This window comes from [Zimmermannella] bifida NBRC 103089, assembly GCF_001570925.1.
Lineage (GTDB): Bacteria > Actinomycetota > Actinomycetes > Actinomycetales > Microbacteriaceae > Gulosibacter > Gulosibacter bifidus.
The window spans coordinates 1-41,675 of sequence record NZ_BCSP01000011.1 but is presented as its reverse complement, the minus strand read 5'-3'; the positions used below and the strand labels follow the sequence as shown (position 1 = coordinate 41,675).

The window sequence follows — 41,675 nt, the reverse complement described above, 5'->3', positions numbered from 1 at the left end:
GCCCCGCTCGGCGGGCGGCGCGAGCCGTACCGGCACCCGCGGTCGACGCCCCTGGCCCGACCGTCACCGCATCCGTGCCCGCCTCGATACCGATGCCGTGGTCGCGCTCGGCGTCGACCTCGCGCGGTTGCGTGCCTGGCCCACGGCGCAAGAGCCCGAAATGCTCGGCTGGCTCGGACCCGACCTGCTCGATGCGGCACCCAACCTCGACGAAGCGCGCCGCCGCATCCTTGCCGAACCCGAACGCCCGATTACCGCAGCACTGCTCGACCAGGCCAATGTTGCTGGCCTTGGTAATGAGTACGTCACCGAAATGTGTTTTCTGCGCGGCCTGCTGCCGAACACCACGGTCGCCGACGCCGGTGACATCGGCGAATGGCTCGAGCTTGGCCGCGAGCTAATGCTTGCCAATCGCGACCGCGTCGAACGCACCTTCACCGGCAACCGCTTGCCCGGGCAAACCACCTACGTCTTCGCGCGCGGCGGTAAGCCCTGTCGTCGCTGTGGCACGACCGTGTTGCAGGGCAAACATGCCTCGGGTGTGCGCCGGGCAGGTGGCGGCACGTCTGGCGCCGGTGCGGTTGGGGTGCGGATGCGGTCCGATGACGATCTCGTCGATGGTGCCGGCCCCGGTGGGTTGCGCGAGTCGGCGTGGTGCCCGCACTGCCAGCGCTAGGCCAGTGCCCGGCTGCGCTGCCAATCGCGGTGCCAATCGCAGTGCGACGATACGCTTAGCCACATGACTGCGCCAACACCGCACGCCGCCATCATCCTCACCGGCGGCCGATCGAGCCGCATGAACAAGGTCCACAAGCCTGCCCTCGAGCTTTCGGGCAAGCCGCTGGCCGACCACGTCATTACCGCGGTGCGCGCCACCAACCCGGCAGCCCGCATCCTGATCGCTGGTACGTCTGAGGGGCTGACATCGCCCGAGGTGCAGACGCTGCCCGATTCGACGCCGTATGCCGGTCCCCTCGCGGGTATCTGCTCGGCGCTGCCGGGGCTCGACGACCTTACCGACGGCACGGTGTGCATCCTGGCCGGCGATATGCCATTCCTCAGCGCCGCAACACTGCAGCGCCTGGCCGAAGCCGCAACCACACGGCCCGCAAGCTGTGTTGATGGCACCGGCCGGATGCAGATGCTCGTGACCGCGTGGCCGTTAGCTTTACTGCGCCAGCAGGTTGCCGCGATAGACGACCCAAACAACGGCCCGGTCAAGTGGCTGTTTCGCGGCGTCGAACCGGTGCTGGTTTCGGTGCCGGATGCGGAACTGCGCGATATTGATACGCCGCAGGACTACCGGGCGGCCCAGGCAGCACGCTAGACCGCAGTGTTACCCAGGCAGCACGCGCCCTCACCCAGGCAGCACGCGCGCCCCAACCGTTGCAAATAATGCCCGGCATCGCACATATGTCGATGCCGGGCAATTACGCAACAGTTAGGCGACGGGTGCGCGCTAGGCGCGGATAATCTCCAGCGCCCGGTCGCGAACGCTCGCCATGAGCTCTGGCGTGGCGGCTTCGACATTCAGACGCAGCAGCGGCTCGGTGTTCGATGGGCGGATGTTCGCCCACCACCAGTCGCGGCCACCGTGCGTGAACGTCAGTCCGTCGAGCTCGTCAACGTCGGTCTCGCTGCTAAACGCGGTGTAGAGGCGCTCGTACGCGGCCGGAATATCGGCAACGGTCGAGTTGATTTCACCGGATGCGAAGTACGGCGTGTGCTGTGCGGCAAGTTCCGAGATGGGCAGGTCGGTGGCGCCAAGCTGCGCGAGCACGTGCATCGCGGCAAGCATGCCGTTGTCGGCACCCCAGAAGTCACGGAAGTAGTAGTGCGCTGAGTGTTCGCCACCGAAAATGGCGTTGGTGCGGGCCATCTCGGCCTTGATGAGCGAGTGGCCAACGCGGGTGCGTACCGGTTCTGCGTCCAGCGAGCGCACGGTCTCGGCGAAGTGGCGCGAGGTCAGCAGGTTGTGAATGATGTGCACTTCGGCGTCACCGGCGGCACGTGCACGGGCGATTTCGCGGATCGCAACCATGGTCGAAACGGCCGATGGCGAAACCGGCTGGCCCTGTTCATCCACCACGAAGCAGCGGTCGGCGTCGCCGTCGAAGGCAAGACCGATGTCGGCGCCCTCGGCGAGCACGCGCGCCTGCAGATCAACGAGGTTCTTCGGATCGAGCGGGTTCGCCTCGTGGTTCGGGAAGGTGCCGTCGAGCTCGAAGTACATCGGGATGATTTCGAGCGGCAGTGCAGCCAGGCCCGCGGCGGTGCCGAGCACAGCAGGTACGGTGAGGCCGCCCATACCGTTGCCGGCGTCGACGACGACCTTGAGCGGGCGAATGCCGCGCAGGTCGACGAGTTCACGAAGGTAGGCGGCGTATTCGCCGAGCACGTCAAGGCGCGCCTGCAAGCCCGGTTCGGCGACGGCAGGGATGCCGTCGGCAAGGTACGTGAGGGCACGGTCGCGGATGGCAGCGAGGCCGGTGTCGAGCGAGATGCCCTTTGCGCCAGGTGCCGAGATCTTGATGCCGTTGTAGCTGGCGGGGTTGTGTGAGGCGGTGAACATGGCCGCGGCAGCGTTGCGCACGCCCGAGGCGAAGTAGCTCATGTCGGTCGAGCACAGGCCGATCAGCTGCGGGTTGGCGCCGCGAACAAGGGCGCCTTCAGCGAATGCCTCGGCAAAGCCCGGGCTCGAATCGCGCATGTCGTGGCCGATAACCAGTTCGTTACCGGCGAGGTCGAGCTGGTCAACCGTCGCCGCACCGAGCGCGCGGACGGCAGGCACGGTGATGGTGTCGCCGACAAGACCACGAATGTCGTAGTTCTTGACGATGGCCTGAAGGTCACCGCGCTCGGCTTCTGGAGTAGCTGGGATTGCTTGCTGCATGCGCTCGAACCTACCGGTTAACGCACAAATTCGGCTCGCTTTGCCCGGCTCGGGGCCGAATTCACGGGGTATTTCGGCAAGAGTTCCGACTTGAGGCGGATACTTCTGGCGCCGAGAATCGTGTGCTCGATACCCGCAGTGGAAGTCGCACGAACTTGCGAAACAAGCAACTGACGGCCCCGCCGAATCGGGCGCTCGACGCGCAGGGGCGTTACGGGCGGGGTGGCTGCGTACCGAGGCTCGCAGGACGCATCATCGTCCAGCCCTCGGGTGGTGTCGTGCGCTCGGCATGAATCGGGCACAGATCGTAGCTGTGCGGGTCGGAACGAAACGACAGTGGACCGATGGCAACCATCTTGTCGGTGTAGTCAAACGTGAGTGTGAACTGTGCTTTTCGTGAGCACGACACTCGGGCGCAGGTCCGTGAACGCATACGGCCACTGTAGTCGCACCCGCAATTGTCCCGACACTCGGCGAATTTCGAGGATGCGGCACACCACGTAGGCTGGCAGCATGCGTTCCCCGATTCCTGCTCACGGTTCGCGCCGTTCGCGCGGCTCGCACAGCCGCCACGGCCGCAGCCTGCGTTCAAGCCCGACGGGACCGTTCCTGCCACAGCCGACCGGCCGCATCCCCCGTTTTAACCAGGTCGTTGGTGAAACGCTGGGCTTCTTGCGAGGTATGGCGCCCGAGCAGATGCGCGATGTGCGCGTACTGATTTCGCCGATGCCGGTGGATGAACGTGATCACCGTGGCATGCCTGCTGATGGCATGCAGCGCTGGCGGTGCAATCCCCCGCACGAAGTCGTGTTGTACCGAGTGCCTATTGAACGCCTCGCCCGCATGCCGCTGTCGAATCCCGAGCTACAGCCGCAGTATCGCGAGTACGTCGAGCGCACGGTAATCGCTGCGGTCGGGCAGCTGCTCGACGGTGGACTCGACGGGATCATCAACGACGATCTACTCGGCCCGCGTCACTAAACCCTGCGGTCCTCGCAGGAGTATCTCATCGCAGCATTCCTTGCGCCAGCAGCACCGAACTGACCGCTGTAACCGAGCTAGCGAACCACCTGAATCGGCGTGGCGTCGGGGTTACCCGAGAGCACTGGCATGCCCGAGATCGCGCCCGATCCCGAGTAGTAGACGGCCGCGTAGATCCCCTCGGCATTGTCGAGCGTCACATCAGCACCACTTGGCTCATCCATGTACACGGTGGTTCCGGCGCGTACGCGCACGTCCTTACCGTTGACTTTGAGCGTGCGATCGGCGTCAGACGGGTTCGCCAGGGCAAGCTTCGGGTTCGGCCCTTCGGCAATCGAGACCATGGTCTTGCCATTGATCTCTGGCGAGGATGCGATCCACGCAAATTCGCCGCCGTCGAGCGGTGCCATGCGACCACTCGCGAGAATTGGGGCATCGGCGTCGACCACGATGGTGTACTCGCCCTCGGGCAGTGTCGTGATCGGCATGTCGACCACGCGTCCCGCGGTCAGCGGCACTTCGTGCGTCGTGCGCTCGCCGCTGGCGCTGATGAAGGTGATCGTGGCATTGAGGTCGGTGTCACCCGGGTTCATCATGCGCACGACCGTACCGAGCGTCGTGGGCGCATCATCGTCCTGTACCGGACGAGCAAATACGTGCATCCCGGCAATAACCTGACGCGTTGCTGGCAGCGCCGTGGCGCTGGCAATGTCTGACCCCTTGGGGTGCAGCGATTCGATGGCCGTCTGGTGCACGTACGCGACCACGGGCGTACCGGTGGCTTCGACGCGCACCGCAATCGCCCCCGCATCCGCCGCGACACCGGCAAGGCTCACCTGCTTGCGCTCGCCCGGCTGCAGGACTGCTTCGGGGATCGTCGGGCGCACGGGGCCCTTGTCGGTGTACAGCGCAAAGTTCACGCGTGCCGGCACGTCGCCCGGGTTGATGACGTCAAGCACCGAGTTGTGTCCGGCGACCGTGTTGCCGGCGAGTAGCCACTGCGATGGCACCGGCTGGCTGCAGCTGGTGACCGAGAATCCACTCGACTTCTTGCCCGTGGCTTCGACGCTCTGCGAGACGCCGAGCTGGCTGTGCGTGTCGCCGTTCATGCCGGGAACCGAGTAGGCGACGGGCCCTTCGTCACCGAGTTCGGTGATCTTTGGCGCGCCCGGCGCCTCGGCCGCTTCGTGGATCTTGGCACTGCCAACCGAGCTGATCGCATCCGCCTTCGAGGTCAAGCCCAATTGCTGCAGCGGGCCGGGGCAAACGCGCACCTGCTCGCCCGGTTTCGGGGTGATCGTGGCGACGGGTGCCTGCGCGTGTTGTTCGGGCAGCGGCATCCAGCCGAGTACCCACACGCTCGAGGCGACGATTCCGGCGGCGCCGATAATGCCAACGGTTCGTGCGAACGCGGCCTTGTTGCGCGCGCTGCGAGCTTCGGCGACGCGGCTCTTGGGCACACGACGGGTGCGTGGCTTCGGTGCCTTTGGCAGCTTCGTACGGGTGCGCTTGCGGCCCATTCCGCGCGGCAGTTCGGCGGCGGTTGCCGATTCGGCAGCGTTGGCGGCAGACGCCGTGGCCGACGGTGCGCGCTCGTCGAGGTGCACCGGCGACTCGTCACCGGCGGGTTCCGGTTCGGGTTCGCCGGGGGTCACGGCAAGCGCGGCCGGTGCGGCGAGCGTGGTGGCTTCGGCGGTTACCGGATGCGGTTCCTCCGCCGGTGCCTCGGTTTCGCTTGCTTCGGGGTCGCCTGCTTCGGCAGCACCTGCCGGTTCGTCGGCGGATTCGCCCTCATCGACATTCGATTCATTATCAGTCGCTGCGACATCACCAGTTTCGGCGTCTGCGGCAGTAACCGTCGCAGCGTCGGCCACGGCACCTGCAACCGAGTCAGCAGCATCCGCATCCCCATCCGCACCTGCATCCGCACGGAATACCGGCACGGTTACCGGCGCCTGCAAGTTCAGCGGGCCCGCTCCTGCCGGCTGCGGTGCCGCAACCAGTTCGGGGTCGATGCCGAACGCGGTGAGCGTCGGGGTCTGTTCAGGATCAAACGTCGTCACGATCGCCTCCGGGCATGTCGATGTGCTCGCCGGTTGGCTGGTCTTGGTACAGGTCGGCTGGCGAGTCGAACGCGAGTTCGGTGCGCGTGGTGCCGCGGTCCAGATCGAACCAGCGCTTGCGTCCGCGACGCTGGCGGATACCGCGAGCGCGCGCTTCGATACCGCCGGTGGGCAGTGCGAGCAGAATCACGAAACACATCACGAGGCCCTGCACGATGAGCAGGGCACGACCGATGCCGTGTTTCAGGTTGTCAGTGTCGAGGGCTCCGGCCAGTGCCGGGTCGGTTGGGCGCTCAGCGGCGTTCTTCACCTGGAAGAGTGTGCCGATCTTGTCGACCTCACCGGCAGTCGAGAGCGCCTCGTTGGTCGACATCGCGGTGACCAGTCGCTGTTCGAGCACGGCACCGGCAGTCGGTGCGGGCTCGACGAGCACGAACCCAATACCGAGGTCGTGGAGTTCCGCAGTCGGGTTCGCGGCGCCGTCCGAAAGGAACTGCAGGGCCGTTTCGGCCAGGGCGCGGTCCGTTTCGGTGAGCTCGGTGTTCGTGGTCGAGAGCGTCGAGAATTCGTTCATCGTTTGGCCCGCGCCACGCTCAAGGTGCACGTTAATGCGATCGCTGCCGAGCGGCGTGATGACGAGCGTGCCGAGTTGGTTGGCGGCGGCACCCTGTGCTTCAACGAGTGCGGGCAGGGTGCGTCCGGTGGATGCGGCGACTTGCGAGTTGCCGTTCAGTTGCGCCGGCGCGATTGGTAGCGCGAGGGCGACGATCGCGAGCGCTCCGATGACGCCCACGATGGTGCCGCCCAAGCGCAGCGCGACCATGCCGGCGGCGGCCGCAATGAGTAGGCCGAGCAGCGCAACGGACTGCGCGCTGCCGATCCACAGCGGCACCCGCTCGCCCGCGTGGAACGCGTACGAGAAACCGCCGGCGATGCCCGCGACGACGAAGCCACCGCAAGCAAGTGCAATACCCGCGAGCGCGACACGCCAGGTGCGGGTAAAGAGCCCCGAGATGGCCAACGCAACAAGCGGGATCAGCAGCAGCACGAGCATCCACCAAATCACCGGATTGTCGCTGATGTTGGCGATTACGCCACGCCACCCGCCAACGCTGGTCGTTGGGAAGAGTGTCAGGACTTCCCAACCGCGCGTGGGCTCGGCAATGACTGGCAGGCCCGGGTCGGCGAAGACCGCGAACGGACGGCCACGGTTGAGGTGGGTGATGCCCAATGGCATGAACATGACCAGCGTTGGGACGCTAGCGAAGAAGATGCGAACCCAGCCGCGACCGGCAAGCGGAAGTGCGATAAGCCAGAGCACCACCAGCAGTGGCAGCAGCATTGGCGAGCAGGCCGCGACGATGAGTGCGAGCAGCGAGCAGCAGGCGGCAGCGGCCCAGGAGCTTGCGGCACCGATTCCGGTGAATAGCAGCCAGGGCAGCACCAGGTGCACGATGACGCCGCTGAGGCGGCCTTCCATGAGCGCGCTGAAGAGCGTCGGCGACATCATCCATGTCAGCGCAACGATGGCGCGCGGCCAGGGGCGTTCGGTCAGTCGCGCGGCGAGGAACCAGGCACCGATGCCGGATGCGGGAATCGCGATCAGCCAGAGCATGTGGATGCTCTGGCTCGGTTCCCAGAACGTGGTGGTACCGAGGAACGCGAGCAGGTAGTTGAACGGGTCGGCCACGCCGACGCCACCGCCAGTGTCGCGCAAGCCGTATCCGGTGTTGCCCCAGAGCTCGGCGATGTTGCCCGAGAGCGGTAGTAGTGCGCCGCCGGTAATGGTGGCGGAGTGCACGAGTGGGAAGAGCAGCACGAGCGAGAGCACGCATCCGAACAGCGCGATCCAACCGCCACCGCCGGTAATGAAGTTGTAGCGATCTCGATGCTGTTGTGTGGCGGCGCGGTATTCGTCACGCTTGTTCGCTTGGAGTTTGCGCCACTCGCCCGGTGACACAAAGAGTTTCGAAAGGCTCTGCGTGGAGTGCTGTTTCGTCGCCGCGAACTGTTTGCGTGACTGCAGTACGCCGGTGCGGAAGAACCAGACCCTCAGTGCCGCGCGCCAGTCCGGAATAATGCGCCCCGGGGTCTTGCGCAGCAGGTGCATGATCGAGCGCAGCAGGGTCTGCGGCAGCAGGAAGAGCCAGCGCAGAATGAATTCCGGTAGCGACGACCATGAGAGTTGTCGGTGCAATTGGGCTTGGCGACGGATGCGGTACTTCTGCAGCGGGCGTGTGCGACGGCCAAAGTGCGTGGTCCCCATCGCATCTGTGTCGCTAGCTTCGACGCGTGCGCGCGGAGTGAGTAGTACGCGACCGCCACTGAGCCAGGTGCGGACACAGAAGTCGAGACCGTCGTCGACAGCGTCGAGTCCTTCGTCGAAGCCGTTGAGTCGATCCCAAGTGTCGCGGCGCACGAGCATGCCGCCCGCGGCGACCGCAAGGACGTCGGAGAGGTGCTCAAACTGGCCCTGATCGATCGCATCCTGGTGCAACCGCACAGCGATGCCCGAGTGCGTTAGCGATTCGCCGTATTCAACGATGCGTGCCGGGTCGTCGCTGTGGACGATTTTTGGTCCGGTGACCTCGAGCGATGGGTTGCGTTCGGCGGTGTCGAGCAGCGCGTCAAGCGCGTCGGGCTCGGGGGCATTGTCGGCGCCAAGGATCCAGTACCAGTCGTTGCTGAGTTCGGGATCGACTCCCAGCTGCTTACGGCGTTCGCGTTCTTCGGCGTCGGCTTCGTTGCAGTAGTCAACGGCGGCTTGGATCGCACTGGGGAACGTTGTCGAGTCGTCCAGGCGCAGATATTTATCCGGCCCCGCATTCCGCATCAGTACCTCGGTGCGGTCGCGGGAACCCAGGTCCACCATGACCGTGCGGTTCGGGGCGCACGTTTGCGCCTCGAGCGCGGGTAGCGTTCGAGTGAGGGCCGTTGCAGCGTTCTGCCCAACGACAATTGCAGTAACTCTTGGGCGCATCAGGTGAATGCTAGGCAGTGGTTGGGTGCGGAATACACATTAGGCACGGCAAGCCGAAATACTGAATCCGTTTCAGTTGCCGCCGGTACCCGTTGTGCGCCCTGCCGTCCGCATCGTGAGTGTGGGATGAGTGATGCGGATGCGCGTGGGCGCGGTACGGATGTGGCTCGGCTGGGATTGCCCCTTGGTATGGCGCGCTCCGCGCAGTGGTTGCCCGGAGATCGCGGCTGCGAGCTAGGCCTGGCGGCGCAGCTTGCGGCGCTCGCGCTCCGAGTAGCCGCCCCAAATGCCGAAGCGCTCGTCGCGCTCGAGTGCGTATTCGAGGCACTGCGCGCGAACTTCGCACGACTGGCAGATCATCTTTGCGTCGCGCGTGGAACCGCCCTTTTCTGGGAAGAACGCTTCGGGATCGGTCTGTGCGCAAAGAGCATCGGCCTGCCATGCCAGTGGATTGTCGTCACCAACGTGGTGCTCGGTACCGGGCACACCCAGTTCGAGCGGATCAACAAACCAGTTTTCTGGCACTGGTCGAATCATCTTCGCCATAACACAACTCCCCACATTTCAACGAGCGACTTGCCCGCCTCACATATGTAATTACAGCGGTGTAGTTAGCTCGCGTCAAGGCAAAATTCGGAAACCCTAACCCCTGCCTTGAGACTTTCCGGTTATTCCCAGTCACGGAGTGTCGCAGGTTTTGGGAATTGTTCACCTGGCGTTCCGCGTCAGACCGCGGCGCGCCTGACGATTGCCCAGAATCGGCCGCATCACTTGCAGCCATGTCAAATCCAGCGACGAAACCGCCAGAATCGACCGACTTAGCGCAGTGGCAGCGCCGTTCCCGGTTCGATACCGGCCGAAGCGAGCACGCAATCTCCCGCACCAGCAATGTGCACTGGTGCTTCTTCCGGGGTAATGAAATACGAATCACCCTGGTTCAAGGTCACGCACTCGCCGCTCGCACCCGTCACGGTAAGCGGGCCATTGAGTCCGAGCAAAATTGCCGGCCCGACGAAGTGCGCCTTGACCGAAACGTCGTCGCCACACACGCGCTGTACCTGAAAGTCAGGTTCTTCGGGTTTAAACAGCTGCAGCCCGTGCTCCAGGTTAAGCGGCGCCAAGAACGGCGGCGGTGTCGGCGATGCCCGCAACACGCGCAGCAATTCGGGCACATCAATGTGCTTCGGCGTCAGTCCACCGCGCAGCACGTTGTCACTCGCGGCCATGACCTCAATGCCAACGCCGTCAATATAGGCGTGCAGTACGCCCGCCTGCACGTAGATCGCTTCGCCGCGCTTGAGTGCCACGTGGTTCATCAGCAGCGCGGTCAGGCAGCCAGCATCGTCAGGAAACGCCGCACGGATGCGCGCAAGGTTGCGTCGCTCACGCGGGTACCGGCAGCGCTCGGCACTCGTCGGTGCGTCGTCGAGCCAGCTGTCGAGCGCGGGCACCGCAGCGGCAACTTCGGGGTCATCGCTGAGCAGCCACGCCACAAGTTCGAGCATGGCGCCTTCCGATTCTGCTTCGCGAACGCGGCGGGTGAATACCTGGAACGCGAGGTTTTCTGGTGCGGCGTCGGCGATGGCAGTGACCAACTCGCAAACCTCAGCTTGCGCACGGAATCCCGCGAGCGCATCCATCGTTTCGGTGAGCGCAATCAGCAGTTCAGGTTTGTGGGATGCATCGCGATAGTTACGATTCGGCGCATCCATCGGCACGCCGCGTTCGTTCTCGAGGGCGAACCCGGCCCGAGCTTCAGCAAGTTTGGGGTGTGCCTGCAGCGAGAGCGGTTGCGCGGCGGCCAGCACCTTCATCAGGAATGGCAACTGTGGCGCCTCGCCTTCGCGCAGTCCGGCCGCAAGCGGGCCGAGCGCGGTTTCGGGATGCTGTGCAATCACGTCGCGCAGGTCGCGGCAGCCGGGTACGACTTCGGCATCCACGAGCTGGCTTGGTGAGCCGTGGTGTGCGCCGAGCCACAGCTCAGCTTGAATCGGTGCCGATCCGTTCGCATCCGCAGCATTTTCGGGTTCGACAAGTGCCGCGCCCGAACCTATGACCTGCGAAATGGCGCCCTTCGCACCCCACGAATAGCGCATGGGGCTGTTTTGAATCGACAACAGCATCCCAGGCAGGCTACAACGACTCGGTAACGCCTTGCACGCTCACGACCGAAATCACCCGACCAAATCATGACCGCATGCAAGAATTGCGCCCATGTCGTCTCAACTCGTGGGGCGCGTTCGCGCGCTCGGTCTCCGCCTGCCATGGCAGCAAGCGACCGAGATCCGCGGATACTCGAAGGCGATGATGCTGTCGCTGGCGATGATCATCGTCGCGTTTAGCGGCGATCTGTTCCGCTACACCATCGGCTGGACTGGCTACGGCCTGATTGTGCTCGGACTCGGTGCACTGTCGGTCGTCGTAATGCGACGCCGGCGCCCGAAGCTCCACCTCTTGCACTTGCCGTACATGCTGGTGGCGTTTGTGTCTTGGTGCTGGCTGTCGGTGTTGTGGAGCGGGTACCAGCTCGAGACCGTGGCCGGGGCTGCGATTCAGACCCTGACGATGGCGGCGGCCTCGATGATGGCGGTTTCGCTCGGTCGCTTTCAGTTCTTGCGTACGTTCGCGTTTGGCATGCGCTTGTTGGTGTACGGCTCGCTGCTGTTTGAACTCGGGGCGGCACTGTTCGCTCCCTATGGCGTGGTGCCGCCTACGTACCTGCGTACGAACTTCTTGCAGCAGGTGCTGGGCGACTCCGCTCCCCTATCTGCGCAACATATTCCCGGAAGTTACTACTGGACACATTCCGAACTATTCCAGGGCGGCCCGCTACAAGGTTTGATGGGCAACCGAAACCTGCTGGCGCTGGTGGCACTCTTGGCGATCATCACCACCCTGGCCGAACTTGCTGACGGCATGATCGTGCGCTGGCGCGCGACACTGGGGGTATTGGCGGGAATCGGCGCGATCGTGTGGACCGATTCGGCCACCGTGTACGTGACGATCGCGTTTGTGGCGCTCGGTGCCGCGCTCGTGGTGGCGGGTCGCCGGCTCGAGCGGGGGCAGCGGTGGATGCTCTATGCCTCGGTCGGTACCGTCTTGGTCGTTGGTGCTGTGCTCGTGATCGTCAATAACAATGCGATCTTCGCGATGATGAACCGCAGCTCGGACATGTCGGGACGCGGCACGATTTGGCGTGCCGTCATCAATCTGGGCGTGGAATCGCCCGTGCTGGGTCAGGGCTGGATTAGCTATTGGGCACCGTGGCTGCCCGAGTTCCAACAGCTCGCCATTATCGAAGGCGTGCCGTACCACCAGGCCCACAATGCGTTCCTTGATGTGTGGATGCAGACGGGAACGATTGGTGCGCTGCTGTTTGCCGCACTGGTGTTCACGGCGTTGGTTCGCACCTGGTGGCTGGCGATTGACTTGCACGATATTCCGTTGATGCCGCGACCTAAGGTGAACGCACGCCGCGCGCATCCGTCATATGCCGTCGCCGCACCGTTCTTCTTGACGATTGCACTCACGGTGCAAGCGATGACCGAGTCGCGGTTGTTGATCGAAGGAAATTGGCTGCTGCTGTGCTACTTGGCGATGTTTGCGAAGCTGCGTTCGTCGAACGCACCGCTGCGTCCGCGGCAGGCAGGAACGGTGAAGCACGCAGACAGCGAGCTCGCGCTCGACCTGCGCGTCGACTAGTTGCAGTAGGCGGTTCACGACTGACGCGGCCACCTGTGCACGTGTTGCAGGCCTGCATAAGCCTCAGCCCTGCATGAATCTCAGGCCTGCATCCCCATAACCGCGCGCCCGCACCGGCACGCACGCACTGCGCCATGTGCATCCGTACAGCGACTCTCCCGGCACAGCAAAGAGGGAGCGGATCCGCAGATCCACTCCCTCTTCGTGTTGTCGAGCGACGGCTCGTTATCGGCTGAGTCGGCGCGATGCCGCGACCAGAATCACACCAGCCAGACCGACGGCGGCCAGAATCAGCACACCAGCAATCGTGAGGGTGCTGCCGGTTTCGGCCATGACGCCCGAAGGTGCGGCTTCGGCCTGTTCGGCTTCGCTGTTTGCCGCGTTATCGGTTGCCGCGGCATCCTGGCTCGGAATCTCCTGCGCGCGTGGCACAACGCTCATCGAGCCATTGTTGTCACCGGCGTTCGGAGCAACCGGTTGCGAGGTCGACGCGCCGTCCTTCTTTGCGTCAGCCTTTGGTGCAGCGTGTGCATCCGAGTTGTTCATCGGCAGATCCTGTGGCGCTGCCGGCTTCGGAATCACGCTCATTGCCTCGGGCTTCGCTGCTTCAGAGTCGCCTGCCTGCGGTTCAGCTGGTGCTGCTTCAGGCGTGACTTCTTCAGCTGGCACGGGGTCTGGCGTTGCCGTTTCAGCTTCACCCTTGCCCTTGGACGCTGACGAGTTCGCGTTTACGCCAGCGGTTTCGGTCGGCTTCGCCGTTTCGGTCGGCGTCGCGGATGCAGTGGGTTCCGGCTTCGTAGTCGGCGTCGGCTTGGGTGCCGGCTTCACCGTCTCCGTGGCGCTCGGCTTCGGCTCAGGTTTCGGCTCAGGCTTGATTTCCGGCTTTGGGTCCGGCTTCGGTGCTTCTACCGGAGCGTCAGTCGGACCGAACCAGTCGGTGAACAGGCGCCAGAAGTTGCGGTTACCGTACGACGAGCATCCGTCGCCTTCGCCGTAGAGGTTGTTCATCGCGGCCTCGTTTGGCGTGTACGGGGTGTAGATGTATAGCGATGCGGTGGCGACGTTTTCGACGTAGACGCTCTTGGTGCCGCACGATCCGTCTGGGTTATAGAGGATGTTGTGCGTGCGGCCGGCGCGGTAGCCGAAGCTGTCCGGGTTGTTCTTGTAGTTCTGCAGCTGGCCGGCAGCGTCAAAGACCTGATTGAAGAAGCCGGCATAGTCGGGGTGGCACCAGCCTGGGCGGTTGGGGTCGTCCGGGCAGTAGTAGCCCATGGCGCGGTCGTAGCGCCATTCGGCAGGGTTGTCCATGGTGACCAGCGAAGTTTCCTTCTCAAGCATCACCAGCAGAACCTTGGGGTTGATGTCGCAGGACTTTGCCACCTTCTCGATGATGGTGGCGGCGCTTTCGTTGCGCTGTCCGACGTACCCCTTGCAGAGGTTTGCGGGGTACGACTGGGTGTCCTGGCGGTGGTCCTTGAGGCAGTTGCTGCCGGTGCAGTTCTGGCCCTTTTCGTCGAGGAACTTCTGGATCTCGTCCGCGTTCATCGAAGTTTCGTCATAGAACTGTTCGTCGGTGATGATCATGCCCGGATTGAACTTCGACGCGTCGGCAGCTTCGGCGCTCTGGCTAACGACCGAGGCAATGGCACCGGTCGCGAGCAGGCCGAGGGCGGCGATCGCGACGACAAACTTGTTGGCAAGCGTACGCACTAGAGCACCTCCGTGGTGGTGGCTTCTGAGGTGCCGCTGACGCCGTCACCGGTGTATTCGACGGTGACCTTCCAGTCAGCGCTTGGGTCGGCACCTTCGAGCACGACGAGCGGGCACGAAGTGCTCTGCGCGTCGGGTACTGCAGCAGCTTCGCCAGTGAGTGTTTCGCCGGATGCGCTGGTGGCGGTGACCTTGCAGGTGCCGTCGCCGATGTGGCCGGTTACCACGGCACGGGTTTCGATGTTGCCGTCGACAAGGGTGGCCTCGGTGACGATTACGGTGAGCTCGCCCACGGCGCCATCGGTTTCGGTGGGCGCGGTGGTCACTGCTGGCGCAGCGGTAGCGTCGGTGGCACTGGTTCCGGCGTCGTTGGCAGCTTGGCTGCACCCGGTGAGCGCAAGGCCCCCGGCGAGCAGGGCCGCGAGGGCGCTCGCGCCACGCAAGTACTTCAGCGATGTCGACATGGTTTCCCCTAGCTTCGGCGTGTCGTCACTCTTATTGACATGAGTCACAGTAGTCACATCGATCACACTTGTCACGGGAAAATGCGAAAACGCCGGCATCTTTTATCAAGATGCCGGCGTGTCGCACCGAATTACACTGATGTAAGTATTAGTGCACTTTTTGCTAGATCAATGCGGCGCGGAGTGCCTGCAGGTAGCAGAATCCCCAGCGTTGAGTCGGCTCAAGAACGGCCGATTCTGCCCACTCGTTCCATGCGTTCACGATGACGATTCGGTGGTCAGGGTCGCGAAGCGCAACAGCCTCAACTGTGGCACGCATCCATCGACGGAACGTGTAGGGGTTTGCCCCCACCCAGGCGTGAGGCTCCCATTGACGACGGGCCGTGTTGTCAAACCCAACCATCGCACCCGGGAAGTCCGTTTCCGGGAAGTCGCCACGAAGACGAGCGATGGCCGCGTTGCACATGCCTTGATAGCTGAACAACCCACCCTGGAAACGCTCACGAACACCAAGCCCGTCGTGCGCAATAGCGATGTACTCGTGGTTGTGCGGCGGGAAGGCGAGCGCGCCCTGGATACCTGCCTCCATGTACGAGGCGTTCAGGCCGTCGAAGTTTGCACCGACGTCCACGGACATCAGGTGCAGTTCCCCTACCCCAGCCTCGCGAGCACGACGTCGCCATTCTTCGATAACCTGCTGGTAGTTCGGCAACTGCGCAATGCGATAGACCGCGAGCACCGCTGCACCATCAACACGCAGGTATCGCTCATCCTGCAGGAGCGGCATAACGTCATCGATGAAGTTCTCGGCTGGAACCTTGTCGTACTCCTGTGCGATGAGTACGTTCTTCGAGTCACCGTCCCAGCGGCGGGTCCAGTTCTCATTTGCCCACATGATGCAGAACGGCTGATCAATGTCGGATTCGACCAATCGGTTGATGGGCATTTCCATCAGCTTGTGACCCGAGAACCAGTAGTAGTAGTACATGAACGCGTGCACGCCGAAAGCCTTCGCCAGCTTCGTTTGTTCCTCGCGAACTTCATCCATGCGCAGGTCATAAAAGCCGAGCTCAGCCGGCAGCAATGGCTGCGGGTGCCCCTGGAACACTGGCTTGGCCTTCGAAACGTTGGTCCACTCAGTGAATCCCTTGCCCCACCAGGCGTCGTTCTCGGGGAACGTGTGGAATTGCGGCAGGTAGAACGCCATCGCCTTCGCCCGGAACTCGGGGTCGCTTAGCACCTGAACGAGTCCGTCTCGATCCAGCGGTTCCGCAACCGCTTCGACATCTTGACGCTCCTGAATGACATAGCCGGCCTCAAGCGCAAGAATGCCAATGAGTCGCTCGATAGCGTGCGCGGTGGTCCCGTCGATCTGCCCAGCTTCGGTTTCGAAGTCTGGACGGTCCATCATCAGCGAGCGCAATCCCTGCAGCACGAACCCGCGAATCCAGTAAATGGAACCGGATGGGAATTCAAGATCGTCGTGCTTGTGCGGCAGACGAATTCGGCGAAGGATTTGCTTGACGTGCTCTTCGTCACCGCCCCACTGGTCGGCATACGCAATCGACCCTTCTGAGGTCACAACACCAATACCCGGGTTTGCCGCGAACGCGTTGAGAATAGTCTCGACGTTCTCGGGAGTGCCGAGCAGGTCTCGATAGAACCCTTCCTTCCACTGGTCGCCCGACCCAGAAAGCGTCTCGTGCTGTTCACGCCAAGCACTCTTCTTGGTGTGGATTTTGAAGACCAGATCATACGGGTCCAACATGCCCGCGTTGACAACCTGCAGCAGCGGCCAAATGTCCCGACCGTGATTCTCGACGGGAAGGATCCGTACGTTCTTGGCACCGCTCGGCAAGATGTCCGCCTCGGTAATCGTGGCGTTGGATGCATTGGTCACGATGACGTCAAACGGCACCTTGATGTTGGCAAGCTGCTCAACGATTTCCGACACCAGGTCGTCGTAGTACACGTGCAGGTGCACACCAATAGGCGCCGGTTCGACGAACGGCGGGAAGTCAACACGCCATTTCGCCGGGAAGCCGACAAAGTGCATCCCTTCGTACCGGTGCAGCCACGAGCCAAAGCCGCACCCTTCCTTCGAGTCTTCGGCCACACGGGTCCGCCCAGCCACTAGGTCTCCGACAACCTCTCGGCCACGGATCAACCGGCGCTTGACACCCTCTTTAGTAATACGGCGCAACGTGTTGCCTTCCTCTTATGTCTCTAGTTTCGTACCAACGGGCAGCTCCGTATGCCGTGACCGCTAGCACCATTCTGCGATGTCGATGTCGAATTCTCGGCGAAGCAGCTCGGGGATTCGCTCTCCCTGCACACCCACGCTCGGACGCGTGATCAGTTCGCGTTTCAGGAACGGAACGCCCTCGCGCAGTACCTGCAGCCATGCAGAAATCATCGGATTGAGCGTGGAGTGACGCAGCAGTTGCGGCTCAATGTAGGCAGCTTGCACGAACCCCTCTCCATAGAGCGTCCGTGACAGCCCGAGTTCGTAGTTGTTGATGATTTCTTGCTTGTCAGCATGCACGCGCACCTCGGTCCAGAACTTCTGGAAGACCTTTGCTTGCAGCACATCTGCGGTGTAACCGATGAAGTAGCTCTGCAGGTGCGGGGTCACTTGGTAGTTACGGACGAGTCCCCATGCGTCACCGAGATCGCGTTCGAAGTCGTCATAGATGGGATCCATGTTCCAGAATGGCCCCAACAGCGAATCGTTGACCTGCAGCACACGCTCTGCGCTGAAAATCTGTGGCTGATGCAAGAACCCAACGGCCCAGCTACCGAAGTCATAGCCAATGTTGGGCTTTCGAATAATTGCTGGTTCCCCTTCGAGGGGTTCAGAAAAATGCAGCGGTTGCGAATCTGTACAAGCGCTCACGATGAGCACCTCGTAGTCACGTGCAAAGAGCGAGTTGACCAGCGCGGCGAACGACTTCGACATGATCGGCGAAAGCGACCACTGCGCGACGACGGCGACACGGGATGGAGACGGGCTGATTCGAGCCGACGTCTCCCAATGGATCTGCGGCAGGATGCCCTCGTAGAACAGGCTGCGCACGTTAACCCCGTCGGCCACGAACGGCCCGCATAGCGCGCATCCCCGCTCGCACCGGTAGCGTCAACTGCCACGAGCGCGAAGCCCGCAGCTCCTTCACCTGGTTGGCAAACATCGCAGCGCTTGCTTGCTCCGCAGCCACGCGACGCTCCAACCGGTCAATTCGCTGCTGCAGCTGCCGAACCGTGAGTTGCGCGGCACGCAGTTCGCTCTGCAACCGCGCTTCTTCCGACAGTTTTCCCGCAGAAGTGCTCATCTCTTCCCTCTCATCATTGCGTGCCATAAGTGTACGCAAGCGTTACCGTCGGTAGACTCTGCACCGCCCAGCTTTTAACCGGGCAAGGAACGAGAGCATCAATGAACGAACCATCAAAGGCTCAACAGGTCGCCGAGGCGCGCAACACTCGAATTGCTTCGCTGACCCTTGAACCAGTGGGTCCACAGCGCCGAGGCGCAGCAGGATTCATCGAAGCAGTTACGGACATTTGGCATCGCCGCGAGATGCTTGGTCTTCTGGTTTCACGAGAAATCACCGCTCGGTACAAGGACTCAGCCCTCGGGTTCCTTTGGGGCCTCGTTCGTCCACTGACACAGTTGCTCGTCTACTACCTGGTACTGGGGCACTTCCTCGGTGCTGCACGGTCGATTCCCGAATTCGCTGTCTTTATTTTTTCGGGTCTTACTATCTACGGCTTTGCGTCAGAAGTCCTGATGTTGATGACCGGGTCAATCGTCGGCAACTCCGGACTCGTTAAGAAGGTCTACCTACCGCGCGAGGTGTTCCCCTTGGCAGCACTCGGTTCCGCGGCCTTCAACTTCATGCTGCAGATGCTGGTACTCCTTGCCGCCGCGCTGCTTGCCGGCACGTTCAACCTTGGCTGGAACTTGGTTTACGCATTGGCCGGTATCACAATTGTCTTGCTCTATTCAATGGCCGCCGGTCTGGCTCTCGCCGCAGTCAACGTGTATTTGCGTGACGTGCAGTATCTCGTAGAAGTCATCGTGATGCTCATGATGTGGACGTCGCCAATCGTGTATTCGTGGACTTTCGTCGGCACTGCATTTGCCGATCTCGGATGGCCTGCTTGGCTGAACGAAGTGTTCATCAATAACCCACTCACTCTCGCGGTCATCTCGTTCCAAGCAGCATTCTGGGCACCAGGTTTGCCGCCGGCCGCCCCAGGCGCTGACCCAACGTTCATGTTCCCGGAATTGTTCAAGCTCCGCCTGCTTATCGCAGGTGTTGTCGGCCTCATTCTCGTATTTCTTTCGCAGCGCCTGTTCTCGCGCCTGCAGGGCAACTTCGCACAGGAGCTTTAGAACATGCAGAAATTCATCGAAAGCCCTACCGTCATCACGGTAGAAAACGTCTCGAAACGATTCGTCGTACACCAGGACAAGTCGCTCAAGGATCGAATCCTGCACCCGCGTAGGACTGCAGCACACGCAGAAGATTTCTGGGCTCTGCGCGACCTTTCACTCGACATTCATTCCGGCAACACCATTGGGCTGATCGGCCCAAACGGCTCCGGTAAATCAACGCTCCTGAAAATCATCGGCGGCATTCTTAGCCCGACTACCGGACGTGTTTTGCAGCGTGGCCGAGTCGCGGCGCTGCTCGAACTTGGTGCGGGTTTTCACCAAGACCTCACCGGGCGAGAAAACATCTACCTGAACGCCTCTATCCTCGGGCTTTCAAAGAAACAAACTGACAAGTACTTCGATGAAATCGTTGCATTCTCAGGCATCGAGAACTTCATCGACACCCAGGTGAAGTTCTACTCGTCGGGCATGTACGTGCGCCTCGCCTTCGCTGTAGCCGTTCACGTAGATCCCGATATTCTGCTCGTCGACGAGGTGCTCGCGGTCGGCGACGAAGCATTCCAACAGAAGTGCTTGGACAAGATTCGCTCCTTCCAAGAAGAGGGCCGCACGATCATCATGGTTACGCACACCCTGTCGCAGATCGAAGAGTTCTGCACTCGAGCGCTGGTTCTGGGTCAGGGGCAGGTCGTTTACGACGGCAACCCGATTGATGCGGTGAAAGTGCTCCGCAGCGGTTTCGAAAGCTTGGTGGATGCCGACGTCGCGCGCGAGCGCATCGCGCGCGAGCTCCGAGAGAACGAAGCCGAACGCGAACGCCGCAGCCAGGGCGCCATCAGCGAGATTCGCTCGATCGTCGAGGGTGGGGTGTTGCACCCAGGAGGCAACCTCACCGTTGAAATCGATGTTGACATCAAGAATGAGTTGCCAGGCTGGAACCTCGGTCTTTCGCTGACCAACGGCCTACAGCAGATGGCGATGATGACAAGCGCTCACCGAGCAGGCTTGAAGGGCACCACGCTTACGCCCGGAACGCACACACTGCGCGCGACTTTCCCGAACATGCACCTGCCCAAACAGGAATACACCATCAGCGCAGCGCTTTACGACGGCAGCGGTGCAGAGATCAGCCGTTTCGAGGACGCAGCTGCGTTCACCGCAGAAACCGACGAACGAGCGGCTGGTTTGCACTACTCCCCCGTTAACCTCGAGATTGCGAACTAGCTCCAGCACTCCTGTCCGTTAGAGAGGTAAAGCCATGACCAAGATCGTCATGACCTTGATGGTGCGCGACGAGGCCGACATCATCGCTGCCATGATCGAGCACCACCTGGCGCAAGGCATTGATTTCATCATCGCGACCGACAATGCCTCTACAGACGGCACTCGGGAGATCTTGCAGCAATACGCGGATGCTGGCGTGCTCGAAGTCAACGATGACCCACGGCTCGAAAAGCAACAAGCCGAAGTTGTGACAGCGATGGCGCGTCGAGCAGCTCAGAAGTATCAAGCCGACTGGGTGATCAACGCCGACGCAGATGAGTTCTTCTTCGCGGCGAATGGCGGCACAGTAGCGGAAGCGCTTGGCCGCATGCCCGCGAACGTGCAGAGCTTCGATGCGCCGGTCCGCAACCTCATGGGGCTTCCGCTAAAGGCAGGCTCTGCGGCCTGCTCCCATGTGTGGCGCGACGAACGCACTATCGAGGCCCTCAACCGGGTCGGGCTCCACGCCCACCCAACACAGGACTGTGTGCACCGCGCCAGCGAAACGGTCAACGTCGTGCAGGGCAACCACGCGACGGACCTACCCCTCACCGAAGACGTGCCTGCCGACGCTGCACTCGAAGTCCTGCACTTGCCCTACCGAACCTGGGACCGCTATCGGCATCGAGTAGAGATCACGGCCGAAGCCTATCGTCGCTCAAATCGAACGCCATCCCCTCGGCATCACGGCATGCGCGATGCCCGCTGGTTGGAAAGCGGAGTGCTCGAACCGGTTTTCATCGCTCGTCATCCGAACGCAAATGGTGGTGAAGGATTCGTACTCGATACACGAGTAAAAGACGAGCTCGAGCAGTTGCGCAGTGGCCAGGCTGTTCTCCCCAAAGCGCTGTCAGCAGCGCTTGCCGCGCCGGTGACCATGGGCAATATTGACGAAGGACGCAACCAATTTGCGCTAATTGGCCCGTGGCTCATCTCTGAGGCAGAGTACAAAGCCCAGCTGGAATACCGGACGCAGGAGTTCTATGAGCTCCTGCAAAAGGATGAAAACACGGCAGCAGAACTCGCGACCCGGACCGACCAACTTGACGTAGCAAGAGCTCAGCATGCCCAAATAGAAGCGCAACTTGCAGCGAAGACCGCTGAGGCTGACGCATTACGCTCCATGATGGCTGAACTCACGTCCAGTCGAGCGGTTCGCACCGCTGCCTCAGTCTTTGTGACCGGTTATGACGGGGAAACTTACGGACGAGGTCTGGCATCGTTACCGCGTAAAGCGATCAACCGCCTTCGGAAAGCAGCGTCAAGCGGGCGAACTCCAAGGTCCGCAACAGTCTCAACACCGGCTCCTACAGACGCAACGAAGGATGCGGATCCACACCCGGCGGAATCCGCCGATCTCGCCGCAACGATCGAACGCGAACGTGAGCGCAAAGACAGCTACGCCGTATTCCAGCAACTATGGCAAGATCCCCCATCACCGGTGGTTCTCCTCGGCAAACCGGATCGCTCGGCCACCCCATTGATCATGTGCTTGTGGAACCGGCGAGAGCGCATAGAAGAAATTCTGCAACAGCTTGACGAGCAGGTGGATGCCCAAACGAATGCGCGAATGAGCTTGCGCGTCATCTTTTGGAACAACTGTGCTCAGGACCAGGAATGGTACGAAACACGCATTCGTGCGTTCGCGCCCAGCGGTGCAGTTTCGAGCGTTGAGTTCGTCCAAAGCCCTCGAAACATCCGCGGAATCGGTCGTTTTATTGCGGCTCGGCACCTAGCCAACGAAGGTTCCACGGGGGCATTCCTCATGTTGGACGATGATGAAGACATTACGCCGACCTCGCTGACGACGCTGCTATCCGCCGGCGGTACGCGAAAACTCGCTGGGTTTTGGTCTTGGCGAGTAGACCCTCTCGACTATTGGCAGCGGGAGCGTGCCGCTGACGGAGAAAAGGCTGACTACGTGGCTACCGGAGGGTGCGTTTGTGACTTCGAACTCGTACGCGATGATGCGTTCTTCAACGAACTGCCAGAACCCGGGCTCTACATTGAGGACGCTTGGATGAGCAGGTTTGCTGGCCACAAGGGTTGGGATCTGCGTGCGGTCGATCTCCCGATCTCGTTCGTGCTTCACGAAACGAATCAGTACAACGAGCTTGTTTGGGACAAGGTCGCGTTCTGGAAGTCATTGAACGACCGTTACCCATTACAGGACGCCTGACGACTTCACAAAAACCTTTGGGGCGGGCAAAACAGCCCTAACGACTGTGCCCGCCCCAGAAAGGCGCTGATTAGCCGCGCCGACGCATGTAGTCGTCGAACGTGTAGCCGTTCAGGTAGTACTGGTAGGCCGAATTATTGCTTCGAATGCTGTCATCGTAGCTGCGCTGAGGGTTGTACTTTGCACCAGCAGGAATAGTTGGCATTCGGTAGTCGAGCAGTCGCAGGTCGACCGAGGTCGCTGGCACCGTCCGCTCATCACTGCATGAGGCCCATGAAGCACGCGCATCACCGTAGCTATCCCAACCTCGATTCGAGGTTTCACGGGTCCGAACCATGTTGAACACGATGCAGCTGTCTGGGTCATGCGGGCCGCCGTACCAAGCGTCGTTCGTTGGCTGGAACAGGACCTCTCGGTGTCCAGCAGAATTCCACCAAGAACGAACTGAATGGACGCCGCTTAGATCGAAGTACCGCTCTGTCAGATCTCCGTTGGAGTATGCGACTTCATTACCATTGATCGCCCCGTCGTGTGCGCCGATCGAGCCATGTGCATCTGCGTGACGCTGCGACAGATCCGAATATGCATTGATGCCGACTCTAAACCGTGAGGCAGGAAGTGCCGACAATCCATGCTCCACTCGAATCTTGTTGTATTCGGTCACGAAATTGTAGATTTCCGTGGGCGTGACGTCATCCTTCGCGAGCCCTGCGGGACGGACGATATGCCACGGCGTCTGTGAAGCGTTCCCACACTCAGCGAGCACTGACTTGTCTTCGAGCCCCCGACCAGCTCGAATAATCTCTCGTTGTTGGGTCGTGTCTTCGAACGGGTTCAGCGCGAGCAACCGCTGCGCCGAGGTCCGGGCCTGTGTACCCGTGCATGAACCGTAGGAAAGCAGCAAGGGAGCCTTGTGCTTGGCCGCCAGTGGGGTCGCAACCAACGCATCTGGGAACTTGTTTGCAGCAGCTACGTACACCTTGTAGGTAGCATCGGGGTAGAACCGGTTCACAATTTGCGCGTTTGTCTCGAACCGGTCTGCCCCTGCGAAACGGTAAACGTAGTATCCGCCAAAGTCGTATTTCAGCACCTTCTCACCGCCGGCAAGGTAAATACGCCTCACCTTTGACAGTTGCTGAATGGTCGCTTTAGTTTCTGGGGTAAGCCCGCTGGAGTGGCCTAGCAGAATCGGAGCGTCCATGCTGGTTGCTGCCGAACCCGCAGTAAGTGCATCCGGGAAATCCCATCCGGTAGCGATAAAGACAGTCAACGTATCGGGGAAAAAGGTAGTCGCCAGCATCCCTGCGGTTTCGTGACGATTCGAGCCGCCATAGCGTTCGGTTTTTGCGTTCGGCAAGAACCCCTTCAACTCGTTGATCGCTGCCGCAGGCACTGCGCTTTCCCCGCCAACGATGATTACTCGCGATGGCTGTTGCCGCTTCAACGCCGTGACTGTTTCAGCCGGGAGTTTGTCACCCATCGTCAACAGAATCGGTGCGCCAAGTTTCGCCGCGACGGGGCCAGCCGCCAGCGCATCGGGATACGTAACACCAGTGGCAAGTACTGCAGTTCCGCCGGTACCCGTCGCGACTTGGGCCGCAACCTTGTCAGCGGTTGCAAACCGGTTGTCACCACCAATTTCCGAACCGTTTAGAATCGCAGCATCTGCGCTCATTGGCGCGATCAGCACCGATCCAAGTGCTGCAATCGATGCCGCGACCACCAATATTCGTGTAAGGACATGCCGAGCCATACCTACCCCTGACTGAAAAGCTAAGAATCCGAATGAAATTACTTGGATCCTAACTAACGGACAGGTCGATTAGGCAAGATTGACGAGCTTTACACGAATACGCCAAATTAATTCGATTTAGTCATGCTTCGCGTTGAACCAACTTTGTATTTCACGTCACCAGCATTAATTACCGGTAGAGCGTTTTAGTTCCAGGATGTGGTGCAGGTAACGGCCATAGCCGGACTTCTTGAGCGGCCCAGCAATCTCGAGCAGTTGCTCATCGGTAATCCAGCCAGCGCGCCAAGCGATCTCTTCGATGCAGCCGAGCTTGAGACCCTGACGGTCTTCGATGACCTTGACGTATTCCGACGCTTGCATCATCGATTCGAAGGTTCCGGTGTCAAGCCAGGCGGTACCGCGAGCAAGCTCGAATACCTCGAGTTCGCCACGTTCCAGGTACTCCTGGTTGATCGACGAGATCTCCAGCTCGCCACGGTCGGAGGGCTTAACGTTCTTAGCAATTTCAACGACCTTGTTGTCGTAGAAATACAGCCCCGGAACCGCAAAGTTCGACTTCGGGTTTTTCGGCTTCTCTTCGATCGAGACCGCCTTCATGTTTTCGTCAAACTCGACAACGCCGTATGCCGTTGGGTCGGCTACCTGATACGCGAAAATCAGACCGCCCTTAACTTCGCCGTGATTGCGCAGCGAGGAACCGAGACCGACGCCGTGGAAGATGTTGTCGCCAAGCACGAGCGCCACCGAGTCATCCCCGATGAACTCTTCACCAATAATGAATGCTTGCGCGAGACCGTCAGGCGAAGGCTGCTCAGCGTATTCAATTCGGATACCGAGGTGCGAACCGTCACCGAGCAGGTTTTGGAACTGCGAGTTGTACTCGGGCGTCGTGATAATCAGGATCTCGTTGATGTCCGCCATCATCAGCGTCGACAGCGGGTAGTAGATCATCGGCTTGTCGTAAATCGGCATCAACTGCTTGGAGATGCCCTTGGTGATCGGCCAAAGACGCGTGCCGGATCCGCCGGCGAGAATAATGCCCTTCATGACTTAGTTCTCTCCTTCGTTCAGCGACTTGTAGAACGCGAGGCACTGCTCGTAGTCAGGCAGCAGGCCCTGGTCCTTCGCACCGTTAAGACCCGGAGCATCCGTGTCCTTTGGCGAGAGCAGCAGTTCTTCTTCGGGCATACCAAACTCAAGTCCCACCGAGGAGCACAGCGGGTTGATGCCGTGCTCACGGCCAGGTGCGTAGGTTGCCGAGCAGAGGTAGCTCACGGTTGAGCCGTCCTCGAGCGCAACGAACGCGTGCCCAAAGCCCTCGGGAATGTAGATGGCACGACGGTCGACGTCGTCAAGACGTACACTGTCCCACTTACCGAACGTCGGCGAGCCAACGCGAATGTCAACGACGAAGTCGATTACCGCGCCGCGCGTACACGTCACGTACTTCGCCTGGCTTGGTGGCACATCGGCGAAGTGAATACCGCGAACGGTTCCGCGCTTCGACACCGAAGTATTCGCCTGCTTGAGGTTAAGCGGGTGTCCCACCGCTTCCTCTAGCTTGTCGAATCGGTAGTACTCAAGGAACACGCCTCGGTCGTCTGGAAACTGACGCGGCGTGATTTCAAAAGTGCCAGGGATGCTGAGCTCTCGGATATCCATACGGGCAGTCTAGAGGTCGTTCCTTGCGTACACGGGCTACTATGAGCGAAATTGACGATCTATAGGGGAATCAATCGTGAATCGCACGCCAAAAATCGGGGTTTTGCTTGCCACCCACAACGGCGTGATGTTCGTCGAAGAGCAGCTTCGCTCGGTGCTCGACCAAATTGATGTCGACGTGCACGTGGTGATTTCCGACGATAACTCGACCGACGGCACCTACGAACTCGTACAGCGACTCGCTGCCGCCGATAGCCGGATCACGGTGCTCCCCCAAGGCACATTTGGCTCCGCCGCCGCAAACTTCTACCGTCTGGTACGGGATGCGAACGTGCAGGGGTTCGACGCCATCGGGTTTTGCGATCAGGACGATGCTTGGGAACCGTGGAAGCTCGAGCGCCACTATGCGCTACTCACGTCCCCAGGGGGCGTCGACGGTTTGGGAGACTACTCGGCGGTCTCCTCAAACGTCGCGGCGTTTGATGAAGATGGCAACTCACAGTTGATCGTCAAGAACCAGTTGCAGCGAACCGCGGACTACGTCTTCGAATCGGGCGGCCCGGGATCAACATTCCTGTTTCGACCCGAGACTTTCGAATTCGTGCGTGCACAGCTGCTCGACCCAGCATCGCCTGCAAGCCGTATGCCGTCACACGACTGGTGCATGTACGCACTGGTGCGCGCCAGCGGCCGAAGGTGGTTCATTGATGGCGAGCCATCGGTTCAGTACCGCCAGCATGGCGACAACGTCCTCGGGGCCAACGAAGGCTTGGAGCAGCACCTAGCTCGACTCAAAGCCATTGCTAATGGGCAGCACCGTCGAGATGTCCAGTCGGTGCTGGATGCGGTTGTTCCCGTCGCGTCAACAGCCACCGCACCGCAGCTCGCCTGGCTGCAAGACGCAACACGGCGCCGCGGACCGCTGACGCGCATCCGGTTGGCCCGTCAGGCTAATCAGCTGCGACGCAGACGGCGTGACCAGCTGGCGCTGGCCGCAACCGTGCTGCTGGGCATCTGGTAAACGCTGGGGCTACTTGCGCCCCATGCCCACGTAGGTCCACCCAGCGTCTCGCCAACGCTTCGGGTCAAGGCAATTCCGGCCGTCGATAACGATCCTTGTGTTCACAAGATCGCTAATACTGCTCGGGTCCAGGTCTTGAAAGACCTTCCACTCGGTTAGCACCATGACGGCATCAGCATCCCGTACCGCGTCTTCGAGCGAAACAGCGATGACACGCTCCGGCTTGAACTTCTGCAAAACTTCACCGGCTTTCGGGTCATAGGTGACCACCGTTGCGCCTGCGTGCTCAACGCGACCAGCGATATCGACAGCGGGCGAGTCACGAATGTCATCGCTGTCGGGTTTGAATGCTGCGCCGAGCACACCGATCTTCTTGCCGCTAAGTTCGCCGCCGAGTGCCTCGCGCAGTTTCTCGACAGCGCGTTCTCGCTGTCGGGTGTTGATGTCATCAACGTCGTGCAGGAACGCCAGCGCATCTCCGTGACCGAGTTCATCGGCTCGTGACATGAACGCCCGAATGTCCTTAGGGAGGCAACCACCGCCGAATCCAATTCCAGCACGCAGGAATTTCTTGCCAATCCGGTCGTCGTAGCCGATGGCCTCCGCCAACTTCTTTACGTCACCACCGGTCGCATCGGTCAACACCGACATGGCGTTGATGAACGAAATCTTCGTCGCAAGAAACGCATTCGCCGCAACTTTGACGAGCTCAGCGGTAGCGAAGTCGGTCTCGACCTTAGGGATCTTTGCGGCGAGCAGATCCGCATAGCACTCGTCCAACAGTGTTCGGGCGGTGTCAGCATCCTCTACATCGTCGGGCAGACCGTAGACGATACGGTCGGGCCGCAGGGTGTCTTTCACGGCGAAACCTTCACGCAGGAACTCCGGGTTCCAGACCACGGGAATCCCATGACCGGCAAATCGCTCCTGCAGTCGTGCGGCCGTACCTACTGGCACGGTCGACTTACCAACGACAGCAATAGACCGCTCAGATTGTGCTGGGAGCACCGCCAACAGGCTTTCGACAACGGCGTCAACGTAGCGCATGTCTGCAGCATTGCCATCAGCCACCTGCGGTGTTCCCACCGCAATGAAGTGCAGATCGCAGTCGACAACCTCGGTCATGTCCTGAGTGAACCGCAACCGGCCATTTTCAATATTCCGTTTGAGGATGGGTTCGAGTTCCGGCTCGTAGAAGGTCGGTTTCCCGGTGTTGAGTCGGGCGACCTTATCGGCGTCGGTATCGACGCCGATCACGCTGTGTCCGATGTCTGCCATACATGTGGCGTGCACCGCTCCGAGATACCCGACACCGATTACCGAAATCTTCACTAATCAACCCTTATCTTGCGGCAATTCGAACACTGGTGGCTTCATATGCCTAATGCTTGGCAAGGAGAGATTTTCCGCGCGCTCTCCACCGCCATCGTATCTGCGCGGATTGACCCGTTCTAACATCACCGGGTAAATCGACTGCTACATCTGTGGTGAACGTACGTGTCTCAATGAGCATGCTTGGAGCGAGTCAAGGCCAGCGCCGCGACATGCCACACAACGCCACACAATGGGCCGATCAGCAGCGCAAGCAATACTGCCGTTTGCAAGTCAGCGGTGAACAAGAGCACGAGCACAGCGATGATCGAAGCTACCCACCAGCCGCCGATGTAGTGCGCGTGCAGTTCTTTCGCAAGGGTGGCCGCGCCCGTGACAAACAGCGCTCCAGTAAGCGCACTCGCAAACGTCAAAATTGCCAGCACTTCACCCGAGATCTGAAAGCCATCACCCATAAGCGTGAACAGCCACGGGCCAATGAAATACGCGAGCACCGCGCCCACCGCGCCAACAGCCACGACGCCAACTACGGGTGTCAGGAGCGCTCGAGTCAGTGCATCCCGTCGGTCAACGAAGTAGACGACAATCGCATTCTGGAAGGCTTGCAGCGGCACCAAGATCGGCGCTCGAGTCAACAGCACGGCAAGCAGCAGATTTGACAGCAGCGTCGGGTCAGCCTCGAGTCGCGTCGCCTTTACCAGCACCGGGAACCCCACGACCATGATCGTTGTTGCCGACGCCGCGACCATGGCGCTCAATGCGTTCCTCACGAACGTGCGAGTATTCGTACGGATCTCTTGTGTGAGCGTTTCACGAACCGGCGTGGCGAGCATGAGCATCGGTGTCGCAAACACACCCATCGCTGTAATGATCAAGAAGGTCGCGAGGTTCGCGCCCACGAGCAGCCCTACGATTGCGGCAAGCATTCGTAATGCTGCTTCGAGAGCTACGAGGAGTGCGTACCAATTCCAACGCCCCATGCCGCTGAGAATTCCCGCAACGACCGACTGAAACGCAAAGCCGATGACAGCGACAGTCAGTACCGCAACGCTCAGCCAGGGGTCGCTGCTTGCGAAAAGGGCCGGGCTCCACACCCACGACGTCGCCAAAAGCACAATGGCCGTGACACCGCCGATTGCCATTGCTGGCGCCAACGGTTTGCTCCGCACTGCTGACACGGCAGTGTCCGTAGCGGGCTCAGCAGCTGCAGATTCGGCAACGATGCCGGGGACGTCATCTGTCGTGGCATTGGCCTCAGCCGGTTGCGCATCGCGCACACCGCGGGTGGTCTCGTACATGATGCCCTGCACGATGCCGGAGAGCATGAAAAATGCCGACCAGAAAACGTTGAACGCTGCGAAGTTGGTCGCTCCCAGCGTGAGCGTGGCAAAAACAACGACCGCGTACCCGGCTAGCCCTGCGAATACGGTGGCGATGGCGAGCCAGCGCACGTGTTTCTCCTTCGTTTGGTGCCTGCCCCAAGGCAGAGGCAACGCTACTAGTGCGTAGCGATCCACCCGTCCCAGGCGCTCCGCGCCATGTCGTCGATCGTCAGACGCGATTTCCAGCCGAGTTCTTGTTCGGCCAGCGTGACATCGGCCACGACCATGGCTGGGTCTCCGGCACGACGCGGTTCAATCACGGGTGAGATTTGTCGCCCGCTAACACGGCAAAGCGCATCGACGACTTCCAGCACCGATGACCCCGTGCCGGTACCGATGTTGTAGGCGGACGAGAGCGTCTTCCCGGCCTTGATCGCGTCGAGCGCTGCCAAGTGTGCCTCTGCCAGGTCGATCACGTGAACAAAGTCACGAATGCAAGTGCCGTCGGGAGTCGAATAGTCGTCACCAAAGACTCGTGGAGCTTCGCCAGCGACGATCTTCTCGATCACCATCGGCACGAGATTGAGCGCCTGCCGGTCGCTGAGCGTCGGCGATGCGGCACCGGCGACGTTGAAGTAGCGCAGGCTAACCGCACGCAGCCAACCGCACGCAACAGCAGCTTCAATGAGCTTTTCACCGAAGAGCTTGGTCTCACCGTAGGGGTTGATTGGCGCTGTCGTTGCTGTCTCTGCCACCGGTGAGCCTTCGGGCTCTCCATACACGGCTGCGGATGACGAAAAGACCAGGGTCCCGACGGAGGCGGCTTCCATTGCCATGAGCAGGTTGGCCAAGCCACCCAAATTGTCACGGTAGTACCGCGCAGGTTCGGCGACCGACTCTGGAACTTGTTTGCGTGCCGCAAAGTGGATTACCGCATCCACCCGATGCTGCTGCATGAACTCGGTCAGCGCTGGCACGGCGGCGCTCTCGCCGAGGTCGATTTGCAGGAGCGGCAGGCCTGGCACACGTTCCAGGATTCCCGTTTTGAGGTCGTCAACAAGAACGACGTCTTCTCCGCGATCGCGAATCAGCGACACCACGTGAGATCCGATGTATCCCGCACCGCCCGTTACCAAAATCGACATGCACGCCTCCAGGTGGCCGCCACCTTGCGTTTGTCGATCACGCCAGGTGCTTATCCGTTCGTTGAAACTTACTGCAGGTCAGTGTCAGATTCAGCGGGGGCACGCCCCACTGGTGGCGTAAAGACCGTTTCGTTTCCGCTGGCGACAGTGGATTCGTAACGCAGCGCTCCGGTCTTACGCAGTTCTGCTTCGAGCAACGCGAGTTTCCGGGCAAGCACCGTGAGGGTGCGGTCAGTGCGACGTGCGTGGCTCGATGCTGAGACGACGTAGGCGATAAAGAAGATGATGCACAGATAGAACAGCAGGTCGGTACCGCGCCCGATGCCCAAGAAGTCTGCCGCCGCTTGCGCTAGGTGCGGGAAGATGACGGCAACAATGCCAACGACCAAACCAAGCAGGATTGCCAGCCGTCGGATTGCCTGGCCACGTGCGCCGCGACCAGGAAAAATGAGCACCAGCGCGGCTACGGCCAGCACCACAATCAGGATGCTCTTAATGATGATTTGTTGGGTATCCATAACGGTTCCGTCGTTCGCTGATTGGTGGCTAACTACTTGAACATCAGGTCAGCAAGAATGTTGACCGAGTTCCAGAGGGACTGGCCCTTCGACCGCGAGTAGTCGGTGTAGATGATGTAGACGGGTTCTTCGGCGTACCGAAGCTTGTTCAAACCGATCTCGTTAACGATTTCGGATGCGTGTGCCATGCGGTTCTGGTTGATGGCGATCGCGTCAGCCGCAGTCCGGTTCAACGCACGCAAACCGTTGTGCGCGTCGGTCAGCTTGATGTTTGATGAGAGGCGCTGGAAGAGTACCGCGGTCTTGAGTACCAGCTTCTTCAGGGCGCCCGGCCGGGTACGCCCGTCCAAGAATCGCGAGCCGATCACGATGTCGAGAGGTTCCGTGGCAAGTCGCACGATCATGCGCTGTGCATCCACCACTCGGTGCTGGCCATCGGAGTCGAACGTCACAAAGTACTTTGCCCCTGGCTGCGCCATCGCGTAGTCGAGTCCGGTACGCAACGCAGCACCTTGCCCCAGGTTGATTGGGTGCTCGACCAAGTGCACTCCGGCGGCAAGTGCCTCGGACGCAGAGTTGTCGTTCGAACCATCGTTTACGCAGACGATGTTCGGAAAGACCTTGCGCGCCTCGGACATGACCTCGCGAATCACTTGGCCTTCGTTGTAGAGCGGCACCACAAGCCACGAGCTCGCCGCGAGTTCGGCTGACCACCCGAGCACTTCGGCTTCAGATTCAGCGAGTTCATTTACGGTCATTATTTCGATGCTTTCGAAGTCGGGGCGGCGCTTGCGCTTTTTCGATCAAAGAGCATGGCATACGTACGTTTAATCAGCGGAACCGGAAGCAGTCGAAACGCTTGCCGAAGCGCGAAGTTCCCGATGGCACGAGGACGCGAGACGATTCCGTAGTCGACCAGGTTCGATTGCATATGCCATTCCGCACGCGCCATCTCGCGACCGGTGCGCCGCTTGAACATGCCGTCATTGGCTTGAAACAGCACGACAGGCTCGTTCACGGCGATGAGCTTGTAACCGCGGCTTATCAAGCGGGCGAACAGGTCGTAGTCCTCCATCAAGTGCACTTGGTGGACGCCACCAACGGCATTAACCGCATCCCGGTCGAGCAGCACCGTCGGGTTGTTGATTGGACTGTTGATCTTCACGTAACGCGCAATGCCTTCAACCGTGTGCGGCAATGTTCGGGTACGAATGATGTCGTTCGGGTCATCATCGAACTCCAACATCTGCCCACCGACCGCTGCATATTCACCAGTGCTCGCGAGTTCCCACTGCAACTCAAGGCGGTTTGGGAGCGAAACGTCGTCTGCGTCCTGCCGGGCAATCCAACGGTTCCTCGCGGCATCGATACCCGCTTGCATGGCGACGGCGGTCCCGCCGTTTTCTTCGAGCTTGACCACGGTCAACCACGGACCATCAACCGATTCGAGATAGGCAACGATGTCGGGTGTAACTGGGCCGTCGAACACGACGACGATCTCGTCTGCCGGCGAAGTCTGGGCACGGATGCTCCTGATCGCACGCTCAAATTCGGCAAGTTCGACCTTGTGGTAGATCGGCAAGACAAACGAGACAGGCAGCATAAGCACCAGTATAGGGCCGAGGGGTGGTCCGGTAGGATGCGCAACGTGTCGAGATAGACCGACGCCAGTCGATCTCGAGAAACAAGCCCAATGTGGAACGAACGGAACCCTACACAGCGTGAACACCACGACCCTTACACCACAGTCGCTGGGACGAGTTGGAGAACTTATCCGCTCGGTTGAGGGCCGCCCCCATGGCAGCCTGCGAGCTACGCTCGGAACAATCTCCGCGACATTTATCGCGATGATGCTGCTATGCACACTCTGGTCGCTCAGCTCACCGTACGGTAGTGGCCCCGATGAGCCAGCACATGTGGTCAAAGCAGCCGGAGTCGCTCGAGATCAAGGCTACGGGGTGCCCAACGACGCGGTTCCACCTGAGAACCAGCATCCGGGTATTCCCGCACCTGACGGTTCCACTTATGTTCCGGACAACATTCGGTTTTTTAAAGTTCCGACCGAGTACGCGGCCATCTATGAGTTTCGAAACTGCTTTGCGTTCGAACCAAACCAACCGCCAAACTGTCCGTTTGCGCAACCCTACGACTTCGACTCCGATACCTTCGTTCAGTCCAGCGCATCCCTGTACAACGACACGTTCTATCGCCTTATCGGCTGGCCGAGCCTGATTAATACCGATTTTGGTGGCTTTTACGGGATGCGCCTGGTCAATGCCGCGCTAACTTCGGCTTGCTTCGCTCTTGCCTTCGGAGCTCTCTCGCTGTTGCGACGTCCGACTACGCCAATTGCAGCACTCGCCCTCGTTGCGACCCCCTCAGCACTGTTTTTGGGTGGAACTGTCAACCCCAACGGACTAGAAATCGCGACTACGGCTGCGTTTGTCTCTGCATTAGGTGTAGCGATCTTGCGTGATAGCCGTGGTCGCGAACTCACGTTCCTAATGTCGGTCGTTGCCCTAATGGGCGCGCTGCAGCCACAGATCCGGTCGCTCGGATTTGTCTGGCTGGGGCTTGCGGTGCTGTCGATGCTGATGTTCACGGGATCTAAGCGGTTCTTCGCTGTCATCTTTCGACCACAATCACTTTTTGCGGTGGCCGCCACGACCATCGGCATTGGTCTTGCGCTCTGGCAGATTCTGTCGACGAGCGTCCTAACGGCAACTGTCCCGCTTTATGGGCACGGTTTCACCACGCTGGAAGGCATCCGACTCATGCTGGACAACATCGGCGACCAGATGCAGTCGATGGTCACGCTGTTCGGCTGGATGGATACGCCTGGCCCTAGTTATCTGATGTACACGTATGTCACGTTTGCGTTTGCGTTGATCTTGCTTGCGCTCATCGTTTCGGGGCGACGAACAGTATTTGCTGTTCTGTTTGCACTTGCGAGCTACATCTTCGTTCCCGCGGTAATTCAGGGCCTCTCGATGAAAACTTCCGGTTTCATCTGGCAGGGCCGCTACTCAATGGCGATCTTTGCAGTTTTGCTCTTGCTCAGCGGCTTTGCACTTGCCGACAAATGGCCGCAGATCCCCGCCCGAGTTTCGACACGAATCTTGCTCATCTTTACCACCGGACTGGGATGCATCCATCTGGCTTCTCTCTACACAGCACTGCACCGGTACGCAGTCGGAGAACTCGGCAACCACCGTGTCTTCATGTCGGATCCGCTCTGGTTGCCACCTTTCCCAGCAAAGACATGGATGTGGATCGCAGCGTTTGTGATCGGGTCATTGTTCTATGGCCTCGTACTGCTCCGCGAACTTCGCGGACAAACTGCCTCGTCCGAGCGATGCTTGCGTGAACCAACACCTGCCGCAAGACCGGAGACCTCAACAGACCAAATTGCGGACTGATCACCATGTTCTTGGGCGCTAGAACTCGCTAAACACCTCACCACTGACCTTGAATTGCGAAGATGACAGTCCATCTCATTTGTTTGCGGTGCCGAACCAGTAGCACGTACAGTTCTTTCCACTGACGTCAAGATCGCTACGGAGCTTTGTGCATTCACAACCAAGCAAGACCGGATTCATCCCTGAAATTCAGGGGCTACGAACAATTGCACTGATTCTAGTCGCCACATTCCACGTTTGGTTCGGCCGAGTCTCAGGCGGCGTCGACATCTTCTTGCTGATTTCGGCGTATCTCATGACGCGCTCGCTTACCGGCCGTTTCGAGTCGGGTAAGACGTTCAGCCCGGGTACTTTCCTGGTGAAAAAATTCGCTCGGCTCATGCCAGCTGCTGTTGCTGTCATCATCCTGACCTCAGTCGCCGCCGTCACCGTACTCTCGGTCATGGCGGGGCAAAACACCATCACCGATGCGGTTTCCTCAATGTTCTACGTTGAGAACTTCAATCTGCAGCAGCAAGCGACGAACTACTTCAATGCGAATCAGGCGGTTGCTTCGCCTTTCCAGCATTTCTGGTCTCTGTCGATTCAGGGGCAGGTATTTGTTCTCTGGGCGTTGATTCACGCGGCGGCCGCATCCTTCGCGCGTCGCGCGAATCGCCGGATCCGTCCGATACTCCTCACCGTATTCGGCGTAATCGCAGCAGCGTCATTCGGTTACTCGTTGTGGCTCACTGCGGTCAATCAGCCTCACGCATACTTCGATACTGGCGCACGCTTGTGGGAGTTTGCCGCCGGTTCCTTACTAGCCGTCGTTCAACCGTGGGTCCGTTTGAACACCGCCTCGCGAACGATTGCTTCTTGGCTCGGCGTCGCAGCGACGATCAGTTGCGGGTTCGTCTTGCCCGTCTCTTCGAGCTTCCCTGGGCTGGCAGCCCTGTGGCCCGTGACTTCAGCAGCACTGATCATTCTGGCTTCTGGTGAGCCCACCCGGCTCGGTGCCGATCGTCTGCTCGCTTCGACCGTGTTGAAAACTATTGGGGGCTACACCTATGCCCTGTACCTGACGCACTGGCCGGTATTGGTGTTTTACCTTTCGCTCACCGGAATCACTGATCTGAATGCGGCAGAAGGAGCACTTGTCCTCGCAATTTCCGCTGTCTTCGCCGTCCTGGTGGTCCATCTCATTGAGCGCCCCGCAGCAGCGTTTGCAGCATCGACAGCGCGCAAACGGCAAGCCAAGCCCAAAACGAATTCCCCCTCAGACGCTTCAATCAACACGTACGACTCCGCCGCCGTTGACCACACCTCCAAACGAACAGCTCCTGCCCTCCGACAGGCCATTACCATCGCCATTTGTCTACTACTCGGCGGTGCCACGGTCTTTGGCACTGGGATATATCGCGACCACCGCGAGGCGGAGCTGTTCGCATCCCTCCAATCAATCGATCCGGCTCTGGTTGGCGCAAACGCCATCAACGTCAAGAATGTCCCGTTGCAATCACCGGTCGATATAGCTCCGAATGATTGGGCAAAGCCTGGTTTCGAATGTGCGAGCGATGATAAGTACGCCAGTGATCTTTGTTACGAGATTCGCCCACAGAACGGTAGCGAGCCGACTCACGAAATCATGATGATCGGGAGTTCGCACATGACTCAGTTCACGGCTTTGGTGAAGGAGACTGTCGGGCGCCACAGCGACATGGCAATGCGTGCGCAGGTAGCCCCTGGCTGCTATTTCCATATCCGGGAAAACATGGGCGACGATTGCGCAAAAGCCTGGGAAAACGGAACCAAGTACATTCTCGATCACAAGCCCGATCTAGTAATCGTGCATGCTTCACTCAACATGTCTGGGACAAATCCCGACCAGAAAATGCAGGGACTTGAACAATGGGTCAAGGACGTGCGGGCCGCATCGCCCAGCACCCAGGTCATCGCGCTCCGAGACAACGGCCGGCTCGAAAAGGAACCGCTTGAATGCGTCAAAAGCCACGGAACCGACGCTGCTGAATGCGAGTCCCCGACCAATACCGAGATGGACGCTGAGTACGTCAGCAGCTTGACGGAAGCGGGCGCGATTTGGGTCGATTTGAACCAGTGGCAGTGTCCTGACGGTGTCTGCCGACCAGTTGTGGGCGGAGTACCGGTATTTCTCGACACCCACCACGTCACCGCGACATACACACGGACAATGGCACAACACTTTGCGGATCAAGTTGCCCCGAACGTTTCTTGGTGGCCGATCAACGCTTACGAAGGTGAGTATGTTGAGCGTGCCGATGTGAACAACGATTCAAGTCAGGACCTTAACGACGCTCAATAGCGAGTGCCCTGCGGACGAGCGCGCCGCATCCGCCCAACCGGGTAGGATTCGGACGCGGCTTTGCCGAATCTGTAGACCTGCCGGCCAAGCGCATCGACCCGAGTGGATGAATTGCACGTAACAGTTCGAGCGACAAAACCGGCCCCGCGTGCAGCCTCCTGGATTCCCGAAATTCAGGGGCTGCGCGCGGTCGCACTGCTGCTCATCGTCGTCTTTCACCTCTGGGTCGGCCGCGTCTCCGGCGGCGTTGACGTCTTCTTTCTTGTCTCGTCGTATCTGCTCACGCGACAGTTCGTGCGCCGATACGAAACCGGCAGCATCCTCGCACCCCTGCAAACCACCATCCGACGGTTCGCACGCCTACTCCCCCTCGCCGCAGCAACGATCTGCCTAACTCTCATCGCGGCCTGGTTCCTACTCGCCCGCAACCACTGGTCAGCCGCCCACTGGGACGGCTTCGCCTCGCTGTTCTACGTCGAAAACTGGCGCCTGCAGGCACTCAGCGCCGACTACTACGCCGGCAACCACGCGCAGCAAAGCCTCTTCCAGCACTTCTGGTCGCTCTCGATGCAGGGGCAAATCTTCATCCTCTGGCCGGTTATTCACTGGGCAACCGCGAAACTCACCCGCCCGAACAGCGACCGCATCCGCCGCAACCTCTTCACCGTCTTCACGCTGATCTTCGCTGCCTCACTCACCTGGTCGGTAATCTTCACCGCGCAGCACCAGCAGCTCGCTTACTTCGACACCGCCGCACGTCTGTGGGAGTTTGCGGCAGGCTCAATGCTCGCGCTCGTGCATCCGAAACTCGCCGGCATGCCGCAGGCGCTGCGAGCCGGATGCGGCTGGCTCGGTTTCGCACTCCTCATCAGTTGCGGGTTCGTGCTGCCGGTGAACTCCACATTCCCGGGGGTTGCCGCACTGTGGCCGATCGCCGCCGGTGCGCTCATCATTGCGTCAAGTGGTGCCCCCACTCGAACCGGCGCCGACCGCATCCTCGCGTCAAACGCCCTCGCTCGAGTTGCCGGTTACACCTACGCGCTCTACCTCACGCACTGGCCGGTGCTCGTGCTGTACCTCAAGCTCACCGGCACGAGCCACGCCAACGCGCTCGATGGCGCCATCATTTGTGCGATCTCGGCCGCAATTAGCATCGCGCTCACGCACCTGGTGGAACGCCCAACCGGCAAGCTGTTGCACAACATCGCCGCCCCGACCTCCCCTCGCCCAGTTGCTGCAGCGGCGCTGGTCGCGGCACTGTTCGTGTCCGCAGCGGGCGCATTGATCGTCTCTGCCGAGTCACAGCGTTCGGTGCAAGAACAACTTGCCAGAGCCCAGGCCGAAGCCGCGCTCGACGGCACCGCAGTACCAACACAAGAAATTGATCTCAGCCCCGGCTGGGACCCGATCGAACTCGACTACGGTGCCGAAGCCATCGATGCACCCAGCATCGACGACCCGCTGCCCGGCGCTGACGCCATCGAAAACCAGTACGTCAACGAAGGCGACGACTGCACCGACTACATCGTGTCGGCACAGACCGACGGCATTTGCTACGAGACCGCTCCCCCGACAACAAAGAACCCACGGGTGCTCTTCGTCGGCAACTCGCACACCCAGCAGTTCTCCGCCATCGGCTACGCCACCCGCGACATCGTAGGGGACTTCGAGGTTCGGCTGCAGGCCGGCCCCGGCTGCCCGTTCTATGCGGGCGATGATGCAATTGACGACGCCTGCGGCGCTACCTGGCGGGCCGCGGCAGAGTATGTGACCGAAACCAAACCCGAGTTCGTGGTGGTGCTCGGCACCCAATCGCAATTCGATGACGCCGATGCCGAAATGGACGGCGTACCCGGATGGATCGAGAAACTCCACAAGGCCTCACCCGACACCGAGTTCATCGTGATGCGCGACAGCCCGCGCCTGGCTCCCGCACCCTATGAGTGCGGCGTCAGCTTCGGTTGGGATGCCGCCGACTGCCAGCACCCCGCGCCCGAAGGCCCCTCAACCCAGTTCATTAGGCAGATCGAACGCGCCGGCGGCCACTGGGTAGACCTCACCGATTTCATATGCCCGGATGGAATTTGTCGCCCGCAAGTAGGACAAATCGCCGTGTGGTTCGACGAGAACCACATTTCCGATGCGTTTTCTCGTACTCTGGCACAACGGTTCGCTGACGCCGTCCGAGACGAAGTAACGCAGTGGCCCGCCGAAGTGTACGTCCACAACGCCAACGACCGGACACCAACACCGACACCGACCGGAAACCCAACCGGCACGCCAACCCCGACTGAAACGCACCGCGCCAATAAACCCGGCCCTGCCAAACCCAGCGCAACCAAACCCGGCGCGACCCGCGACTAGCCAACCCGGCACCGCATCCGCCGCCCACGCAATATGACCCCACCTCCCACACGTACCGGCTGGATTCCAGAAGTCCAGGGCCTGCGCACCCTCGCGCTGTCATTGGTAGCGGTCTATCACATCTGGTTCGGCAAGGTCTCTGGCGGCGTCGATGTCTTTCTCTTTGTCTCGGCGTTCCTGCTCGTTCGTTCCGTGGCCTCGCGCGCAGAACGCGGCGAACCCACCAAACCGTTGGCATTCATCCTGCGCCGCTTCGCACTGTTGCTACCGCTTACCGCCGTCACTGTCATCGGCACGCTGCTCGCCGGCTACTGGCTGATGCCGCAATCGCTCACAGCTTCGAACCTGTTCCAAGGACTTGCGAGCCTCACGTACTGGGAGAACATTTGGCTGCAGGATGCCGAAGTTGCGTACCTGAGCAACGGCCCCGCATCCCCGTTCCAGCACTTCTGGTCGCTGTCGATTCAGGGGCAGATCTTCGTCATTTGGCCGCTGCTCTTGGCCGGATGCGTGTGGCTCGCGCGCCGTTTCAACCTTCCGGTTCGTACGCTGCTCGCGGCCGTGTTCGGTCTCGTGACGATCGCCGGCTTCGTCTATGCGCTCATCGCCGTCGACGCTAACGCTCACAACGCCTACTTCAGCCTGCCCGCGCGCGTTTGGGAGTTCAGCGCCGGATCGTTCCTCGCCCTCGTGCAGCCGTATCTGCGATTCCGCGCTATTTGGCGCATCCCGATGGGCTGGGTGGGCGTACTAGGGCTGATTGCCTGCGGTGCGGTGCTGCCCGAAGGCGCTGAGTTTCCTGGATGGCCGGGGCTCTGGCCCGTAGGCTGTGCCGCGTTGGTCATCATGGCCGCAGGCGAAGGCTCGCGTCGGAGCGCCCGCGCATTGCTGTGCCACCCGTGGCTGCAGCGGGCCGCCCGCTACACCTACGCGCTCTACCTCACCCACTGGCCGGTGCTCGTGTTTGTGAAGTGGCAGGCTCGTGTCGAGCAACCATCGTTCGGGCTCGGCGTTGCCGTGCTGGCGATCTCGATCGTATTGGCGGTGGCGTTCACCGAGCTGTTCGACCGACCGATCACGCGCTTTGTGGGTAACCGTAGCGACGACGAGAAGCCGTCGGCGAATCGCGACCGGGTGCGTGCATCCCGTCGAATCATTGCCGGACTCACCGGCACCGTCACCGCTCGCGCCGCGGTCGCACTGGGCACGGTGTTGCTCCTGGCTTCGGGCCTGGTTGTCGGGTCAATCGGCGTCTACCGTGCGCAGGCGGCGCAGGCTTGGGCCGAAACGGATGCGATGCCCGCCGCCGAGCTCGGCGCGAATGCGATCGACGCAGTGACGGTCAACGATGCCCCGATCTTGCCGAGCGAACTCGTGGTGCGCGATGACCTCACTCGCCTCGGCGATTGCGATGCCGAGACGCAGTCGGCCCTGGCGCCAACGCTGGCGCGGAACTGCCTGAGCAACGTCGGCGATCTTGCCGGTGCCCCCACGCGCACCGTCATGGTCGTTGGCAACTCGCAGGCGCAGCAGGCGGCGTCGCTGCTCGCCCCGGCCGCGATGCACGAACAGTGGGAACTGCGCGCGTTTATCTACTTCAGCTGCCAGTACAACTCGTTCGGCAGGCTCGACCACAAGGCGCAAGATTGCAACCAGTTCTGGGCGGATGCGCGCGAGTACCTATTGCAGGAACGTCCCGATGCCGTGTTGTTGCAGATCACGCGTTCTGAGCCAACAGGCGTTGACCCGGAGCTTCCCGGTATTTGGCATCTGGTGGATGAGCTCGAAGCCGCGGGCATCGAAGTGATCGCGATGCGTGACGTGCCGCGAGTGGTCGAGAACCCGTTTGCGTGCGTTGAGCTGGCGTCACCCGATGACCCGGCTTGCACGTTCACCACTGACTTGCACGAGCCTCGGCCCGAACTGGCGGAGCGCGCCAACGCTCATGGCGCGGCCTATCTGGATGTGAACGACCTGATTTGCCCGGATGGGGTTTGCCGTCCGGTGCGTGGCGGCGTGCTCGTGTTTATGGATGCGAATCACCAGACGGCGACGTACATGCGCACTATCGCGCCCGAAGCGAGCCGCCGCATCCACGAACACCTCACCTGGTGGCCGGCCGACTAGTTGCTGTCTAGTTTCATCGCGCCAACACTTGCCGAATCAGCTTGTGGACGGATGCGAG

Annotated in this window: 32 protein-coding genes; 12 read left to right on the top strand and 20 right to left on the bottom strand. The window is 60.7% G+C overall.

All coding sequences use genetic code 11. The annotated features are described in order from the left end of the window. Both ZBI01S_RS08055 and mobA read left to right on the top strand, forming a co-directional pair. Positions 1-676 (top strand): Fpg/Nei family DNA glycosylase (locus tag ZBI01S_RS08055; RefSeq protein WP_066058941.1); only part of this gene is annotated, 676 nt, incomplete at its 5' end. A 63-nt stretch (positions 677-739) separates the two neighbouring features. Continuing rightward, positions 740-1,327: a molybdenum cofactor guanylyltransferase gene (mobA, locus tag ZBI01S_RS08050; RefSeq protein WP_066058936.1), complete on the top strand. Its 588-nt coding sequence runs from the start codon at positions 740-742 to the stop codon at positions 1,325-1,327. A gap of 132 nt (positions 1,328-1,459) precedes the next feature. Here the strand turns inward: mobA and ZBI01S_RS08045 are convergent, their stop codons facing one another. Further along, a complete protein-coding gene (locus ZBI01S_RS08045; RefSeq protein ID WP_066058933.1) occupies positions 1,460-2,893 on the bottom strand; it encodes a phosphomannomutase/phosphoglucomutase in 1,434 nt (477 codons plus the stop codon). A 211-nt stretch (positions 2,894-3,104) separates the two neighbouring features. Further along, positions 3,105-3,326: a DUF3499 family protein gene (locus ZBI01S_RS08040; RefSeq protein ID WP_066058930.1), complete on the bottom strand. Its 222-nt coding sequence runs from the start codon at positions 3,324-3,326 to the stop codon at positions 3,105-3,107. An 80-nt stretch (positions 3,327-3,406) separates the two neighbouring features. Here ZBI01S_RS08040 and ZBI01S_RS08035 point away from each other — a divergent pair, with 80 nt between their 5' ends. Further along, positions 3,407-3,874 (top strand): hypothetical protein, encoded by a 468-nt coding sequence (locus ZBI01S_RS08035; RefSeq protein WP_066058927.1) that lies wholly within the window; start codon positions 3,407-3,409, stop codon positions 3,872-3,874. A gap of 77 nt (positions 3,875-3,951) precedes the next feature. Here ZBI01S_RS08035 and ZBI01S_RS08030 read toward each other — a convergent pair whose 3' ends face one another. The 4 genes from ZBI01S_RS08030 to manA all read right to left on the bottom strand — a co-directional run bounded on the left by ZBI01S_RS08030 (position 3,952) and on the right by manA (position 11,040). After that, positions 3,952-5,937 carry a DUF5719 family protein gene (locus tag ZBI01S_RS08030; protein ID WP_066058924.1) on the bottom strand — a complete coding sequence of 662 codons (1,986 nt, stop codon included), beginning with the start codon at positions 5,935-5,937 and terminating at the stop codon, positions 3,952-3,954. After that, positions 5,924-8,917, bottom strand: a complete 2,994-nt coding sequence (locus ZBI01S_RS08025; protein ID WP_083524632.1) for a glycosyltransferase family 2 protein — start codon at positions 8,915-8,917, stop codon at positions 5,924-5,926. The genes ZBI01S_RS08030 and ZBI01S_RS08025 overlap by 14 nt, the downstream gene beginning before the upstream one ends. Before the next feature lie 234 nt (positions 8,918-9,151). Next, the gene (locus tag ZBI01S_RS08020) at positions 9,152-9,463 is read right to left on the bottom strand and encodes a WhiB family transcriptional regulator (RefSeq protein ID WP_083524631.1); all 312 of its coding nucleotides are present in this window, start codon (positions 9,461-9,463) and stop codon (positions 9,152-9,154) included. A 272-nt stretch (positions 9,464-9,735) separates the two neighbouring features. Beyond that, on the bottom strand, positions 9,736-11,040 hold the full coding sequence (gene manA, locus ZBI01S_RS08015) for a mannose-6-phosphate isomerase, class I (protein WP_066058918.1): 1,305 nt from the start codon (positions 11,038-11,040) through the stop codon (positions 9,736-9,738). 91 nt (positions 11,041-11,131) lie between these two features. Here manA and ZBI01S_RS08010 point away from each other — a divergent pair, with 91 nt between their 5' ends. Continuing rightward, positions 11,132-12,619, top strand: a complete 1,488-nt coding sequence (locus tag ZBI01S_RS08010; protein WP_066058915.1) for an O-antigen ligase family protein — start codon at positions 11,132-11,134, stop codon at positions 12,617-12,619. Positions 12,620-12,844: 225 nt separating this feature from the next. Here ZBI01S_RS08010 and ZBI01S_RS08005 read toward each other — a convergent pair whose 3' ends face one another. From ZBI01S_RS08005 to ZBI01S_RS07985, 5 genes are all read right to left on the bottom strand, one after another. Beyond that, the gene (locus tag ZBI01S_RS08005) at positions 12,845-14,329 is read right to left on the bottom strand and encodes a LasA N-terminal domain-containing protein (protein ID WP_066058912.1); all 1,485 of its coding nucleotides are present in this window, start codon (positions 14,327-14,329) and stop codon (positions 12,845-12,847) included. After that, positions 14,329-14,793, bottom strand: a complete 465-nt coding sequence (locus ZBI01S_RS08000; protein ID WP_066058909.1) for a hypothetical protein — start codon at positions 14,791-14,793, stop codon at positions 14,329-14,331. Before ZBI01S_RS08000 ends, ZBI01S_RS08005 begins: the two co-directional genes overlap by 1 nt. A gap of 163 nt (positions 14,794-14,956) precedes the next feature. Further along, positions 14,957-16,927 carry a glycoside hydrolase family 99-like domain-containing protein gene (locus ZBI01S_RS07995; protein ID WP_245610585.1) on the bottom strand — a complete coding sequence of 657 codons (1,971 nt, stop codon included), beginning with the start codon at positions 16,925-16,927 and terminating at the stop codon, positions 14,957-14,959. A 132-nt stretch (positions 16,928-17,059) separates the two neighbouring features. After that, positions 17,060-17,887, bottom strand: coding sequence for a rhamnan synthesis F family protein (locus tag ZBI01S_RS07990; RefSeq protein WP_066058903.1), 828 nt, complete (start codon positions 17,885-17,887; stop codon positions 17,060-17,062). Then, entirely contained in the window at positions 17,871-18,122 is a 252-nt protein-coding gene (locus ZBI01S_RS07985; RefSeq protein ID WP_066058900.1) for a hypothetical protein, read from the bottom strand. Before ZBI01S_RS07985 ends, ZBI01S_RS07990 begins: the two co-directional genes overlap by 17 nt. Before the next feature lie 101 nt (positions 18,123-18,223). On the opposite strand from ZBI01S_RS07985, the gene ZBI01S_RS07980 reads away from it, so the two are divergent. From ZBI01S_RS07980 to ZBI01S_RS07970, 3 genes are read left to right on the top strand one after another with little or no spacing between them, the layout of a single operon-like run. Further along, positions 18,224-19,186, top strand: coding sequence for an ABC transporter permease (locus tag ZBI01S_RS07980; protein WP_066058897.1), 963 nt, complete (start codon positions 18,224-18,226; stop codon positions 19,184-19,186). A gap of 3 nt (positions 19,187-19,189) precedes the next feature. Then, positions 19,190-20,413 carry an ABC transporter ATP-binding protein gene (locus ZBI01S_RS07975; RefSeq protein WP_066058894.1) on the top strand — a complete coding sequence of 408 codons (1,224 nt, stop codon included), beginning with the start codon at positions 19,190-19,192 and terminating at the stop codon, positions 20,411-20,413. Between the two features lie 34 nt (positions 20,414-20,447). Next, a complete protein-coding gene (locus ZBI01S_RS07970; RefSeq protein ID WP_066058892.1) occupies positions 20,448-22,631 on the top strand; it encodes a glycosyltransferase family 2 protein in 2,184 nt (727 codons plus the stop codon). 70 nt (positions 22,632-22,701) lie between these two features. Here ZBI01S_RS07970 and ZBI01S_RS07965 read toward each other — a convergent pair whose 3' ends face one another. From ZBI01S_RS07965 to ZBI01S_RS07955, 3 genes are all read right to left on the bottom strand, one after another. Continuing rightward, positions 22,702-24,354 carry a cell wall-binding repeat-containing protein gene (locus ZBI01S_RS07965; protein ID WP_066058889.1) on the bottom strand — a complete coding sequence of 551 codons (1,653 nt, stop codon included), beginning with the start codon at positions 24,352-24,354 and terminating at the stop codon, positions 22,702-22,704. Positions 24,355-24,549: 195 nt separating this feature from the next. After that, on the bottom strand, positions 24,550-25,431 hold the full coding sequence (gene rfbA, locus ZBI01S_RS07960) for a glucose-1-phosphate thymidylyltransferase RfbA (protein WP_066058886.1): 882 nt from the start codon (positions 25,429-25,431) through the stop codon (positions 24,550-24,552). 3 nt (positions 25,432-25,434) lie between these two features. Further along, positions 25,435-26,046 (bottom strand): dTDP-4-dehydrorhamnose 3,5-epimerase family protein, encoded by a 612-nt coding sequence (locus ZBI01S_RS07955; protein WP_066058882.1) that lies wholly within the window; start codon positions 26,044-26,046, stop codon positions 25,435-25,437. Positions 26,047-26,122: 76 nt separating this feature from the next. Here ZBI01S_RS07955 and ZBI01S_RS07950 point away from each other — a divergent pair, with 76 nt between their 5' ends. Continuing rightward, positions 26,123-27,067, top strand: a complete 945-nt coding sequence (locus tag ZBI01S_RS07950; protein ID WP_066058879.1) for a glycosyltransferase — start codon at positions 26,123-26,125, stop codon at positions 27,065-27,067. 9 nt (positions 27,068-27,076) lie between these two features. On the opposite strand, the gene ZBI01S_RS07945 is transcribed toward ZBI01S_RS07950, so the two are convergent. The 6 genes from ZBI01S_RS07945 to ZBI01S_RS07920 form a co-directional block, all read right to left on the bottom strand. Next, positions 27,077-28,399, bottom strand: a complete 1,323-nt coding sequence (locus tag ZBI01S_RS07945; protein WP_066058872.1) for a UDP-glucose dehydrogenase family protein — start codon at positions 28,397-28,399, stop codon at positions 27,077-27,079. A 170-nt stretch (positions 28,400-28,569) separates the two neighbouring features. After that, positions 28,570-29,850: a hypothetical protein gene (locus ZBI01S_RS07940; RefSeq protein WP_066058870.1), complete on the bottom strand. Its 1,281-nt coding sequence runs from the start codon at positions 29,848-29,850 to the stop codon at positions 28,570-28,572. A gap of 47 nt (positions 29,851-29,897) precedes the next feature. Then, positions 29,898-30,866, bottom strand: a complete 969-nt coding sequence (gene galE, locus ZBI01S_RS07935; RefSeq protein WP_066058868.1) for a UDP-glucose 4-epimerase GalE — start codon at positions 30,864-30,866, stop codon at positions 29,898-29,900. A gap of 68 nt (positions 30,867-30,934) precedes the next feature. Beyond that, positions 30,935-31,384: a DUF2304 domain-containing protein gene (locus ZBI01S_RS07930; protein ID WP_066058865.1), complete on the bottom strand. Its 450-nt coding sequence runs from the start codon at positions 31,382-31,384 to the stop codon at positions 30,935-30,937. Positions 31,385-31,416: 32 nt separating this feature from the next. Further along, positions 31,417-32,142: a glycosyltransferase family 2 protein gene (locus ZBI01S_RS07925; protein WP_066058863.1), complete on the bottom strand. Its 726-nt coding sequence runs from the start codon at positions 32,140-32,142 to the stop codon at positions 31,417-31,419. Continuing rightward, entirely contained in the window at positions 32,142-32,987 is an 846-nt protein-coding gene (locus tag ZBI01S_RS07920; RefSeq protein ID WP_159421463.1) for a glycosyltransferase, read from the bottom strand. Before ZBI01S_RS07920 ends, ZBI01S_RS07925 begins: the two co-directional genes overlap by 1 nt. Before the next feature lie 118 nt (positions 32,988-33,105). Here ZBI01S_RS07920 and ZBI01S_RS07915 point away from each other — a divergent pair, with 118 nt between their 5' ends. The 4 genes from ZBI01S_RS07915 to ZBI01S_RS07900 all read left to right on the top strand — a co-directional run bounded on the left by ZBI01S_RS07915 (position 33,106) and on the right by ZBI01S_RS07900 (position 41,617). Further along, positions 33,106-34,803: a DUF2142 domain-containing protein gene (locus tag ZBI01S_RS07915; RefSeq protein WP_159421462.1), complete on the top strand. Its 1,698-nt coding sequence runs from the start codon at positions 33,106-33,108 to the stop codon at positions 34,801-34,803. A gap of 148 nt (positions 34,804-34,951) precedes the next feature. Further along, positions 34,952-37,126 (top strand): acyltransferase family protein, encoded by a 2,175-nt coding sequence (locus tag ZBI01S_RS07910; RefSeq protein WP_066058855.1) that lies wholly within the window; start codon positions 34,952-34,954, stop codon positions 37,124-37,126. A gap of 111 nt (positions 37,127-37,237) precedes the next feature. Beyond that, on the top strand, positions 37,238-39,490 hold the full coding sequence (locus ZBI01S_RS07905; protein ID WP_159421461.1) for an acyltransferase family protein: 2,253 nt from the start codon (positions 37,238-37,240) through the stop codon (positions 39,488-39,490). A 33-nt stretch (positions 39,491-39,523) separates the two neighbouring features. Beyond that, positions 39,524-41,617 (top strand): acyltransferase family protein, encoded by a 2,094-nt coding sequence (locus tag ZBI01S_RS07900; protein WP_066058849.1) that lies wholly within the window; start codon positions 39,524-39,526, stop codon positions 41,615-41,617. Positions 41,618-41,675: the final 58 nt, after the last annotated feature.

What these genes read in the sequence shown, in the direction of transcription:
- galE (WP_066058868.1), bottom strand. Translation starts at nt 30,866, where the DNA reads ATGTCGATTTTGGTAACGGGCGGTGCGGGATACATCGGATCTCACGTG.
- ZBI01S_RS07970 (WP_066058892.1), top strand. Translation starts at nt 20,448, where the DNA reads ATGACCAAGATCGTCATGACCTTGATGGTGCGCGACGAGGCCGACATC.
- manA (WP_066058918.1), bottom strand. Translation starts at nt 11,040, where the DNA reads ATGCTGTTGTCGATTCAAAACAGCCCCATGCGCTATTCGTGGGGTGCG.
- ZBI01S_RS08010 (WP_066058915.1), top strand. Translation starts at nt 11,132, where the DNA reads ATGTCGTCTCAACTCGTGGGGCGCGTTCGCGCGCTCGGTCTCCGCCTG.
- ZBI01S_RS07955 (WP_066058882.1), bottom strand. Translation starts at nt 26,046, where the DNA reads ATGGATATCCGAGAGCTCAGCATCCCTGGCACTTTTGAAATCACGCCG.
- ZBI01S_RS07985 (WP_066058900.1), bottom strand. Translation starts at nt 18,122, where the DNA reads ATGAGCACTTCTGCGGGAAAACTGTCGGAAGAAGCGCGGTTGCAGAGC.
- ZBI01S_RS07920 (WP_159421463.1), bottom strand. Translation starts at nt 32,987, where the DNA reads ATGCTGCCTGTCTCGTTTGTCTTGCCGATCTACCACAAGGTCGAACTT.
- ZBI01S_RS07980 (WP_066058897.1), top strand. Translation starts at nt 18,224, where the DNA reads ATGAACGAACCATCAAAGGCTCAACAGGTCGCCGAGGCGCGCAACACT.
- ZBI01S_RS08020 (WP_083524631.1), bottom strand. Translation starts at nt 9,463, where the DNA reads ATGGCGAAGATGATTCGACCAGTGCCAGAAAACTGGTTTGTTGATCCG.
- mobA (WP_066058936.1), top strand. Translation starts at nt 740, where the DNA reads ATGACTGCGCCAACACCGCACGCCGCCATCATCCTCACCGGCGGCCGA.
- ZBI01S_RS08045 (WP_066058933.1), bottom strand. Translation starts at nt 2,893, where the DNA reads ATGCAGCAAGCAATCCCAGCTACTCCAGAAGCCGAGCGCGGTGACCTT.
- ZBI01S_RS07930 (WP_066058865.1), bottom strand. Translation starts at nt 31,384, where the DNA reads ATGGATACCCAACAAATCATCATTAAGAGCATCCTGATTGTGGTGCTG.
- ZBI01S_RS07925 (WP_066058863.1), bottom strand. Translation starts at nt 32,142, where the DNA reads ATGACCGTAAATGAACTCGCTGAATCTGAAGCCGAAGTGCTCGGGTGG.
- ZBI01S_RS08000 (WP_066058909.1), bottom strand. Translation starts at nt 14,793, where the DNA reads ATGTCGACATCGCTGAAGTACTTGCGTGGCGCGAGCGCCCTCGCGGCC.
- ZBI01S_RS08035 (WP_066058927.1), top strand. Translation starts at nt 3,407, where the DNA reads ATGCGTTCCCCGATTCCTGCTCACGGTTCGCGCCGTTCGCGCGGCTCG.
- ZBI01S_RS08025 (WP_083524632.1), bottom strand. Translation starts at nt 8,917, where the DNA reads ATGCGCCCAAGAGTTACTGCAATTGTCGTTGGGCAGAACGCTGCAACG.
- rfbA (WP_066058886.1), bottom strand. Translation starts at nt 25,431, where the DNA reads ATGAAGGGCATTATTCTCGCCGGCGGATCCGGCACGCGTCTTTGGCCG.
- ZBI01S_RS07900 (WP_066058849.1), top strand. Translation starts at nt 39,524, where the DNA reads ATGACCCCACCTCCCACACGTACCGGCTGGATTCCAGAAGTCCAGGGC.
- ZBI01S_RS07975 (WP_066058894.1), top strand. Translation starts at nt 19,190, where the DNA reads ATGCAGAAATTCATCGAAAGCCCTACCGTCATCACGGTAGAAAACGTC.
- ZBI01S_RS08040 (WP_066058930.1), bottom strand. Translation starts at nt 3,326, where the DNA reads ATGCGTTCACGGACCTGCGCCCGAGTGTCGTGCTCACGAAAAGCACAG.